This is a genomic window from Snodgrassella sp. B3800 (assembly GCF_026535865.1).
Taxonomy (GTDB): domain Bacteria; phylum Pseudomonadota; class Gammaproteobacteria; order Burkholderiales; family Neisseriaceae; genus Snodgrassella; species Snodgrassella alvi_E.
Genome location: NZ_JAFNPH010000003.1, coordinates 57,672 through 113,120, shown reverse-complemented (window position 1 = coordinate 113,120; position 55,449 = coordinate 57,672). Strand labels below are relative to the sequence as shown.

Below are 55,449 nucleotides of genomic sequence, written 5' to 3'. Positions count from 1 at the left end.
GGGGTATCCGATGCCATCAAGAAAAAAGCCGGCTATGCCCCTTTTCGCGAACTTGGCCGAACAGGTGCACTTAAATAAGGTTCCGCAGTGGTAACCAGTGCCGGTAAATTGCCTTATCAAGCCATTATCCACGTAGCCGGTATCAACATGTTCTGGCGTGCCAGCGCCTATTCAATTCGTACTTCAGTTATTTCTGCCATGCACATAGTCAATACCCGCAATTATACTTCAGTCGCCTTTCCTCTGATTGGCGCCGGCTCAGGTGGCTTTAGTCCAGAGCAGGCACTGCAATTTATGCAGGAAACATGATTACCAATTGAAACTAACGCACGGGTAATTATTGTAAAATATGTGTCCCCTAAATCACATTAGTAGAAAAATTATCTAATGTTAAATCAAATTACAATCATCCGAGCAACATCAGAACAGCTTGATGATGCCATCATGCTTTTTGCCAGCTATCGACAGTTCTATGGCTTGACGGACAAACAGACAGCAAGCAGAAATTTTATTCAAGAAAGACTGGAAAAGCAGGATTCCGCCATCTTTATTGCCTATGATCAACAACAAGCTTGCGGGTTTGTACAGCTATATTTCTCCTTTTCTTCATTATCCGTATCGCCCACAATCATACTCAATGACCTATATGTCCCTGAAAACCACAGACAAAAAGGGATTGCCACACAACTGATGCAATACGTCACACAATTTGCACGTGATAATGGCTACAGTGGTATTTCATTGTGTACCGCCAACGACAACCACAAGGCAAGAGCCCTTTATGAACAGGCTGGCTATCAGATTGATGAACAATTTGTTTATTATTTTTTAAACTTAAACTAAGGCCAACAAGCGTGCCGAAACAGCCACAACGCACCAGCCGACCAGAAAAAAACAACTGAATATTTGACGGCCAGTAGAAGCTGATTTAAAGTACCGCACACATCAAATTATCCATATTGCAACGGAAAGGAATCATTATGTTTGTACTACCTATCCCTTGCAGGTCAACCCAGGGCTAATCACCTCCTGATCCTTGGCTTCGGCCTGCCAATTTCTTTACAGCACGTTATTCCTGTTCATTTCTAATAAACAAGGATGACAACGCCTGCTTATTATTTAAATAAAATAAATTGGAATGGATCAGAATGGGCAATTCTATTCAGCAGCCGTCTGCCGGCATCACCCTCATTGTCACCCCCGAACTGTGGTTAGAGGGCGAAGCCGTCCGGCAACTACACACAACAGCAGCACTGCCTGACATCAGCTATGCAGCCGCTATGCCGGATATTCATCCCGGCCGCGGCTATCCCGTTGGCGCTGCTTTTTTTACTACACAACTTATTTATCCAGCACTGATTGGCGGCGATATTGGCTGCGGCATGTCATTATGGCAAACATCACTTAAAACCCATGCCATGAATCAGGCCAAACTAATCAAACAACTGGGCAATCTAGACCAGCCACTGAGTGCATCAGAATGTATCAGCCTCTGGCCAGATATACAGCCGCTACAACAGCATAACTTTGCATCCGGCACCATAGGCGGAGGCAATCATTTTGCCGAATTACAAATGTTGGATACCATTTATGTAGCGGAAATCGCCAAACAAATCGGTTTAAATAAGCAGCACCTGCAACTAATGGTACACAGTGGTTCCCGCGGACTCGGTGGTGCGATTCTGGACAAACACATCCGTCAGTATGGTCATCAGGGCTTAATCGCAGATAGTGAAGCCGGTAAATCCTATCTTACACAGCACAATCAGGCACTGGCCTATGCACGGCAAAATCGGGAACTGATTGCCCGCCGCATACTGACAAATCTGCGTGCACGAGGGCAAAAACTAGCAGACATCAGCCACAACTTTATCGAAGCGGCCTGCATCCATGGCGAAAGCGGCTGGCTGCACCGTAAAGGTGCAGCACCTGCTACCCAAGGGCTAGTCGTGATACCGGGTTCGCGCGGCGATTACAGCTATCTGGTTCAACCATTGGATACCCCAATCGCCCTTTACTCCCTCGCACATGGTGCAGGACGCAAATGGCAGCGTTCAGCCTGCAAAGGCAGACTATCCCGACGTTATACCGCCGAACAGCTAAGCCGTACTGTCCATGGCAGCCGTGTGATTTGTGCTGACCGTGAACTTATCTATGAAGAAGCACCGCAGGCCTATAAATCAATCGACAGCGTCATTACTGCCATGGTGCAGGCTGAATTAATCCGGCCAATAGCTCGTTTCAAGCCAGTTATCACCTATAAAGTAAAAACGGAGAAAAAATAATGCTGCTTTTACAATTATCAGCGGCTTACGGACCGGCTGAATGCTGTCTGGCCGTAGCAAAAGCACTGGCACGCCTGCAACACGAAGCCATAGAGATTCAGGTTGAAATAGACATATTGGAGCAAGAACAGTCAAAGCATGGACTTCACTCAGTACTGCTTGCTCTTAATGGTGAGCTAGAAAGATCCTTAGCTAAACAGTGGGTGGGAACCATTCAATGGATTTGTCCCAGCCCCTACCGCCCAAAACACAAACGTAAAAACTGGTTTATCGGAGCCGCGTGTTACGAGACAATTACTCAGCATCAATCTGATGAAATTATCTTTGACACCATGCGTGCCTCCGGTGCGGGAGGTCAGCATATTAACAAAACAGAATCGGCTGTCCGAGCCACCCACCTAGCCAGCGGTATCAGCGTAAAAATCCAGACTGCACGTAGCCAACATACCAATAAAAAACTGGCTGTTCTACTGCTACAACACAAACTGGCGCAACAGAAACAACAGTTATACGCCAAACACAAAGCAGAGCGTCATCACCACCATCATCAAATAGCGCGCGGAAATCCCACACGAATATTTATCGGACAGGATTTCAAACCTTTATAATGTTTTAGACCAGTGCATCCATCGTCTATAAAGCTGATTACTTTATTTTCATAGTACACAACTGAGCTTACAGCACATAAGCTCAGTTGAATTAATTAAACCAAAGAAAGAGATAATCAAAAAAGTGTTTTTCTGTGGGGTAGGAGAGTCAGACAACAAAAAATAGTTGTGTAACATTTCTCCATATACCTGAAAAAAGTAATTAAAGCAAAACGAATAGCATGATTCATTTCACATTCTGATTTATTCACTCTATCGAATAAAATGTTTAGCACAATCAAAGATTCTTGCCTCAATTCATTCGATTTAATCCACAATGTTACGGTGATAAATACGCATCAGTACAAAAACCAGTCAGCTTAGCAGTGATAATAATATTGAGCACAGAAATCACCGACTACAGATTCAGATAAACCCTCTCACACAAAAATCTAGTCAATAAAGAAATGTTTAGCGTCAATCTGATAATATTGTGCCAGTGTCAATGCGCCAAAAGATAGCAATTTACAGGAAAAGTACTGGAGAAATATATGCTGACAGGAAGCTGTTTATGTACTGCAATCCAATACCAGATTGCCATGAGTGACCAAATTGAAAAAATGGTCTTCTGCCACTGTCAACGCTGCCGCAAATGGAGTGGTTCCGCATTTAATTCAGCGGTTCAAATAAACAGCGATGCTTTCACAATCCTATCAGGTCGGGATAAGCTAAAAAAATTTTCAGTTAATGGCGTAAACCGTTTTTTCTGTTCTGAATGTGGATCAAACCTCTATACTTCACGAGACAGTATGCCAAATATTTATCGTTTGCGTGCTGGCACACTAAATACAGCAATTTACCCCCAGCAAAAAATACATATTTACACTCAATCCAAAGCAAACTGGGATTCTATCTGTGATGGTGGCTTACAATTTGACGAAAATATAATATAACGAAGAAATAAAAATATATTCAAATCACAGAGACAGCTCAGCACAAAAAAGACATAAAAATACTTGTGTTTAAACCAACACAGAAAAATTCTGTATTCAAAAAAAGAACATTTAAGGAAATTAATGTAAATAAGCCATAAAAAACAGGTGTTAACCATAGTCTGCCGCAAATATAACAGCTACAGTAAACACATCATGGTATCGATAAAACCATGATTGCAAAAACCAAAAATGCAAATCATGTTGGACTAAAGCCACCGCACAGACAAAGGAAGCCACCTTGAATCCCATCTACATCAACATCATCTTCAAAATGCTGGTCGCTTTCTGCATCCTGCTGGTGTACATCAATTTATCCGGCAAAGGTGCACTTGCCCCGATTTCAGCTATTGATCAAGTAGGTAACGTCGTATTGGGTGCAATAATCGGCGGCCCCCTATACAATCCCTCCATCAGCATCACCTTACTCATGAGCGCCTCCATTTTCTGGGCTGGCCTGTTATTACTGGTTCGTTATGCCACATTTAAACGCAGTATCGCCAAGGATTTTGTCGACGGCACATCAATCCGACTGATGAAAAACGGCATCTTACTATCACAGAATTTCCGTCAGGCCAAACTATCCATCCGAGATTTCATTATGCTGCTTCATCAGCGTGGTTATACCAGTCTGGAAATGCTCAGTGATGTCTGGTTTGAATACAATGGCCAAATGACCGTAGTAAAAAAAGGTGACCCAGCAATGGCAGTTGTTGTGATTGAAAACGGCGTTATCAATTATCCCAGTCTTGAATCTTTGGGTCATAATGAAGAATGGCTAGAAAAAGAACTAGACCGTCTAGGACAGAAACTAGATGAAGTTTTCCTAGCCGAAGTACATGAGCATAAACTGTGGGTTTATCCAGATATCAAATAAACAAATTAAAATCTTATTTAAAATTCATACACACACATTCCTAGAAGATTAGTTCTTCATCAGAGCTACTTCAGCATTTCACATGTTTTCATCCAGTGTATATAGTCTCTGGCACTATTATCAATTTCTTCCTGAGTTATGCCATAACCAGCTTCAGGTTCATTATTAGCGCCATATACAGCAAATACAGATTGATAATTAGCCTGCACATAATTCATAGTTAATTCGAATGGCTTTAAAATATCTTCCAATGAAACATGAAAGCGACCTTCAGGAGCATAATCACTTTTTCTGATACCGGCAGAAACCGCCAAGCCAACTTTTTTATTCTTCAACTTAAGCCCGTTGCGCCCAAAAGCCCAACCATATGTTAAAACCTCATCTAACCATAATTTTAACAACGGTGGGCAATTAAACCAGTAAAGAGGAAACTGTAAAATCAGATTTCGGTGATTTTCAATCAAAATTTGTTCTGAAACAGCATTTATCACATTACTCAAGTAAGATGCATATAAATCATGTATCGTTACCTGATCAGCATAAACAGATAGTTCATTAATGCAGCATTGATTTACTTTAGAAGAAGCTAAATCAGGATGAGCGACAACCACCAGCGTTTCTTTCATAACAGACAATCCAAAGCTTAATAATTAACGAAATATAATAATTCACCCAAAAACTGATTCAAAGTACGGTAAATAAAGATAGATACTAACCAAAAGGGAAGTGAAAAGATGTCAGAACACCATTGCAGTGAAGAAGAGCTCGAAAATAGTGGTTTTAACTACACTCTTTCTATTATCAGGGGAAAATACAAAATACTCATTCTTTACTGGCTTAATGAAAACCAGCCAGTGATGCGTTTTAACGAACTTAAACGCCGCATCAACAGCATATCTTATAAAACCTTAAGCAACACATTAAAAGAAATGGAGCAAGACAAACTGATATTCCGAAAAGAATATCCACAAATACCGCCTAAAGTAGAATATGGATTATTAGAACGGGGAAAATCTCTGGTTCCCGTTTTAGATTTAATGTGTCAGTGGGGTAACCAGCATAAAAATGATATTTTAATATAATTATTTTTATAAATAATCTGCTTAGCAATTAAATATATGTATAAATTAATAAATTACAAGATTTACAGCCAGAGGTAATAACCATTAAGAATATATATTTTAAGAAATTTAGAATTAAATAAATTGCAGATACTTCTTGATAAACAAATACAAATAACTAGAAATCAAGAAAGTTAATCCAGAATGGAGCAAACATAAACTCAAACTTACTAGTTTAGCGCTTAGATAATGTTCACCAACAGAAAAAACCTGAATAAGAGCAAAGAGCTGTCTAGGTGAGAATGAAAAGTGCTGGCATAACCGAATAAAAGATCTTACGCATAGCTCGTATCGATTAAACACCAAAATAAAATGCCCTGTTAAAAACAGGGCATTTAAAATCTGGTTGCGGGGGCAGGATTCGAACCTACGACCTTCGGGTTATGAGCCCGACGAGCTACCATGCTGCTCCACCCCGCGTCTGGTAAGAAAGTCATTATACGCATTAACAAAACAAAGTCAACAACTAAACCTATTTTTCATACATATTTTATGATGTCGTCTGATTTGATAGATGATTTTTCCAGCAATGTACAAGGTCATAAATAGCGGTAAGAGCCGCTTTTGGGGTCAACTCATCCGGATTAAGCGCATTAAGCAGCACTGATAAATCGGCTGGCATCACAACAGCCGTATTATCCTTACCGGTGTATCTCTGGGTTACTTCATCTGACTCTTGTTCAGTTGTCTGCGTCTGAAACATATCTAATTGCGCCTGGTCACGAGACGCATGCTGTTCCAGTGTCTGCAAGTGCCGGTAAGCCGCATTCAGCGCACGTGCCGGTAGTCCCGCCAATTTGGCTACCGCAATACCATAGCTTTTACTGGCCGGCCCTGGTTCAATATGGTGTAAAAACACAATATCTTGTCCCTGTTCCAGTGCTGACAGATGCATGTTAAAAGCATGCGCATACTGTTCCGGTAGACGGGTCAATTCAAAATAATGCGTGGCAAAAAGTGTATAGCTACGATTTTTTTGCAGTAGATGTTCAGCAATTGCCTGTGCCAGCGCCAAACCATCAAAAGTAGATGTACCACGTCCTACTTCATCCATCAGCACCAAAGAACGCTCAGTTGCATGATGCAAAATATAAGCCGTTTCCGACATTTCTACCATAAAAGTAGAACGATTACCGGCCAGATCATCCGAAGCACCAATACGGGTAAAAATCTGGTCAAATTCACCCAGAGTGCAGCTATCTGCCGGTACTGGGGCTCCAATATGCGCCAGCAGGACAATCAAAGCCACTTGCCGCATATACGTAGATTTACCACCCATATTTGGTCCAGTAAGCAACATCAGACGCCGCTTATCATCCAGCTGGGTATCATTAGCGGTAAACTGACTGACCTGAGCAGCCACTACCGGATGACGTCCCTGACTAATCTGTAAACAAGGATAATTTACGAATTCAGGGAAGCAGTAATGTTCTTCATCCGCATATTTTGCCAACGTAGCCAGCACATCCAGACTGGCTGCAGCACGGGCACAGCGTTGCAATACGGGTAGTTCTGCCTGCAATTGCAGCAACAAAGCATCATATAGCTGTTTTTCCCGTGCCAGTGCATTCTGTTGCGCACTCAATACCTTTTCTTCAAAAGCCTTCAACTCCGGCGTCACATAACGTTCTGCATTTTTTAAAGTCTGGCGACGCTGATAATCCGCAGGTGCCTGTTCTGACTGTAGCTTGCTCAGCTCAATATAAAAACCATGCACACGGTTAAATTCCACTTTCAAACTGGATAATCCCGTACGTTCACGTTCACGGCTTTCCAATTGCTGCAAAAATTCATCGCCATGATTCTGTAAACGGCGCAACTCATCTAGCTCAGCATCAAAACCATCATTTATCACACCGCCATCACGTAACCATACAGCTGGTTCGGCCATAATGGCTTTGCTTAGCTGGCGCGCAATCGGTGCAGCAGGCGGAAACTGTTCCAGCAGCGTCTGTACCAGCGAGCTCTGGTCAGACTCCTGCAAACTAAATGCCGACAATATTGCCAGACTATCACGCAAAGCTGATAAATCACGTGGCCGTGCACTGCCAATAGCAATACGAGCTGCAATTCGCTCAATGTCCGCCACCTGATTCAGCATGGTCACTATTTGCTCACGCTGAGAAGAGAGTGCTGCCACGGCCTGTTGACGAGCCACAATCTGTCCGCGTCTGCGCAATGGCTGATGCAACCATTGTGCGAGCAGTCTGCTGCCCATATGTGTCGCGCATGTATCCAATACCGAAAACAAAGTAGGCGCTTTATGTCCATTCAACGTCTGAGTTATTTCCAGATTGCGCCGCGTAGCCGCATCCATACCAATATAAGTGGTTTCCTGCTCCAGCGTCAGACTGTCCAGATGCTTTGGCAGCTGCATCTGGGTCTGCTGAACATAATTTAATAATGCTCCTGCCGCACCAATAGCGGCATCATGGTCACCGATCTGTAGACCAAAAGCGCGTAAATCCTGACTGCCGAAATAACGTTGAATCAGGCGTGCTCCAGTATCAGCAGCAAATTGCCACGCGTGTAAACGAGTCAGTTTTCGGTTTTGTTCATCCAGATTGAGCTTTTCCAGTGTCTGGTCAGATATCAAGATTTCCGCTGCCTGCAGACGTGCCAGCTCATTTGGCAAAGCTTCTGGTGCAATTATTTTGCAGCGGAATTCCCCGCTTTGCAGGGACAGCCAGGCCACACCAAGCTGTTTTTTTAATAAAGAAACCGCCACCATACGATTGGTTTCCTTATCCTCCAGCAAAGCTGAATCAGTCAGCGTCCCTGGCGTTACAATGCGCACAACTTTCCGTTCCACCGGTCCTTTACCCGAGCCCACCTCACCCGTCTGCTCACAAATCGCCACACTTTTACCCAGCTTTACCAGTCTGGCCAAATATTGTTCCACCGCATGATAAGGCACCCCAGCCATCTTCACCGGTTCGCCGTTGATCTGCCCGCGGGTAGTTAGCGTAATATCCAGTAAACGAGCTGCTTGCACTGCATCATCAAGAAACAGCTCATAGAAATCGCCCATCCGGTAAAACAACAGCTTGTCCTGATGGTCGGCCTTAATGGCCAAATATTGCGTCATCATCGGTGTCAGGGAAGGTTTACTCATGGCGTAGGCAAGATATTTGATTTGGCTAAAAAAGCTATTGTAACAGAGTGTTCAGCCTGAATTGATGCTCTAGCACATATTCACAACAGCTACCACCTTTTGCCTACCCTTGTTCAAAAGGGCTAAGGACTGTCATAATAATAAAAATACGGTAAGAATCTGTACCATTCATTACACAAGAACATGTCCAAATGAAACCATCAATAAAATTTAGCTCAATACGTCATTGGCTATTGTGGTTTAGCGTTTTATGTCTTGCTGCCTGTGGCATCACACACAAACCGACAGATAAAATTTTGTCCGGTATCAGTGGTTCAGCTATTGCACCCGGCAAGCCATTGCCACCCAGTTACGTCTTCACACCGGGGAAAGCTGGTGTCAGCTATCGCGTCGTTAATTATCACGATTTGCCCCAATGGTCAGACCAATCATTTGTAGACAGCCTAGAAGCATTCAAAACCAGCTGCGGCAAACTGCAAATGCAGCCTGCATGGCAGCCGGTATGTCAGCAAGCTGCCCGAACAGGCAGACACAATCATCAAGCTAAAGCTTTTTTTGAAAGCTACTTCACGCCATGGCAGGTCAGTCAGAATGGACAACTCGCCGGCACAGTTACTGGTTATTACGAACCCATGCTACAGGGCGATACTAAACAAACAGCTCAGGCACGGTTTCCAATTTACGGCATCCCCAACGACTTTATTGTCGTACCGCTTACAAGCGGCCAGCGTCAGGGGATAGTGCGCATTCGCCTCACCGGACCCAACAGCGGAGTCATCACACCGACCGGTAATTACACTGCCAATCTGGCTGCTTTTCCCCTCAATGAGAAAACACGGGCATTAAAAGGTCGAATCAGCGGCAGCCAGCTGGTACCTTATTACACTCGGGCACAGATTAATGCCGGAGCCCTCAATGGCAAAGCCCCCATTCTGGGTTACGCTAATGATCCAGTAGAATTATTCTTTCTACATGTACAGGGTTCCGGACAATTAAAAACACCAGATGGACAAATGCTGCGTCTCAGCTATGCCGACAAAAATGACTACCCATATGTTTCCATTGGTAAATATATGGCTGGGAAGGGATATTTGCCACTTGCGCAAACTTCAATGCAAGGTATCAAAGCATGGTTACAGCGGCATCCACAGCAACTAGCCGAAGTGCTGGGTCAGAATCCGAGCTACGTTTTTTTCCGGGCCACAGCAGAGCCGGCTAGCGGACCTACCGGTGCATTAGGTGTTCCACTGACGAAGGGCTATTCCGCTGCCGTAGACAGTCATTTTGTCAACCTAGGCGCTCCATTGTTTGTCGCTACCACTCATCCAGCCAATGGTTTCGGCTTAAACCGGCTCTTGATGGCACAGGATACCGGTAGTGCCATCAACGGTGCTGTGAGAGTGGATTATTTCTGGGGTTATGGCGATGAAGCCGGCGCATTAGCTGGTAAAATGAAATACCCTGGTTATGTATGGCAACTGTTACCTAACGGAATGCTGCCCCAGGTCAAATAAAAATCTGGCGAACAAATGCAAGCTAAGGTAAAATAGTTACAGTATTGACAATTGTATGTGAAGCGTTACCGTAAATGAAAAACATGCATTTAACCATGCGCTCATGCTTCTGGCAGATAATCGTAAAAGGGATGTAAATTATGGAATTATATTTACCAATTACCCTTTTAGTCATATTGCTGGTTGCATTGCTTATTCTGAAAAAGCGTCAGAAAGCGGGCGACCATGCTAAAAGTAAAGATACTGCTCGTAAAAAGCAGTCTGCTTCCAAAAGTAAGAAAAAAACTGGAAGTAAAACTGTAGATGCTCAGACGGCACCCGCAGCACAAGAAACAGCAGAAGCACTTGATGGCGACGATTGGGACTGGCAGCCAACTAGGCCTGATAAAGCCACAGTATCTGTTGCCACTGTGGATCACCTGACTGAATATAAAGTTTACAAACAGTTTGGCTATTTCCAGAAAGCAGCAGACTCACTCTCTGCCTATCTGGAACAAAATGCCGACCAGTTAAGCCCGGCAATGGCCAATACATTGGTCAACGAGCTGGCTGGACTGTGTCTGGAAGCCAAAAATACCGACAAACTTGCCGAAGTCATTGATCTGTATCGCAAGTGTTTAAATCGGACTGAGCTAGAAAATCTGATTCGTCAGGGGCTTGCCCTGGATGAAAACCATCTGGGTTTGCGTGTTCTGGCCGAAGACTTGCTGCAGTGGGATGTCAAGGAAACTGAAAAAGAAGTCGGAATCAATCAGGATAAAAAACCTGAAGATATACAGCCGGCGGTTGAATCAGCCAATAATGGGTCAAACACCGACGAACAGCCGCATGAATTGTTAGTCGAAGGCAATGTTGGTAATTTTAAAATTAGAGGGGATGAGCGTGACGTACTGCTAAGCTTCTCTAAACCGGAAAACAGCTACGGACTGTTGAAAGAGCAGTTGCCCTACGATGCTGCTATCCGCTGTCTGAATAAAGCCATCAAAACATCCAAAAAACCGGCGGGTTTGATTATTGATGCTCTGGTGCTGGATTACCGACACAATAATATTAATGTATTCGCTCAGCATTTATGGCGTTTATATTATACGCTTGGTCAATATGGTAATGTCGTAAAAGAGCGTATGCTTGGATGGGGCTATAGCCTTGGACAACATCCGATGTTTGAGCAGTTAGAAACCAGACCTAGTGAAACCGTACTGCGTGATATTGGGGTAACGCAGGGTTATCTACCCATGAATAGCAGTGCACTGAAGGCCAAGCGTTTATCACTGGTTGATAAGGCTTCTTCAGATAATGATGTGGCTGAAACACCGGCCGAACGCGTATTGCGTGATGTGGAATCATTGCTTACATTCGGTCAATTTGATGAAGCCATGGATTTACTGGAAAAATCAGTTCTGCTTTATCCACAGGAGTCCCAGCTCTACATTACTTTATTTGACTTATACGAACGTGCAGAAGAATGGACACGTCTGGAAAAAATGTTACAGGTTATCCGTGCTGAAATTCAGACCCCGCCTGAGGAAGTTGTACTGGCTATGAGTCAATTATTGAAACGTATTAACCACGGTGGTGTGCAAAATCAATGATGAACAATTCAATACCTAAAGTAAAAACTGCCTATGTTTTGCTCGTCAATGTGGATGATCGCCAGACAGCCATGTTGCGCATGGCATTCAAAATGTACAATAGCGTTAACTATCAGCTGATACAGCCTGAAGATAACCTCAAACCTGAGTTGGTTCTGGTAGATGGTGACACAGCCGATGGTGAAGAAGTATGGCAACAGACCAAAAAGAAATATCCTGAAGCTGTAGTCGTATTTTTCGGACGTAATGCGCCGTCATTTACTGCTCCTTATCTGATGAAACCCATCAGATTCGATACCCTGTTTCAACATCTGCGTAATTTACAGCAGGGCAATGGTGTTTGGCTGGCTGATAAAGCTGCTGCACACAAGGAAACGGCCAGCGAGGAAACCGTAACTGCCGAGAGACTAGAGCAGCAAAACGCGTCTGAACATACTCAGCAAGCCGTATCAGTAGTACGTTTTCACACAAAAGGAACATTGCTGGGCATGGTGCAAAAGCTGGCACAGCAATCAGAAGATACTGCAATTCTGTTTGAAAACAAACCTGTGTTGATTGTATTTCCAAGTGTTGAAAAAGTATTACTGGCTGTTGATAATGATGCTTTACAACAATTGTGTATGCAGACTGATGCAGAATGGCAGACTAAAACTGTCCCAGCTTCCGCACCTACCGCACAGTTGCATGACAAAGCAAAACTTACCTTACAGTCCTGTATATGGCAGCTATCAATTTGGACAGCTCGCGGCCGCCTAATCGATCCGATTACACCAGATACAATCATCAAGCTGAAAGCTTGGCCGAATATGACTCGTCTGGCGTTTTTACCTGAAGCTATGCGTCTATCCGCTTTTCTGGTACGTACGCCCGTAGCACTCAACACTTTATACAAGTTGTTGCCCGTATCTCTGGAAGATGTCCTGAACTACATAGCTGCTACTTATTCAATTGGTTCCCTGATTATTGAGCAGCCGCTGACTCATTCTGCTGCGCAACAGGAAAAAGAAATGGTTCTGACCCGGAAAGCACCACAGAAGGTTTCCAAACCAGATGGTGGTGCACCAACGTCAGAGTATAATGAAAGCGATGACGACAAGCCGAAAGGTTTACTGGCACGTTTGATGGGTCGCTTGCGTGGCAATTAATACCTAAGCAGGGAGTAATCATGGTTGAAAATAAAATTATCTTTACCGGCCCGGTTGGGGTGGGAAAAACAACTGCTATCGCTGCATTATCGGATGATCCTCCGGTACAGACAGATGCCAGTGCGTCGGACATGACTCAGGACAGAAAAGGCTATACTACTGTCGCCATGGACTATGGTGTTATTCGATTGGACGATAATACCAAAGTTCATCTATATGGTACCCCAGGTCAGGAACGCTTCGATTTTATGTGGAGTATTCTGAGTAAGGGCAGTATGGGTTTAATTCTGTTACTGGATAATACTCGCCAGAATCCATTGAAAGATTTGAAATTCTTCCTGACTTCTTTTCACGATTTGCTGGAAGATGCACCAGTTGTTGTGGGTGTGACCAAAATGGATTTAAATCCACAGCCAGGTGTGGATGTTTATCAGCAGTATCTGGCACAACACAATCTAAATGTACCTGTGTTTGAAGTTGATGCACGCAATGAAGATGACGTGAAACAACTGGTTACTGCTATGCTGTATTCCATTGATCCGGGATTGGAAGGATAGTCAGTATGGATTCTACATTACAGTTACATCATGATTTATATCCAAAAGTGATGCCGGCTGGTGCATTTTATGCAGTGTCTAGCCCTAGTCACAGTGCAAGCCGTATGTTACTGGCTAACATTCTGCAGGCAGACATAAACGCCAAATTAACTGAAGAGCGTTTAAAGCAATGGGCTGAGACAGATGATGTTCATACTGCATTGAATTTATTATATCGCTTGCAACGTCTGGAATTTTTATATGGTGAAGCCAAACCAAGCTCACAGCTGGTGAAGGTAACATCAGATGGATTCGAAGATATTCTGGGTCAATTGTCAGACAGCCATAAGGCATTGCTGGTTGATCAGGATGGTTTTTATTTTGCTAATGTCGGTTTTAATCATGAGACTGCCGAAGAAGTGGCCAATCTGGCCAGCGAGGCAACACGGCTGACTGAAAAACACAGCCTGCTGATTAAAAATAACCTCAATATATACAACAACGCTATCGGGATATGTGATCCTGCCGGTCAGAGTGAATTAACATTCTTCCCTTTATATATAGGGAATACCAAAAATATTTTGGTCACTGCCGGATTGCCATTACTCAACAGTGAGGCTTTCGTCACTATGGTACGTGGCCTGTATGTATTGGCTGGTGAAGACATTCATGTGGTAAATGAATAACATCAATAGAAAGACATCAAGATGCAAGAACAATTACTGGTTTCGGTATTAAGCGATTTAAACAGCTCCTCGGCTGACATTACCGCATCTGCTGTAATTTCCTCCGATGGTCTGCCGGTAGCAACCTTGTTACCAAATGGTGTTGATCCGGATCGCGTTGGTGCAATGGCGGCAGCTTTGCTTGCTCTGGGTAACCGCACATCACGTGAATTACAGTGTGATGAACTGGAGCAAGTTATGGTAAAGGGTAAACATGGTTATATTCTGCTGATTCAAGCAGGTGATACCAATGTACTGGCTGTGACAGCTAATGAAGGTGCCAAATTAGGTTTGATTTTGTTGGATGCCCGTCGTGCTGCCCGCAGCATTGTGGATATTTTACGATAACAGAAAATTCAGCATACAGCCCTGTTTATAAAGCTTAAACAGGGCGGTAGCCTATTATAGCCATACTTTAAATAAGTTCATGTCTGAAGTAACCCATTTATAACTTCATATTCTCTTCTGGCATAATCAATTTGCTAGATATCTTTAACCATAAGTAGATTCATGTTTCACATCTCAAAGCAGAATCTACTTATGGATTTATTATTTCACTTTAGCGTTTATCACTGAATCCAGATGGATATATTGTTTATGAATTCATAATAGTGATTCAAAGTTGTCTCAGATTGCATTTAGACTAAAAAAATGATTTCTTTTCAGCAATATTGAAAACATACCACGTAATATTACTTCTGTAATTGTTTATAGACTAAGCCTGAGTTGACAACAATTTATTTGATATCACTGGCAACTTGTTTTGAAATCTTCTTATCCTAAAAACATGCAAGCCTATCTTGAATTCATTGATAAAGATTCAGTTCACAGTCTAATCAAAATTGCAGAGTAATGCATTTCCCAGCCGAAATTGCTAAAATATCCGTATTAGGATACAAAAATGATTAAATGAAAGTTGCCAAAAAAAGCCTTTTTTTACAGCATTTAAATGCTGTATTCAGTTTACATTTTGATAATCACAGTGATGCACAAAATATTCCTACACTCAGCCAATGGCGTCAGTGGATATGGCAAACCTGCAAAAATAGTTTTAAACGTGCCAATATCGCTATTCTTTTATGCAATGAAACAGAAGCACGCCAGTTTAATCATGATTATCGGCACAAAGATTATGCGACTAATATATTAAGCTTTGCACTAAATGAGGGCGAAAATATATTTATGCCGGACAAAGGAGAACTGAATGGGGATCTTATTTTTTGCCCGCAGGTGATTGAGAAAGAAGCTGCTGAACAACAAAAGCCACTGATAGCGCATTATGCTCATCTGACAGTCCACGGAGTCTTGCATCTGATGGGTTATGATCATATTGAAGATGAAGAAGCAGAAATTATGGAAGCGCTTGAAATCCGTATCCTGCATCAGTTAGGATATGCAAATCCATATGCACAGGATGAATATTGATTATGGACGAAAGTTCGTCGAAACCCGGTTTTTTTGAGCGACTGGTAAATCGTATCTCTGGAGAGGCTCCAGAGACTGAAGCTGAAGTTTTACAAACGTTACGGGAAGCACATGAACGGCAGGTTTTTGATGCTGATACATTGCAATGTCTGGAAAATGTGCTGGATTTTGCTGATCTGGAAGTGCGTGATGCAATGATAACGCGTAGCCAGATGGATGTAATCAAAATTGAAGATCCGCTGGATAAAATAATTACCTATATTATTGACACCACTCATTCACGTTTCCCCGTAATCGGAGAAGATAAAGATCAGATTTTGGGTATCCTACATGCTAAGGACTTGCTTAAGTACTGGGGCAGAAGCGAACATTTTCAGTTAGAACAGGTAATACGACCGGCTGTCTTTGTGCCAGAGGGAAAATCCCTGAATACATTACTCAAGGAATTTCGTGAACAACGGAATCATATGGCCATTGTCGTCGATGAATATGGTGGCACTTCTGGATTGGTGACGTTTGAAGATGTGATTGAACCAATCATAGGTGATATTGAGGATGAATTTGATGAAGATGATAGTGCCGACAATATCTTCGCAGTTTCAGCTGAACGTTTTCGCGTCAATGCAGTAACCGAAATAGAAGACATCAACGAATTTTTTGGTACCGATTATTCAGATGATGAAGTTGATACCATAGGAGGTTTGGTGATTCAAGAGTTGGGCCATATGCCGGTACGTGGCGAAAAAATTACTATTGGAAATTTAAATTTTACTGTCGCCCGTGCCGATGCAAGGCGTCTACAGACTTTAATGGTTACGGTAAAAAATAGTGCTCATTCATAAACCAGATAAGGTTAAAGCTTAAACTATATTAAACTTTATCTGTATTGCATATATTTCAAGATTGGAAGGAATAATAAATCCAGTCTGATTGCGTTGATACGCACCATAACAGATTATAGTAAGCGGATATTTATTCTTTATTGCTTATAGCTACAATACGAGCTTAAAGTCAGTAATGATTATAAAAATCTGTATCTACTAAGCCGGTTAAAACGCTGGAGAAGATAGAAGTGACCAAACAAAAGGATAAGTCGGCACAGCCTATTTATGAATTCAAATATGGTGCTGTTTTAGCCAAACCTTGGCTGTACTGGCCACTTCTATTCTTATCTGCTGCTCTTGTGCCTTTTGCTTATGCTCCCTATTATCATTTCTGGCTCTTACCTGTTTTATTGGCCATATTGCTGATTTTACAATCAGTACGACCACAATGGCGTGTTCGTTCAGCATATCTTTGGGCATTCACAGCCTATACTGTTTTACTCTACTGGATAGATATTGCATTGCATGATGTAGCTGGTTTACCGCAGATAATGGCCTGGCCATTAACTTTGCTGCTGCCCGCCTATCTGGCTGTTTATCCTGCTCTAGTATTCTGGCTACTCGGAAAATTCAGAAATTCTCGTAGCGTTCGTCATGTACTAGTTTTACCGTTGCTATGGGCGTTGGCAGAATTCGTACGGGAAAGGGCACTGACCGGTTTCGGCTGGGGCATATGGGGTTATAGCCAGATAGCTGATTCACCTTTAGCTGGTTTTGCACCTCTAGGCGGAATTTTTCTGGTTACCGTATTTACTGTTGCCACTGGTTCATGGTTAGCAGAGCTGTTACTGGCTAAATCAATTAAGGCTAAAACAGGGTGTAGTATCAGCGTATTGAGTGTGTGGCTGCTCGGTGCGGTTTTATTGCATTGTCAGTTTACTCAGCCTGACGGTACGCATGCATCAGTGGCTTTAGCACAGGGTAATATTCCCCAATCTTTTAAATGGGATGAACGATCTTTACAGCCAACACTTAGGCGTTATCTTGACCTGATAAACAGTACGCACGCCAATATTGTTATTCTGCCCGAAACAGCCATTCCAGTAATGCGGCAGGATATGTCACCAAAGCAGCTAGCTGTATTTACCCAGCTAGCGCGAAACAATGGCTCTGCTTTAGCAGTTGGTATTCCGCAGTATACCGCCGATGGATCAGGTTATCTGAATTCGGTAGTAAATTTTACAGCCCCACTATCCGTCAGTGGATTACCTTACTATGCGAAAAATCACCTAGTGCCATTTGGAGAATATATTCCATTGCCTTTTCTACTGGGCTGGTTGTATCGCTGGATGGATATGCCGCTAGCCGGATTTTCTCGCGGCGGTGCTGTTCAAGCACCTTTAAAGCTGGCTAATCAGCGTGTAGCCTTCAATATATGTTATGAAGATGGTTTTGGTGATGAAATCATTAATTCGGCCAGTCAGGCCAGTATGCTGGCCAATGTAAGTAATATGGCTTGGTATGGACACTCCCATGCTATGGAACAGCATATGCAGCAATCTCAGGCTCGGGCATTGGAAACAGGGCGTTATATGGTTCGAGCCACTAATACCGGTATGACAGCCATTATCAATCCCAAAGGTCAGATTGTCGCACATCTGAGACCGGATACAGCAGGTGTGCTGGAAGGTAAAATTTACGGCTACAGGGGCATTACACCCTATATGTGGCTGGGTAGCAGCTGGCCCTTAGCTATTATTAGCTTGATTTTATTATTAATAATCTATGTTTTTAGACGTTATCGTTGTTGAATAAATTATTCTGATGTGTATAATCATTAATATATACAATCGAAATTGATAAAATACATTATTTTACCAATGATGAACAATTCATAAATAGTGATTGAAGTACATTCTTATTTTAATTACAATGATAAATTATTAGTTGGGTTATTGTTTGATTTTTAGGTAACAAACAATGTGTTGCAGTTACATTAATAGCAATAGCCTAACACGAACAGAAAGGATAGGCATGAATACAGCTTTTGCATTACCCGTGCCGACTGGGCATGGTAGTTTGGAGCAATACATTCATACCGTAAATAATATTCCTATGCTTTCTCCCGAGGAAGAACAGGATTTAGCGGTACGCCAGACCGAAGGAGATTTAGAGGCTGCAAAAAAATTGATTTTGTCACACTTGCGTGTAGTGGTTTCTATTGCGCGTGGATATGATGGTTATGGCCTGAATCAGGCTGATTTGATTCAGGAAGGCAATATTGGTTTGATGAAAGCTGTAAAACGTTTTCAGCCTAGCAGGGGCGTACGATTATTTTCGTTTGCGGTACATTGGATCAAAGCAGAAATTCACGAATTTATTTTACGTAACTGGCGCTTAGTACGTGTAGCTACCACCAAACCGCAGCGTAAACTGTTTTTTAATTTACGTAGCATGCGTAAATCAATGGCCGCTTTAAGTAATAAAGAAGCCCAGTCCATTGCAGATGATCTTGGAGTAAAATTGTCAGAAGTGCTGGAAATGGAACAGCGCATGACTGGTAAGGATATGTCTTTACTGGCTGAAAATGATGATGAAGACAATTTTGCGCCGATAGACTGGTTAACAGATAGCTCTAACGAACCAACACAGGTACTGGCTCAGCAAGCTCATTACGCGTTACAGACTGATGGTCTGCAAACAGCTCTGGCCAAATTAGATGAACGCAGCCGTCATATTGTGGAAAGTCGCTGGCTTGCGGATGATGGCGGATTAACCTTACATGATCTGGCTGGTGAATATGGTGTTTCTGCCGAACGTATTCGTCAGATTGAAGCTAAAGCAATGCAGAAATTACGTGGTTATTTGGCCGAAGCAGAATGATGAAGGTGAATAAAAAAACCGGATTGAAGAATTTATTCAATCCGGTTTTTTTAATGAAACAATGGTTGATTGAGCTATTTTACTAATTATTATTATTCAATCGTAAAACTGAATTTATGGCATGTTAATATAAAACCATGTTTCAAGTATAGGTGATGCATATTAGTGTTATCAGATGAAACACTGGAATCTGCATGAATACACTTACATTGTTCTTTGAGTCCGATGGCTTTCAATGCATCTAAAATTTGGCTGATCTGATGATCCTGAACCGGTAAGTGATAGCTGGCCAAATCATCTATATGTAAATGTCGTCCGGCTGTGAAGTTGGTGACGATACGAAATCCGCAAACAGTTACTGCATTTTGTTTACCTTCTTCAAATATTCCCAGCAATCTATAACCTTCTGCTTGCTGAATAGTTACCAATTCCTGAAACTGTGTGATATCCCGAATATCAGGATGTAACATATGTAATGCAGCAAAGGCAGAGCTTATTTCGGCTGGTTTCAGTTCTCGTAATTGACTGACTGGAATCTGAGAAATTGTTTCGGCAGAGGTTGAAGAGTCGATTTGTTTGGTTTGTTTCGCTACGATATTTTCCTGTGCAACAGCATCTGTCAGGCTGATTTGTCTGTGTTCCTGTTCTTCTAATAAAGCTTTGCAATCCAGAATGCGCAGATCGTTATCGTGCGCAAAATCCATCATGAAATTAAAGGCTGTGGCGCTAATCTGTTCTAGCTTGCGATCGACTGCTACGCAGCGGATATTATCAACCAGAATAGGACGAACCCATTGGTGATAAGACAGCCTGTGCCCTTGATCGAAAGAAGACAATACCCCGCATAAACGCTCAGCCCAGTCACTTGGGCGAAAGCGTTTACCATTATTTGTCATGCCTTGAATAACGATTTCGTATGGATTGCAAATTAGCATGCTGGCCTCTTAACAGAAACAAATGTTTCAATGACGTATATGTATTTATTTTGCTATTAGGCTGCAATTATACCTGATTGTATCTGTCAGATGCATGTCACTTGAGTGGGGCTGTTCTAAGAATAGTTATAAATTTCAAAGGGTATATGTAATTTTATAACATTGAGGTTTGGCTTTAGGAAAAAAGACTGATTGAGGTAAAGAAATTTTCCAAAAGGGAGCCACCAATCATTTGTTGTTTTGAATTAATATTTTTAATGATTGTGCTTAAATAATTATATTTTTGATTGTAATTGTTTAGTTTCATGCCTTATATGGGGATTGCTTCATCAAAAGATAGAGATCAAATCAAAAGAACACGGCATTTGATACCTCAGTAATTTTGATACATCTTTGCAAATTTAAAAGAAAGATGTATGGTGTGATTAGTCACTGTAGATAACTGTAAACTACGCTACTTAGTTAAATATACTGGTTCGAATAAATTATGGTTCTGCCTGATTGATGATAGATAGTGAAATTCGATGATGGGGTGTTATATGAAAAAAATCACTGCAATGATTAAACCATTCAAATTGGATGATGTTCGTGAAGCATTGGCTGAGATAGGTGTACAAGGAATGACGGTAAGTGAGGTAAAAGGTTTTGGCCGGCAAAAAGGGCATACTGAAATTTATCGTGGAGCGGAATATGAAGTGGATTTTTTACCCAAAATCAAAATGGAAATTGTTCTGACGGAAGAACTGGTTGAGCGTGCTATTGAAGTGATTGTTACTTGTGCCAGAACAGGTAAGGTGGGTGACGGTAAAGTATTTGTTTCGCATGTCGATGAGGTAGTGCGTATCCGTACAGGAGAATCAGGTGATGCGGCGGTGTAAATACAGACGTATTATTTAATAAGGAAATAAAATGAATCAAATAAATAAATGTTTGTTAGCTGCTGTCTTGCTGATGCCATTGCCGCTCCTAGCAGGCAATTTGTCCGGCTGGTGGCGGCCACTGTCGGAAATAAATGCTGGTAATACTGCATGGGTGATGACATCCGCCGTACTTGTTTTGCTGATGACCGTACCAGGACTTGCATTGTTTTATGGCGGTATGGTGCGCAAAAAAAATGTGTTAGGTACCATGATGCACAGTTTTGTTGTGGCAGCATTGGTCAGTGTTTTGTGGATGATAGTAGGATACTCACTGGCTTTTACTCCAGGAAATGCTTTCATTGGCGGGCTAGACAGATTTATGCTGGTTGGCATGGGATTGGATAAAACTAGAGAAATGACTACCATCGTAAATGGTAGTGGTACTGTTCCCGAGTCCGTATTTATGTTTTTCCAAATGACGTTTGCGATTATTTCTACTGCGATTGTTACCGGTGCTTTTGCTGAACGTCTTAAATTCTCTGCATTATTGGTTTTTTCTGGATTGTGGGTAACTTTAGTTTACGCTCCGGTTTGTCACTGGGTATGGGGTGGTGGCTTTATGGCTGACTCACATACGCCAGTTCTTGATTTTGCGGGAGGTACTGTCGTTCATATTAATGCCGGTATTGCTGGTCTGGTAGCGGCATTGGTAATTGGTAAACGTCTCGGTTATGGCAAAGATGTTATGGCTCCTCATAATATGGTGTTAACATTAACTGGTGCTGCGATGTTATGGGTGGGCTGGTTTGGTTTTAATGCTGGTTCTGCAGGTGCGGCGGATGCTTCAGCGGGCATGGCTATGGCGGTCACTCAGGTAGCGGCGGCTTCAGCTGCATTGACATGGATGCTTTGTGAAAAATTGGCCGGACATAAACCCTCTGCTTTAGGGATGGCTTCCGGAGCCGTATCCGGACTGGTTGGGATTACACCGGCTGCTGGCTTTGTTGGTCCTCAGGCTGCACTGGTAATTGGTATTCTAACGGCGGTAGCAGCATATTTTGCTGCTGTATTTTTAAAACGCAGATTTGGCTATGATGATTCGCTTGATGCTTTCGGTATTCATGGTTTTGGCGGAATAGTGGGTTCGATCTTAACCGGTATGCTATTCAGTAATGCTATTTTCGGAGGTGAATCCACTGTTGGCAGTCAACTGCTGGCACAAGTTAAAGACGTTGCAATTACCGTTGTTTATAGTGTAATAATGACATATCTGATTCTTAAAATAGCAGCACTAGTATGCCGTGGTTTGCGTATCGATCATGATGCTGAGCGTGAAGGTATGGATGTCAGCATTCATGGTGAACGTATTGAATAATTAATTTGTTTGTGCAGAAAAATAAAACAAGCTGGCCGGTATTATTTACGGCCAGCTTCTTATTTTTTAAACAGATTTATTTACTTAACGATATAAATAATGACGCAAAAACCGCAGTGCATATTCCACAGCCTGTGCTCGAATGACGTCACGATCTCCCTTGAAAAGGTGTTGTTTGGCCCAAATGCGTTGTTTGGTAGCTAATCCGAACCAGACCGTGCCAACAGGTTTTTCAGCACTGCCGCCAGTTGGTCCGGCAATACCGGAAATAGAAAGGGCATAATCAGCTTTGGCGTCAATCAGTGCTCCTAGAGCCATTTCACGTACACATTCTTCACTTACAGCACCATAATGTCGTAAAGTAACTTCATTAACATTGAGCAAGTGTTGCTTTGCTTGATTGCTGTAAGTTACATAGCCCATATTAAACCAGCCCGAACTTCCTGGAAGTTGAGTTAACTCAGCTGCCAGTAGGCCACCGGTACAAGATTCTGCACAGGTTACAGTGTGTCCGAGTTCTTCTAGTTTCGTGGTGATATCATGCAGGGTTTGTCTCATGGTGATGTTTTCTAAAGTAGTCTATGAGGCCATTGGTAGATGCATCATGGCTAAGCGTATCTGTGTTGCTCAATTCGGGTTCTATGTGTTTCGCCAGAACTTTGCCGTACTCTACGCCCCATTGGTCGAAAGAGTTTATCCCCCATACCACGCCCTGAACGAAGACTTTATGTTCATACATTGCTAGTAACATCCCCAGATTAAAAGGATTGATTTCATCTAGCAGCAAGGTATTAGATGGTTGATTACCAGGAAATACTTTCTGTGGTGCCATGATATCACGACGTTTATTGTCTAAAGTCATGAGTTCTGCATAGGCTTCAGCCAGTGTTTTGCCATGCATTAAGGCCTCAGTCTGAGCAAACGCATTGGCTACAAGTACCTTGTGTTGCGTACTCACACGGTAGAAACTGTTAATCGGAATGATAAAGTCAGAGGATATCAGACGTGGCCCTTGATGAAGGAGCTGAAAAAAAGCATGCTGGCAGTTTACGCCCTCTTCACCCCAGATAATTGGCCCCGTATCAAAATCCAGTCGCTCTCCATAACGGCTTACCTGTTTGCCATTACTTTCCATATCCAGTTGTTGTAAATGTGCTGCGAGACGGCGCAATCCGTGGTCATACGGGATAATTGCATGGCTGGTGGTGGTATAAAATGTGTGATACCACAGGCCAATCAAACCAAGTAAAACGGGAATATTGTGTCTTAATGGCGCATGAAAGAAATGTTCATCCATTGCCCGACCGCCAGCGAGGAAATTTTGAAAGTTATCTTTACCAATGGCAAAGATAACCGACAGACCAATTGTTGACCAGACAGAGTAGCGACCACCCACCCACTCAAACATAGCGTATATGTGCTCAGGTTGTATGCCAAAAGCCTGTGCTTTATCAATTGCACTGGTAATAGCAATGAAATGGCGGCCGATATCAGTTTCACGCAAGCCATGCTGTATAAACCAGCTTCGTGCAGTCTGTGCGTTCAGTAAGGTTTCTGGTGTAGTAAAGGATTTGCTGGCAATAATAAAAATTGTTGTAGCAGGGTTTACTTTTTCTAATACCTGCATCAGATTGGCGCCATCAACATTGGCTACATAATGAATATTCAATCCAGATTGCTGAAACGGTCGTAATGCCAATGTAACCATTTCCGGCCCTAAATGCGAACCACCAATACCGATATTGATAATATCCGTAATACGGTTTCCCTGAGCTCCTGTGTATTCTCCACAACGAACCGCTTCGGCAAAGCTATAGGCACGTTCAAGTTCATGATGAATATCGGGAACGATATTGTGATCATCGACATAGACTTCAGCCTGAGGGGGAAGCCGGAGCGCTGTGTGCAACACTGCGCGGTTTTCACTGACATTGATTTTTTCGCCGCGCCGCATTTTATCTGTCCAGCCTCGTACATCGGCAATATTGGCCAGCTCTATTAATAATGTCAGAGTATCTTCAGTAATGCGGTTTTTGCTGTAATCCAGTAATAGGCCATTTAATTGCTCATGCATTTGTTCAAAACGATCCGGCTGTTGCCGAAATAGATCACGCATGTGCAAAAAACGGGTACTGCGCTGATGTTGATGTAGCTGTGCCCAGATGGCTGTCTGATTAATAGGACAAGATGGATTCATCATAACCGGAAAATTTTTCAGCAAAGAATAAAGGCGGAGTATACAAAATCAGGCAGATACTGTTAAGAAATGTTTGCGATAATAAGCCATTTCTTCAATACTTTCCTTAATATCATCCAGAGCCTGATGAGCGCCTTTTTTGCTTATACCTTTTGCAACAGGCGGGTTCCAGCGTTTAGCCAATTCTTTTAATGTAGATACATCCAAATTGCGATAGTGAAAGTAAGCTTCCAGTTTCGGCATATATCGCACCATAAAGCGACGGTCCTGATGAATCGAATTGCCACACATTGGTGAAGCTTTTTCGGGTACCCACTCACTGATAAAGGCTAACAATTTTTCTTCCGCTTCCGCTTCAGTCAAGGTAGAAGCCCTTACTTTATCTATCAAGCCTGTACGTGTGTGGGTAGACGTATTCCATTTGTCCATATGATTAATAATACTATCTGGCTGATGAATAACTAGTACTTCAGACTGAGCTAAAATATTAAGATCACTATCGGTTATGATCATGGCGACTTCAATAATCCGGTCAGTATCCGGATTTAAGCCAGTCATTTCCATATCCAGCCAGACAAGATTTTTATCGTTTTGCATATCTTAATCTTGATTGATAACAAAACATCATTTTAGCTGCTTTCTCTAATGGCTGATAGCTTATTTTTTTACGGTAAATTAAAAGATAATTTGAAAATTTATTCTGGTTTAGAAACTAATAAATACAGGCATGAAAATTTATTAAACAGGCTAAAAGCGTGGTAAATTTCTATTTAAAAAAAGGGATTTTCGGATTGCCGCTTTTATCCACCCATAACGTACAAACTCCGCTACAATCATTATTTTTAAGCTATAGTGTGTTTTTATGGCGTTTTATCTTTCTGCCCAAACAGTCTATCTACTATTTCTTTTATTTTTCGTATCTACAACCTGTGGTCAGTTGTATCTGTCTGTACGTCAGAGTAAAGCTGTATTAGCGCATCGAAGCCGCGTACCTGCTGCATTCTTAGCCAACGTATCACTGGATGAGCATCAGAAAGCAGCAGATTACACTTTAGCCAAACAACGTCTGGCTCGTTACGAAATACTGTTTCAGGCATTGTTGCTATTGGTGTTTACACTTGGCGGCGGGTTAGATTTGTTGGCACGTCTAAGTCAAAAGTGGACACACCACGATATAGTACAAGGAATTTTGTTAATTGGTTTGTTTGCACTGGTGAATATGGTATTGGGCTGGCCATTAGCATGGTATCGCAGCTTTTGCCTTGAAGCTAAATTCGGTTTTAACAAAATGACACCAGCTACGTTTATTGCTGATCAATTCAAAGGATGTTTGCTGGCTATTATTGTTGGCTTACCTTTGCTATACATCATACTATTAATCATGCAGATTCTGATTGCAGCAAACTGGTTCGGAGGTGCATGGTGGCTTGTGGTTTGGCTGGTTTGGGTAAGTTTTTCTTTGTTATTGATGTGGGCATTTCCTAAATGGATTGCTCCATTATTTAATAAATTTGAACCATTACAAGATGATGTCATGCGTGCTCGTATCGAAAATCTGCTACAACGTACAGGCTTTCACAGTGATGGAATTTTTGTCATGGATGGATCCAAACGTAGCGGACATGGTAATGCATACTTTACAGGTCTTGGGAAGCACAAGCGCATTGTATTTTTTGATACCCTTCTAAAAGATATGCAAGTAAACGAAGTTGAAGCCGTGCTGGCGCACGAATTAGGACATTTTGCTCACAAGCATGTATTCAAGCAAATGATTGTTACTTTTATACTTGCCTTAATTGTATTTGCGGTTTTAGGTTGGCTATTGCCCCAGGCGGGTTTTTATCTGGGGCTGGGTGTGCATGAACCCAGTCATGCCATGGCCTTATTATTGTTTATGCTGGTGCTACCACTGTTTACTTTCCCATTTTCACCACTGGCCAGTGTTTTGTCTCGTAAAAATGAATTTGAAGCCGACCGGTTTGCAGCTAAATATGCCCATGCTGAGGATTTAATTCAGGCGCTAACCAAACTCTACCGTAGCAATGCTGCCAGTCTCGTCTCAGATATCTGGTATTCTCGCTTTTATGATTCTCATCCTGGTGCACGAGAACGTATTGCGGCACTTCAGACAGCAATAAAGGCACATTAGGACATTAGGAATGGTGCAGCAGACGGATAAGTTATTAACGGCGCAAATTGTTACCAGTTTCGGTCGGCGTTTTCAGGTGCGTACTGCCGCCGGAAAAATGTACGAGGCTACTACCCGAAAAAAAAGAATAGATTTTGCTTGCGGTGATATTGTGTATATCGGGCATATCAACCAACAACAAGCCGTGATTGAAGATTATTTACCCCGTCGCAGCCTGCTATACCGTCAGGATGCAACACGCACTAAGCTTATAGCAGCCAATGTTACTCTGATGCTAATAGTGCTGGCGGCAGTACCTACACCAAGTGAATTGTTGTTGCAGCGGGCATTACTGGCAGCTGAAGCGGCAGACATAACGCCACTGATTATTTTAAATAAGGCTGACTTACCTCAGAATGCTGAATGGTTGGTAAAACTAACTTATTATCAGAGCCTCGGCTATAAGGTAATCAACATCAGCGCTCTGAATGATATAACTCTATTGCGTCAACATTTACAGGGTGAATGTGCTATCCTGCTAGGACAGTCCGGTATGGGTAAATCTACTTTAACCAATGCACTTCTGGGTAAAGAGCAGGCTCGGGTGGGTACGATTTCATCTGCGCTGGATTCCGGACGTCATACCACAACTCATGCTCAGTTATATGATCTCAATACTGAGAGTCAGTTAATCGATTCTCCCGGCTTGCAGGCATTTGGGCTGCATTATTTACATACAGGCGATTTGCTGCATTACTTTCCTGATATGCGTACTTATATCGGCCAATGCCGATTTCATAACTGCACCCACCGTCAGGAACCGGGCTGCGCTCTCAAGCAAGCATTAGCTGAAGGTAAACTAAAACCAGAGCGGTTGCGTTTTCTGCAAAATATCACAGATGAATTAAGCAAATGACATCTACTAACTAACAAAAAATGCAGCCAAAAAATGCAGCTAAACGATTGATATTTCATGACGATAAAACGTCAAAACCCAATCTAGACTTTATCAGTAAGGCGTAATCGTTGTTTTTACCTAAAAATCCGTGCTTTAGTTACATAAAAAATTGATTCAAGCAGAATAAACATGATATTATCACAATCTTGCCGATTTTACGTCGGCAAGATTCTTTATTTGTGCGAGGCCAATCAATCGTAATTGGTCCCTTTATAAAAGGAAATAACTATGACTTTAGGTCTGGTTGGGCGCAAAGTAGGCATGACGCGCGTGTTCGATGAGAACGGCGCATCCGTTCCAGTAACCGTACTGGATATGTCTGCTAACCGCGTCACTCAACTCAAATCCGAAGCTACCGACGGCTACACTGCCGTACAGGTGACTTTTGGTCAGAAAAAAGCCAATCGCGTAAGCAAGGCACAGGCAGGTCACTTTGCCAAAGCTGGTGTTGAAGCCGGACGCGGTTTGGTTGAATTTGCTGTTTCTGCTGAAAAACTGGCTGAATTGTCTGCAGGTGCTGAAATTAATGTCGGCATGTTTGCAGCAGGTCAGTTGATTGATGTCACTGGTACCAGCAAAGGTAAAGGCTTTTCTGGCACCATCAAACGTCACAATTTTGGTTCTCAGCGTGCTTCTCACGGTAACTCCCGTTCTCATCGCGTACCTGGTTCAACTGGTATGGCGCAGGATCCGGGTCGCGTATTCCCAGGTAAACGTATGGCTGGTCAGTACGGTAACGTTAAATCCACCATTCAGAATCTCGAAATCGTACGCGTAGATACCGAACGTCAGCTGCTGCTGGTGAAAGGTGCGGTGCCCGGTGCGGTTAACAGCAACGTTGTCGTGCGTCCGAGCGTGAAGGTAGGTGCGTAATGGAACTGAAATTAATTGATGCTCAAGGTCAGGTTGCAGGTGCGGTTGCTGCTTCTGACGCATTGTTTGCACGTGAATACAATGAAGATCTGGTTCACCAGCTTGTAACGGCTTTTTTGGCTAATGCTCGCTCTGGTAACCGTTCACAGCTGACTCGTGCTGAAGTAAAACATTCCACTAAAAAACCATGGCGTCAGAAAGGAACTGGCCGTGCCCGTTCTGGTATGACTTCTTCTCCGCTGTGGCGCAGTGGTGGTCGTGCGTTCCCAAATAAACCAGATGAAAACTTTACCCAGAAAGTAAATCGCAAGATGTACCGTGCGGGTATGGCAGCTATTCTGTCTCAGCTGGTACGTGATGAACGCCTGTTTGTAATTGACGAATTATCTGCTGCTACACCTAAAACCAAAGCCTTTGCCGAACAGGTGAAAAATCTGGGTATGGAACAAGTACTGTTCATCACCAAACAGTTGGATGAAAACGTTTATCTGTCCAGCCGTAACCTGCCAAATGTACTGGTTCTGGAAGCACAGCAAACTGATCCGTACAATCTGTTACGCTTTAAGAAAGTAGTGCTTACCAAAGCAGCAGTTGCACAACTTGAGGAGCAATGGGTATGAATCAACAACGTTTAATGCAAGTGCTCTTGGCTCCTGTTGTTTCTGAAAAAAGCAACATGCTGGCTGAAAAACGCAACCAGATGACGTTTAAAGTATTGCCGAATGCCACTAAGCCTGAAATCAAGGCAGCCGTGGAACTATTATTTAATGTGAAAGTGGACTCAGTAGCCACCACAATCATTAAAGGCAAAAATAAACGTTTTGGCCGTACCATCGGTAAGCGCAGTGATGTGAAAAAAGCTTATGTCAGTCTTGCGGCTGGTCAGGAGCTGGACATTGAATCTGCTGCCGCTTCTGCAGATAAGGAATAAGCACTATGGCTATTGTTAAAATGAAGCCGACTTCTGCTGGCCGTCGCGGCATGGTACGCGTGGTAACAGAAGGCTTGCACAAAGGTGCTCCATATGCACCATTATTGGAAAAACAGTCTTCAACTGCTGGCCGTAACCACGGTGGTCGCATTACCACACGCCACAAAGGTGGTGGTCACAAGCATCACTACCGCGTTGTAGACTTCAAACGTAACGACAAAGACGGTATCGCTGCTAAAGTTGAACGCATTGAGTATGACCCAAACCGTACCGCGCATATTGCCTTGTTGTGCTTCGCCGATGGTGAGCGCCGTTATATCATTGCTCCGCGCAATGTACAGGTTGGTGCTGTGCTGGTTTCCGGTTCCGAAGCTGCAATCAAAGCAGGTAACAACCTGCCTATTCGCAATATTCCGGTTGGTACTACACTGCACTGTATCGAAATGAAACCGGGTAAAGGCGCACAGATTGCTCGCTCCGCTGGCGCATCTGCCGTACTTCTTGCAAAAGAAGGTGTATATGCTCAGTTGCGTCTGCGTTCTGGTGAAGTGCGAAAAATTCACGTTGACTGCCGTGCCACCATTGGTGAAGTAGGCAACGAAGAGCAAAGCCTGCAAAAACTGGGTAAAGCTGGTGCCAAACGCTGGCGCGGTGTTCGTCCGACCGTTCGCGGTGTAGTAATGAACCCAGTAGATCACCCGCATGGTGGTGGTGAAGGTCGTACAGGTGAAGCCCGCGAACCGGTTAGCCCATGGGGTACACCGACCAAAGGCTATCGTACTCGTCGTAATAAACGCACGAACAACATGATTGTTCGCCGCCGTTACTCAAATAAAGGTTAACTGATATGGCTCGTTCATTGAAAAAAGGCCCATATGTCGACCTGCATTTACTGAAAAAAGTCGATGCGGCTCGTGCTAATAACGACAAGCGCCCGATTAAAACCTGGTCACGTCGTTCCACTATTCTGCCTGATTTTATCGGTTTGACCATCGCTGTACACAACGGCCGTACCCACGTGCCAGTGTTTATTAGCGACAACATGGTAGGCCATAAATTGGGTGAGTTCTCATTGACCCGTACCTTCAAAGGCCATCTGGCTGATAAGAAGGCTAAAAAATAAGGGATAAAACATGAGAGTTAGTGCACAACACAAAAATGCCCGCATTTCTGCGCAAAAAGCCCGTCTGGTTGCTGACTTGGTGCGTGGCAAAGATATTGCCCAAGCGTTGAATATTCTGACATTCAGCCCTAAAAAGGGTGCTGAGCTGATCAAAAAAGTACTGGAGTCTGCTGTGGCCAATGCCGAGCATAACGAGGGTGCTGATATTGACGAATTGAAAGTGGTTACCATTTATGTCGACAAAGGTCCGAGCCTGAAACGTTTTCAGGCACGTGCCAAAGGTCGTGGTAATCGCATCGAAAAACAAACTTGTCACATCAACGTGATTGTGGGCAACTAAGGAAAAGCGATGGGACAAAAAATTAACCCTACAGGCTTTCGTCTGGCAGTGAATAAAGATTGGTCTTCCAAATGGTTTGCCAAAAGTGGCGACTTTTCCAAAGTACTGAAAGAAGATATCGACGTACGTAATTTTCTGCGCAAACGACTGGCTAATGCTTCTGTTGGTCGCGTAGTTATTGAGCGTCCGGCTAAATCTGCACGTATTACCATTTATAGTGCTCGTCCGGGGATTGTAATTGGTAAAAAAGGTGAAGACATCGAAGTATTAAAACGTGATTTGCAGAAAATCATGGGTGTGCCGGTACATGTCAACATCGAAGAAATCCGTAAACCGGAAATTGATGCGCAAATTATTGCTGACAATATTGCAGCCCAGCTGGAAAAACGTGTAATGTTTCGCCGTGCCATGAAACGCGCTATGCAAAATGCTATGCGTGTTGGTGCCAAAGGTATCAAAATCATGTCTTCCGGTCGATTAAACGGTATTGAAATTGCTCGTACCGAATGGTATCGCGAAGGTCGTGTGCCTCTGCATACCCTGCGTGCTAATGTGGACTACGCAACCAGCGAAGCCAAAACCACATACGGCATCATCGGTATAAAAGTTTGGGTTTACAAAGGTGAACTGACACCGGGTGAAATTCAGGCCAAGCCGGAACAGGAAAAGAAACACAGCAGAAAGGCAGGTGGTCGAAATGCTGCAGCCAACTAGAATGAAATACCGCAAACAGCAGAAAGGCCGCAATACCGGTATTGCTACTCGTGGCAATAAAGTTAGCTTCGGTGATTTTGGTCTGAAAGCTGTGGGTCGTGGTCGTCTGACTGCACGCCAAATTGAAGCAGCACGTCGAGCAATGACACGTCATATCAAACGTGGCGGTCGTATCTGGATTCGTGTATTCCCGGATAAACCCATTACTGAAAAACCGATTCAGGTTCGTATGGGTGGCGGTAAAGGTAATGTTGAATATTACATTGCCGAAATTCAGCCGGGCAAAATGCTCTACGAAATGGATGGTGTAGATGAAACTTTGGCTCGTCAGGCTTTCGAGCTGGCTGCTGCCAAATTGCCGATTCAGACCGTATTTGTTAAACGCCAGGTAGGTCAATAATGAAAACCAGTGAATTGAAAGACAAATCTGTTGAGCAGTTAAACGAAGAACTGGTTGGCCTGCTGAAAGCGCAATTCGGATTGCGTATGCAGCATGCCACCGGCCAGCTGGGTAAAAACAGTGAGCTGAAAAAAGTGCGTCGTAATATTGCTCGTGTAAAAACCATTTTGCATCAGAAGGATGGTGAATAATGACTGAAGCTAAAAACGTACGTACTTTGCAGGGCAAAGTCGTGAGCGACAAAATGGATAAAACCGTAACCGTACTGGTTGAACGCAAAGTAAAACATCCGTTGTATGGTAAGGTGATTCGTCGTTCGACTAAAATCCATGCCCACGATGAGCAAAACCAATACGGTATTGGTGACGTTGTTGTCATTTCCGAAGGTCGCCCAATGTCAAAAACCAAAAGCTGGGTTGTAACTGAGCTGATTGAAAAAGCACGCAATGTGTAATTAACACAACAAAGTGCTGCAATTAGGGAACGAAGTATTGCGACAATCCAATATTGTCTGTAAACTTCGTTCCTTAACTTTCAGTTTCCTGAAAGTTTCCGGCGCTCGCCGGAACTCTCCCTTCGGGACCCAAGACTGGTTTACTAGAACCGTTAAAGGTTTCAAACAGCCATAAAGAGGTAACAGGCTGATTGAAAGCGGTAAATTAAGTTGGATTTTAAAAGGTAATAACATGATTCAAATGCAGACCATCTTAGATGTGGCTGACAACTCTGGTGCACGCCGTGTAATGTGCATCAAAGTATTAGGTGGATCTAAGCGTCGCTACGCATCTGTAGGCGACATCATCAAAGTGGCCGTTAAAGACGCAGCTCCTCGTGGTCGCGTAAAAAAGGGCGATGTATATAATGCTGTAGTTGTTCGCACAGCAAAAGGTGTACGTCGTAATGACGGTGCACTGATTAAGTTTGATAACAATGCAGCCGTGCTGTTGAATACTAAATTGGAACCAATTGGTACCCGTATTTTTGGCCCGGTAACCCGTGAGCTACGTACTGAGCGATTCATGAAAATCGTTTCATTGGCTCCTGAAGTACTGTAAGTGAGGTTGCAATGAAAAAGATTAAAACTGGTGATCAGGTGATCATCATTGCCGGTAAAGATAAGGGCAAACAGGGTAAAGTCGTACGTGTTCTCGGTGAGAAGGTGATTGTTGATGGTGTAAACCGCGTAAAACGTCACCAAAAACCAAATCCCATGCGTGGAATTGAAGGTGGTGTAATTACCAAAGATGCGCCATTGGCTATCTCCAATGTAGCGATTTTCAATCCGGAAACCCAAAAAGCTGACCGCGTAGGCATTAAAGTAGAAACTGTAGACGGTAAAGTAGTACGTACACGTGTATACAAATCTACCGGTGCTGTCGTGGGGGCTTAAGGAGTAATCAATGGCTCGTTTAAAAGACTTTTATAACACCACTGTTGTTCCTGAGTTGACCAAACAGTTCGGTTACAAATCTATTATGGAAGTACCGCGTATTGAAAAAATCACTCTGAATATGGGTGTGGGCGAAGCGGTTGCCGATAAGAAAGTAATGGAACATGCAGTTGGTGACTTAGAGAAAATTGCTGGTCAGAAACCGGTAGTAACCGTAGCACGTAAATCAATTGCGGGTTTCAAAATCCGTGATAACTATCCAATCGGTTGTAAAGTAACTTTACGCCGTGACCGTATGTATGAGTTTCTGGATCGATTAATTGCCATTGCCCTACCACGCGTGCGTGACTTCCGTGGCGTAAACGGTAAATCATTCGACGGTCGAGGTAACTACAACATGGGTGTGCGTGAACAAATTATTTTCCCGGAAATTGAATACGACAAAATCGATGCTTTGCGTGGTCTGAATATTACCATCACCACGACTGCCAAAACTGATGCAGAAGCCAAAGCACTGTTGTCTCTGTTCAAATTTCCGTTTAAGGGTTAATTATGGCTAAGAAAGCACTTATTAATCGTGAGCTGAAGCGCGAAGCTTTGGCAAAAAAATATGCTGCCAAACGCGAAGCCATTTTCGCTATCATCAATGATGCCAATGCGACTGATGAAGAGCATTTTCAGGCTCGATTGAAACTGCAGGCTATTCCGCGTAATGCTGCTCCGATTCGTCAACGTCGTCGCTGCGCTTTGACAGGTCGTCCGCGTGGTAATTTCCGTAAATTCGGCTTGGCCCGTACTAAAATCCGTGAAATCGCCATGCGTGGTGAAATTCCGGGCGTAATCAAAGCCAGCTGGTAATAGGAGTATAAAATATGAGTATGCATGATCCTATTTCCGATATGTTGACCCGTATTCGTAATGCTCAGCGTGCTAATAAAGCATCTGTAAGCATGCCGTCTTCCAAACTGAAAGTGGCTATTGCCAAAGTTTTGAAAGAAGAAGGTTACGTAGAAGACTTTGCCGTATCTACCGAAACCAAGGCGACATTGGAAATTCAATTAAAATACTACGCTGGTCAGCCTGTGATTGAACGCATTCAACGCGTTTCACGTCCTGGTCTGCGTGTGTATAAAGGTTCCAACGACATTCCTTCAGTAATGAATGGTTTGGGCGTTGTGATTGTGAGCACTTCTAAAGGTGTAATGACTGACCGCAAAGCCCGTGCCAATGGTATCGGCGGTGAGTTGTTATGCGTGGTTGCCTAAGGGGAAAACATGTCTCGAATTGCTAAACATCCGGTAGTCGTTCCGGCTGGCGTTGACGTTAAGTTCTCTCCAGAAGCTATCATTGTTAAAGGTAAAAACGGCGAACTGTCCCTGCATCAGCATGCTGAAGTAAATGTAGCATTAAATGATGGACAATTAGTTATCACTGCCAACGACAGCAGTACAAAAGCGAATGCTTTATCTGGTACCGTGCGTGCGTTACTGCACAACATGGTTGTTGGTGTAAGCAATGGTTTTGAGAAAAAACTGCAATTGATTGGTGTAGGCTATCGCGCTCAAGCTCAAGGAAAGGTATTGAATCTTTCTTTGGGCTACTCTCATCCGATTAATTACGAATTGCCAGAAGGCATTACAGCTACTACACCTTCAGCTACCGAGATTATCATTGCTGGTGCTGACAAACAGGTAGTAGGGCAAGTTGCTGCTGAAATTCGTGGATTCCGTCCGCCTGAACCTTATAAGGGTAAAGGTGTACGATATGCTGATGAGCGTGTCGTTATTAAAGAAACCAAGAAAAAATAATTGAGGCTCACTGATGGATAAAAATGTAGCAAGACTGCGTCGTGCACGTAAAACCCGTGCCAAAATTGCAGCCCTGAACAAAGTGAGATTGTGCGTTTTTCGTACCAATAATCACATTTATGCCCAGGTTATTAGCGCTGAAGGTGATCGAGTATTGGCTCAGGCTTCTACTCTTGAGGCTGATGTGCGTGCAAGCATCAAATACGGCAGCAATGTAGACGCTGCTGTAGTGGTTGGCAAACGCATTGCTGAAAAAGCTAAAGCAGCCGGCATTGAAGCAGTGGCATTTGACCGTTCAGGTTTTCAATACCATGGTCGCGTTAAAGCCTTGGCTGAGGCAGCCCGTGAAAACGGCTTAAGCTTCTAATAAACTGGAGACCAGAAATATGGCAAAACACGAAACTGAAGAACGCGGTGACGGCCTGATCGAAAAGATGGTTGCCGTAAACCGTGTGACCAAAGTGGTTAAAGGTGGCCGCATTATGGCTTTTTCAGCTTTAACCGTAGTAGGTGATGGCGATGGTCGCATCGGTATGGGCAAAGGTAAATCTAAAGAGGTTCCTGTTGCTGTACAGAAAGCCATGGATCATGCGCGTCGTAACATGATTAAAGTGCCATTAAATGGCCGTACAATTCATCATGAAGTTATCGGTCGTCATGGCGCTACTCGCGTATTCATGCAGCCTGCTAAAGAAGGTAATGGTGTGAAAGCAGGTGGTCCGATGCGTTTGGTATTTGATGCAATGGGTATTCATAATATCTCTGCTAAAGTGCATGGTTCAACTAATCCTTACAATATTGTTCGTGCAACATTGGATGGTTTGTCTAAACTGTACACACCAGCTGAAATTGCTGCCAAACGTGGCCTGACCGTAGAAGAAATTTTAGGAGCAGATCATGAGTGAGCAAAAAACCGTACGCATTACACTGGTTAAAAGCTTGATTGGCACTATTGCCGCTCACCGTGCCTGCGCACGTGGCTTAGGTCTGCGTCATCGTGAGCATACTGTTGAAGTGCTTGATACCCCCGAAAATCGTGGCATGATCAACAAAATCAGCTACCTTTTGAAAGTGGAGAAGTAACATGCTTTTGAATACCATTCAGCCTGCTGAAGGTGCTAAACATGCGGCTCGCCGCGTGGGTCGTGGCATCGGCAGTGGTTTAGGCAAAACCTGCGGCCGTGGGCACAAGGGTCAGAAAAGCCGTAAAGGTGGTTATCATAAAGTTGGTTTCGAAGGCGGACAAATGCCTTTGCAGCGTCGCTTGCCGAAACGTGGCTTTAAATCTATGACAGCTCATCTAAATGCTGAAGTGCGTCTGGATGAACTGGCAAAAGTTGCAGTAAACGAAATTGATGTTCTGGTATTGAAACAGGCCGGATTGGTACCTGCAACTGCCTTGAATGTCAAAATTATTGCTTCTGGCAACATTGATAAGGCGGTAACTTTAAATGGTATTAAAGCCACCAAAGGTGCGCAACAGGCCATTGAAGCTGCCGGTGGTAAAGTAGCAGAATAAGGCAAGGAAACAAGTGGCTAATCCGCAATCCGCAACAGGACTTTCAAAGTTTGGTGATTTAAAAAATCGTCTGTTATTTTTGCTTGGTGCGTTGGTTGTATTCCGCATCGGATCGCATATTCCAGTGCCCGGTGTGGATGGTGCTGCTTTGACCAAACTGTATGAAAGTGCCGGCGGAGGCATATTGAGCATGCTCAATATGTTTTCCGGCGGTTCACTGCAACGGTTCAGTATCTTTGCAATTGGTGTTATGCCATATATTTCGGCTTCAATTATTGTACAGCTGGCTTCTGAAATTATCCCTTCCCTGAAAGCACTCAAAAAGGAAGGTGAAGCTGGACGTCGGACTTTGACGAAATATACGCGTTATGGCACTGTATTGTTGGCTACTCTACAAAGTTTCGGTGCTGCAGCATTTGTTTATCAACAAAATGTAGTGGTATCTGGCCAGTTTGAATTTTATTTGACTACCATGGTGTGTCTGGTTACCGGAACCATGTTTCTAATGTGGCTTGGTGAGCAGATTACAGAACGTGGTATTGGTAATGGTATTTCGTTGATTATTACTGCCGGTATCGCAGCCAGTCTGCCTGCCGGTATTGGTCGCTTACTAACACTGACTAGTCAGGGTTCAATCAGTTATTTGATGGCTGTTGCACTGATTGTTGGGGCATTAGCTTTGATTTATGCTGTTGTATACATCGAAAGTGCACAACGTAAAGTACCGGTGCAATATGCTAAGCGGCAAGTAGGTAATCGCATTATGCAGGCTCAGAATTCACATTTGCCATTTAAATTGAATATGGCCGGCGTGATACCGCCAATTTTTGCGTCTAGTATTATTCTGTTTCCCTCTACTTTATTAAGCTGGTTTGGTTCAGCTAATCAAGATGGATGGTTGCAGAAACTGGCCACACTTTTGCAGCATGGTCAGCCTGTTTATATTTTGCTATTTGCAGCTACTATTATCTTCTTTTGTTATTTCTATACGGCGTTGGTATTCAGTCCAAGAGAAATGGCAGAAAATCTGAAGAAAAGTGGTGCTTTCGTGCCGGGTATTCGCCCTGGTGAACAAACCAGTCGTTATCTGGAGAAAGTTGTATTGCGTTTAACCTTCTGGGGCGCAATTTATATAGCTATCGTGTGCCTGATTCCGGAAGTATTAACTTCTGCGATGAATGTACCTTTCTACCTAGGTGGCACCTCACTACTTATTCTGGTGGTGGTGACCATGGATTTTAAAACGCAAATTGCTTCTTATGTGATGAGTAGTCAGTATGAACATCTAATGAAGCGTTCTGCGATGAAATCATTATCATCACGTCGTTAAGTATTATGGCTAAAGAAGATACCATACAAATGCAGGGTGAAATCCTTGAAACCCTGCCCAACGCAACTTTTAAAGTTAAACTTGAAAACGATCATGTCGTTTTAGGTCATATTTCTGGAAAAATGCGTATGCATTACATACGTATTTCTCCTGGAGATAAGGTGACTGTGGAATTGACTCCGTACGATTTGACTCGTGCTCGCATCGTTTTCCGCGCCCGCTAAGAGTAGAAAGGAAATAATATGCGCGTTCAGCCGTCGGTAAAGAAAATTTGCCGCAATTGTAAAATCATCCGTCGCAACCGCGTTGTACGTGTGATTTGTACCGACCCTCGTCACAAACAACGTCAAGGCTAATTGGATAACCCTAAGTCTTTATGTTATAGTGACAGACTTTTTGCCCTAAGGAAAAAATATGGCTCGTATTGCAGGGGTGAATATCCCTAACAATGCCCATATCGTAATTGGCCTTCAGGCTATTTATGGTATTGGTTCGTCTCGCGCTAAACTGGTTTGCGAAGCTGCCGGCGTTGTGCCGAGCACTAAAGTTAAAGATTTGGACGAGGCTCAACTTGATGCTTTACGTGAACAAATTGCCAAATACCATGTAGAAGGTGATTTGCGTCGTGAAGTAACCATGAACATCAAACGATTGATGGATATGGGCTGCTATCGTGGTCTGCGTCATCGTCGTGGTTTGCCTTGCCGTGGTCAGCGTACCCGTACCAATGCGCGTACTCGTAAAGGTCCGCGTAAAGCGATTGCAGGCAAGAAATAATTGATAAGGAACAATAATGGCTAAAGCAAACACAGCTCGTGTGCGCAAGAAAGTACGTAAATCCGTAAGTGAAGGTATTGTGCATGTACATGCATCTTTCAATAATACCATCATTACTATCACTGACCGTCAGGGCAATGCATTATCTTGGGCTACCTCTGGCGGTGCTGGTTTTAAAGGTTCACGTAAAAGCACACCATTTGCCGCTCAGGTTGCGGCTGAAGCAGCTGGCAAAGTTGCCCAAGAGTATGGCGTAAAAAATCTGGAAGTTCGTATAAAGGGGCCGGGTCCTGGTCGCGAATCTTCTGTACGTGCGCTCAACGCTCTTGGTTTCAAGATTACCAGTATTACAGACGTTACTCCATTGCCACACAATGGTTGTCGGCCACCTAAAAAACGTCGTATCTAACAGGAGTATTCGAGTATGGCACGTTATACCGGCCCGAAATGTAAATTAGCCCGTCGTGAGGGTACTGATCTTTTTCTGAAGAGTGCTCGTCGCTCTCTGGATTCTAAATGTAAGCTGGATTCTGCTCCAGGTCAGCACGGTGCGAAAAAACCTCGCCTGTCTGGCTATGGATTGCAATTGCGTGAAAAACAAAAAATTCGTCGTATTTACGGCGTTTTGGAACGTCAGTTCCGCCGTTATTTTGCTGAAGCAGCCCGTCGTAAAGGTTCGACTGGTGAATTGCTGCTTCAGTTGTTGGAATCTCGTTTAGACAACGTGGTATACCGCATGGGTTTTGGTTCTACACGTGCTGAAGCCCGTCAGTTGGTATCTCACAAAGCCATTACCGTGAACGGCCAAGTTGTCAATATCCCTTCTTTTCAAGTAAAAGCTGGTGATGTAGTTGCTGTTCGCGAAAAAGCCAAAAAACAGGTGCGTATTCAAGAAGCTTTCAGTCTGGCCAGTCAGATCGGCTTACCAAGCTGGGTTTCTGTTGAAGAAGGCAAACTGGAAGGTGTTTTCAAAAACATGCCAGATCGCACTGAATTGAGTGGCGATATTAATGAACAGCTGGTGGTAGAGTTTTACTCTAAATAAAGCTGGTTAAGTGAGGACAGTTAAATGCAAAACACATCCGAATTCTTGAAACCGCGTCAAATTGACGTTGACACCTTGTCTGCTACTCGAGCCAAAGTGTCTATGGAGCCGTTTGAACGTGGTTTCGGCCATACGTTGGGTAATGCTTTGCGTCGTATCTTACTGTCATCAATGAATGGTTATGCGTCGACAGAAGTAACGATTGAAGGCGTATTGCATGAATACTCTACGCTTGACAGTGTTCAGGAAGATGTTGTTGATATTCTTCTGAATCTGAAGGGCGTAGTATTTAAAGTGCATGGCCGCACAGAGGTAACTCTAAGTCTGAAAAAATCCGGAGCAGGGGTTGTTACTGCTGCTGATATCGAGTTACCACATGACGTCGAAATTGTTAATCCTGATCATGTTATCTGCCATCTGTCAGAAGGTGGAAGTATTAATATGGAAATCAAGGTTGAGCAAGGACGTGGTTATGAAGCTGTGTCTGGTCGTCGAAATAAAGACGATCACAAACGCATCGGCGCTATTCAACTGGATGCAAGCTTTTCGCCTATCAGTCGTGTCAGCTTTGAAGTGGAACCGGCTCGTGTGGAGCAACGTACTGATTTAGACCGCTTAGTTTTGGATATTGAAACCAATGGTGCAATTGATCCGGAAGAAGCGGTACGCAGTGCAGCCTGTATTTTGATTGATCAGATGTCAATCTTTGCTGATTTACAGGGTACGCCGGTAGCAGTAGTGGAAGAAAAAGAACCACCTATTGATCCTATTCTACTTCGTCCTGTGGATGATCTGGAGTTGACCGTTCGTTCAGCAAACTGTTTGAAAGCTGAAGATATTTACTATATTGGCGATTTGATTCAACGTACAGAGACTGAACTGTTGAAAACTCCGAATCTGGGTAGAAAATCTCTGAATGAAATCAAGGAAGTCCTGGCTTCCAAAGGTTTGACGTTGGGTTCAAAACTGGAAGCCTGGCCGCCGGCCAGTCTGGAAAAGCCACAAGTTTGATGATTAAAGGATAATGACATGCGTCATCGTAATGGTAACCGCAAATTAAACCGCACCAGCAGTCATCGTGCTGCTATGTTGCGTAATATGGCTAATTCATTGTTGACTCACGAAGCGATTGTAACTACTTTGCCGAAAGCTAAAGAGTTACGCCGTGTTGCTGAACCGTTGATTACTTTAGGTAAAAAGCCTTCACTGGCCAATCATCGTTTAGCTTTTAATCGTACACGTGATCGTGAAGTTGTTGTAAAGTTATTTAATGAATTGGGCCCGCGCTTCGCTAATCGAAATGGTGGCTATCTGCGCATTTTGAAATATGGTTTCCGTAAAGGTGATAATGCTCCATTGGCTCTGGTTGAGTTAGTAGAGAAAGCACCTGAAACTGAAGCTGTTGCTGAGTAATCAGACTTCAAATACAAGCCAGCCGTTAGGCTGGCTTGTTTCATTTTGTTTATTTGCTCGTTAATACAATTATGATTGTGTAGAAATTTTACTTGTGAAATTATTTTAAATGCTTGATAGGTATCGACAAGTTTTATTAAAAGAAGATTTGGTCGCTTTGTCATTAAATAAAAAATGAGGATTCACGCAATAATTAATGGGTATAACTAGCAATAATTATAAGTATAAGATGTATGGTATGAATTGAATTGTTTGCTCGGTGAATTTGTTAACACTGATTATTTAGTAGCGCTATTAAATTCTTAATTCTTAGCTAAATCTTTGTACATGATGATATTCCATCCATATATATATCTTTAGTTGAAGCTCGATATGATGTAATTAAATGTTTAAACGCAGATTAATAATTTCATTATTTTATTTATCAGTTCTCATTTGACTGCTTTGCTAGAATGGCTGCTGATAAATCGTCTTCTGCGTATAATTGTTTCCCGTAAATTAACCATTGTTATTCAAGGAGAAACTATGAAGTACTTGCGTTTGGCGTTATGTGGTTTGATTTTGTTGACTGCTTCATTTGCATGGGCAGGCCGTATTTTACCTCGCGATGTTCAGATTGTAGTGCTGAAAAATGCTGAGGGGCAACAGGTTGTATTGGGAACTGCGAAAAAGGCCTGGTTACGTACCCTGAGTCTGGGCTTAATCAATAGTAATAAAACATTTCAATTGAGTCGTGCCGTAAGAGTGCATGATGCTAATAACCGTTTTATTACTTATAATAATTTGCCTAGATTCAAGAACTCTCCGATAGCGGTACGCTTTGACAGGATGAATCAGATTCAAGAAATCTGGGTGTTGACGGATGAGGAACAGAATGAGTTGATCCGCCCGAATAATCCTCAGGTTGAATAATATTGTTAGGTGTTATGAAAAAAGTATTTATACGAACCTTTGGTTGTCAAATGAATGAGTATGATAGCGAAAAAATGCTGTCTGTACTTGCGGAAGGACAATCTTTAGAGCGTACTGACAGAGCTGAAGATGCGGATATTATTCTGTTTAATACTTGCTCAGTACGGGAAAAAGCTCAGGAAAAAGTATTTTCAGATTTGGGACGTATTCGGCCGTTAAAGGCTAAAAATCCGAATTTAATCATCGGAGTGGGCGGCTGTGTGGCCTCTCAGGAAGGTGAGGCAATCATTCAGCGGGCGCCTTATGTAGATGTTGTTTTTGGACCGCAGACTTTGCACCGTTTGCCGCAAATGATTTTGGATAAGGAGACGAGTGGTCTTTCTCAGGTAGATATTTCTTTTCCTGAAATAGAAAAATTTGACCATTTGCCACCGGCACGTGTAGAGGGAGGAGCGGCTTTTGTTTCCATTATGGAAGGCTGTTCCAAATATTGTAGTTTCTGTGTTGTCCCTTACACGCGTGGTGAAGAGTTTTCTCGTCCATTGGAGGATGTGTTAACTGAAATTGCCGGATTGGCTCAACAAGGTGTTAAGGAAATTAACCTGCTAGGGCAGAATGTAAATGCTTATCGGGGCGATATGGGCAATGGTGAAATATGTGATTTTGCTACTTTGCTGCGTATTGTCCATGAGATACCTGGTATTGAGCGCATGCGTTTCACAACGAGCCATCCTCGTGAATTTTCTGACGCTATTATTGAGTGCTATCGGGACTTGCCAAAATTGGTATCGCATCTGCATTTGCCAGTACAGTCTGGTTCTGATCGTGTGCTAGCAGCAATGAAACGTGGCTATACTGCATTGGAATATAAACATATTATTCGTAAATTACGTGCTATACGTCCGGATTTATGTTTGAGCTCAGATTTTATTGTAGGATTTCCGGGTGAAACGGAACGAGAATTTGAGCAGACGTTGAAGCTGGTACAGGATCTGGCTTTTGATTTAAGTTTCGTCTTTATTTATAGTCCGCGGCCAGGTACGCCTGCGGCTAATTTGCCAGATGATACGCCACATACTGAAAAGGTACGTCGGCTGGAGGCTTTAAATGAAGTGATAGAGGCTGAAACGGCTCGTATTAATCAATCAATGCTTGGAAGTGTACAGCGCTGTCTGGTGGAAGGTGTCTCCAAAAAGGATCCAGATCAGTTGCAGGCTCGAACAGCTAATAACAGAGTGGTAAATTTTACCGGCCATCCACGTCTGATAAATCAAATGGTTGAGTTGGAAATTACTGAGGCACATACATTCTCGTTACGCGGAAAAATTGTTTTGGCCGAATGAATAATTCATTAGGAAAGCAAAGCGCTAATGAGGTTTGGAAATGCAGATCAATATGCATATAAATACAAACAAGAAGGCTGTATTGGTTATTCGATTAGCTGCAATATGGTAGTGTTTTTGTCCGGTTACCTATCTGTTTAATTGTGTTAGCCGGTTTTGTGTGGCCTTTTTTCGGTATTAAAAGGAATTGGCATGAGCCCAGTGGGTATTTCTTTTTTGGATCGTTTTTTTAAAATTAAAGAAAGTGGCAGTAGTGTGCGCACTGAGGTGCTGGCAGGCCTGACTACTTTTTTGGCAATGAGTTATATTCTGGTAGTCAACCCATCCATTCTGAAGGATGCAGGAATGGATTTCGGTGCCGTTTTTGTGGCTACCTGTATTTCCTCGGCATTTGCTTGCATGATGATGGGACTAATAGCAAATTATCCGATTGCTCTGGCACCGGGTATGGGACTGAATGCCTATTTTACCTATGCAGTAGTGAAAGGTATGGGTATTTCATGGCAAGTGGCGTTGGGCGCGGTTTTTGTTTCGGGTATCATTTTTATTATCCTGAGCTTATTTAAGGTGCGCGAGGCAATAGTGAATTCTTTACCGAATTCGCTTAAGTTTTCCATTGGTGGGGGTATTGGGCTGTTTCTTGCTCTGGTAGCCTTAAAAAGTGCCGGTGTTGTGGTTTCTAATCCGGCAACTTTGGTTAGTTTGGGCGATATTCATTCACCTCAGGTATTGATGACAATTGTTGGGTTCTGCTTTATCGTCACATTGGAGCATTTTCGGGTACGCGGCGGGATTATTATTGGTATTTTAACCATTACGGCTGTGGCTTCGTTGATGGGTATCAATCAGTTTCAGGGTGTGTTTGCACCAGTACCTTCATTAGCTCCTACTTTCTTACAGCTGGATTTTCATGATTTATTTACCATGAGTCTGGTAAGTGTTATTTTTGTTTTTTTCTTTGTCGATTTATTTGACAGTACAGGGGTTCTGATTGGCGTAGCTGGTCGCGCAGGGTTGTTAGTAGACGGCAAGTTGCCACGGGTGAAAAAAGCATTGTTGGCTGATTCTACGGCCATTGTGGTGGGAGCTGGACTAGGTACTTCTTCTACTACGGCTTATGTGGAATCAGCAGCGGGCGCGGCTGCTGGCGGGCGCACAGGTTTAACGGCGGTTGTAGTAGGTATTTTGATGCTGGCAAGTTTATGGTTTTCTAAACTGGCTGCGAGTGTTCCTCCCTATGCGACTGCTCCTGCATTGATGTATGTTGGCGTGCTGATGATGCGCAGTATGACTGAGATTGACTGGAAAGATGTTTCTGAAGCAGCGCCAGCATTTTTTACTCTGATTTTTATGCCTTTCGCTTATTCTATTGCGGATGGTATTGCCATGGGCTTTATCAGTTATGCCCTGATTAAATTGTTCTGTGGTAGGGTTAAAGATGTATCTTATATGGTATGGATAATTGCGGTTTTATGGGCATTTAAACTTTTATGGCTTGGAGCATAATGTAGTTTGGTTGATAACAGGCAGCCGTTATGGCTGCCTGAATATTTTTAGCCGCGGTCTTGAATGCTGATTGTACCCGATATGATTCGTAATCACTGATTTATATAAATGATAATGGAGAAATGATGTCTTTAATTGATGAGATTATGGACTTTAATCAGAAGTTTGTGGATGCTGAAGAATACGAGCAGTTTTTTACTGACAAATATCCTGAAAAAAATCTGGCCATTGTGTCTTGTATGGACGCAAGAATTCTGGATTTGCTGCCTCGGGCGCTAGGATTGAAAAATGGGGATGCCAAAGTGATTCGCAATGCCGGTGCTTTGGTTACTCATCCGTGGGGTTCAGTGATGCGCTCGTTGCTGGTGGCAGTCTTTGAAATGAACGTACACGAAATCATGGTAATTGGGCATTATGACTGTGGTATGCAGGAGTTACATGTACCAGATATGTTGGATCGTATGCGCGCACGTGGTATCAGTGATGAACGTTTGGAGATACTGGAGAATGCTGGTGTGGATTTTCATAAGTGGTTGACAGATTTTGATAGTGTGGAAGACGCGATTATGCATTCTGTTAATATGATACGTAAGCATCCGTTGATGCCAAGTGAAATAAAGGTACACGGTCTGGTGATCCATCCCATTACGGGAAAACTGAATATTGTGGTGAATGGAAATAAAGTATGAAGCGAGTTGGTTTGTTTGGTGGTACGTTCGATCCGCCACACAATGGCCATATTCATATTGCGCAGGCTTTTGCAGATGAATTAAAGCTGGATAATGTGATATTTATTCCGGCTGGTGATCCATATCATAAACTGAGACAGTCTAATTCAACCGCAGAACAACGGTTGTACATGGTAGAGCAGGTAATTGCTATGGATAAACGTTTCAGTGTTTCTGATTGTGATGTGCGGCGTAAAGGACCTACCTATACGATTGATACGGTTTCTTTATTTCGACAGGTGTTTACACAGACACAGTTATGGTGGTTGCTGGGTATGGATTCATTATTACAATTGCCTAAATGGTATCGTTATCAGGCTTTATTGCAAAGTGTGAATCTAGCTATTGCTCAGCGTGGCGAACAAGGTTTAACTGAGTTGCCGAATGATTTACAGGGTTGGCTACCAGAAGCTTTGGCTAAGAATTTGACTACACCAGACGGTGCGGATGGCGGTCGGGCTAAATTATTACAGGCATCATTTTTACCGGTAAGTTCCCATGAAATTCGTGCAGAATGGTCAAAAGGGAAGCATGATGATGTACCGGCTGCGGTAGCCCAATATATCGACCAAGAAAACCTTTATCGGGCATAATTTGCCTGTTTTAATGCATTTTCGAGCAGGAAATGCTTTTTTATACATTAGGAAATAAACAGTATGGATGAAAATCTTATCGCTCAATGGGACAATATGGTTGCCATTTGCGTGGATGCACTTGAAGATATTAAAGGTAAAGATATTACTGTGTTGGATACTTCAGCACAAACTTCGCTGTTTTCGCGAATGATTATTGCCAGTGGTGACAGTACGCGTCAGGTAAAAGCGCTGGCTAATAATGTGGCTGTAGAATTAAAAGAAGCTGGTTATGAAATAATCAGTACTGAGGGGCTGGATAGTGGTGAATGGGCTCTGGTTGATGCAGGTGATCTTGTCGTACATGTAATGCAGCCAGCGGTGCGTGATTATTATGATATAGAAGCATTATGGGGTGGTGAGAAGCCTTCTTTTCATGCTGGCGCAGCTAAACCATGGCAGGCTGCTGATTGACGGATTCTGATGTTTTTTGTGATTGAATGAATATTACTGTATTGGCTGTAGGAACGAAGATGCCGCAATGGGTGGATCATGCGGTGCGTGATTACAGCAAAAGATTTGGCCGAGAAATTCAGTTTCAGCTTAAAGAAATCAAACCTGAAAAACGAGGTGCCGGTGTTAATGCCGCGCAGGCTATGGCAGCTGAAGAACAGCGCATTGTTGCAGCCATACCCGCACATAGTTATCTGATTGTATTGGATGAGCGTGGTAAGGCACCCACTTCAATGGAATTGGCCGATAGTTTAAAGAAATGGCAACAGCAGGGCGACAATCTGTGTTTTATTATTGGTGGAGCTGATGGCATGACGACCAATTTGAAACAGCGGGCAAATATGTTGATGCGATTGTCGAGCCTGACTTTACCGCACGGAATGGTACGGGTGTTGCTGACTGAGCAGCTATATCGTGCTCAGTCTATTCTGCATAATCATCCCTACCATCGTGAATAATTTCTTAAGGTAGTTACTGCCTCTGGTAGCAGAGCTTATGTGGCTGGAGGTGCTAATTATTTATAATTAATCTAGATAGAAATAATGTCCTGACATAGAATGAATACCCCCGAACAGGGGGTAGGCTAGTATATAATTGCGCTGCAATCAGATTGGTAGTGCTAATAGCCTATATTGTCTGAATTTATTCATAATAAGTAAAGTCTGATCATGAATCCTACCCCTCTCCTTGATACAATTGATCTACCACAGGATTTGCGTCGTTTGCAAAAAAGCCAGTTACCCCAACTGGCAGATGAATTGCGGGCGTATTTGCTGGAATCAGTAAGCAAGACAGGGGGGCACTTTGCGAGTAATTTGGGTGCAGTTGAGTTAACTGTAGCCCTACACTATGTGTACCAGACGCCACAGGACCATTTGGTATGGGATGTGGGTCATCAGAGTTATCCGCATAAAATTCTGACCGGCCGTAAAGGAAAAATGGCTACGATGCGCCAGTTTGGCGGTCTGGCTGGATTTCCGAAACGCAGTGAATCTGAATACGATGTATTTGGTGTAGGCCATTCTTCTACCTCTATCGGTGCGGCATTGGGTATGGCGGTGGCCGATAAATTGCAGCATAAAAACAATCGAAGTGTGGCGATTATTGGTGATGGTGCTATGACAGCAGGGCAGGCATTTGAAGCATTGAATAATGCTGGTGATATGGACGTGGATTTACTTGTTATTTTAAATGACAATGAGATGTCTATTTCTCCTAATGTTGGTGCTCTTCCGAAATATCTGGCCAGAAATCCTTTGCATGATGTTAAAGGACTGGTGAAATCAATCAAGCAAAAATCAGAAAAGGTCTTGGGTATGGTACCCGGGGCTCTGGATGTAGCGCAGCGGGTAGAAAACAAAATCAAAGGCCTAATTGAAGAAAGTACCACTTCGGAAACGTTGTCCTTATTCGATAATTTTGGCTTTACTTATTCTGGACCAGTTGATGGACATGATGTTATTCAGCTTGTAGATGTGCTTCAGGATATGCGCAACCGGAAAGGGCCGCAATTATTGCATATTATTACCAAAAAAGGCCAAGGTTACAAACTGGCAGAAAATGATCCTGTAACTTTTCACGCAGTCAGTGCTTTTGATCCGGCTCAGGGCCTGTATTCATCTGGTGCAAATGTTTCTAATCCAACTTATACCCAGATTTTCAGCCAATGGATAATTGATCAGGCAGCTGCAGATAAAAAACTGCTGGCTATTACCCCTGCTATGCGAGAAGGCAGTGGACTGGTGGAGTTTGCTCGTCGTTATCCGGAACGTTATTTTGATGTCGGAATTGCGGAGCAGCATGCAGTCACGTTTGCGGCAGGTCTGGCTTGTGAGCAAATGAAGCCGGTAGTAGCTATTTATTCCACTTTTCTGCAACGTGCGTATGATCAGCTCATTCACGATGTTGCTTTGCAGAATTTACCAGTTTTGTTTGCCATTGACCGTGGCGGAATTGTAGGTGCTGATGGTCCGACACATGCAGGTGTTTATGATTTAAGCTACCTTCGTTGTGTGCCTAATTTGGTTATTGCCGTACCAAGCGATGAACATGAATGTCGTTTACTGCTATCTAGCTGTTACCAGCTCAATCAGCCAGCTGCTGTACGCTATCCTAGAGGGGCAGGTACAGGTGTACCAGCTGGTACGAATTTGGCAACTGTAGCAATTGGTAAGGGAGTAGTACGTCGTCAGGGGCAAAGGATTGCTTTAATTGCATTTGGAAGTATGGTATCAGCTGCTATGTGTGTAGCGGATGCTATCGATGCTACAGTGTCTGATATGCGGTTTGTTAAACCACTGGATACCGAACTTTTACTTCATCTGGCTGCTGAACATGATTATTTGGTGACCATTGAAGAAAATAGTAGGATTGGTGGAGCTGGCAGTGCAGTGCTTGAAGTGCTGGCACAGCATAATTTAGTGAAACCGGTTCTCACACTGGGCATACCTGATATTGTAACTGAGCATGGTGATTCAGCACAGCTATTAGACCAGATGGGACTGAGTGCTGCCAAAATTCAGCAACACATTCTTGATTGGGTCGTTTAGTTTTTAGCTAAAATTCTGGTTTAGGCTTGGTTTCAATGTTCTAAATCTTCTAAGCATATTTGACATAAATTCTTATGGTTGCAGTTGCAAATTAAATAGCAGCTAATCTAACAGTCAGAAAAAATTAGGTGCTATGCTTTTTTTCAACATTATATTGATTCAATTGTTAATACATGATGATTTAGTTTAAAACCTATTTTCGTTGGACGTTTTCTTATATTGATTTTAGTCAGTTTTCAGTAGCTAATTTTAGTTATATGCGAATCAATTCAATAATTAAATCTGTTGTTCGTCAGTTTTAATATTTCTTCATTAGCTGCTTTTTGGTTATTACTGATGTCTTTAGTTGGTTGAAAATTTAATTTAATATCCTACACAAAAACTTTGCTGTAATGGCTTCTGCTTAAAACGAATTTCCATTTTACAAGTAGTAGAAAGGATGCAGCATCACCTCTCTTTGGTTAAATATTGGTATTTATATTTGGAGTGATTGCCTAAAAAATGTACAATAATTCACCTCTGAATATTGTTTTCCCATAATTAGTTTACTGAATATGCAAATAGGTTGTTATCAGCTGACAGCCCCTGTTGCGTTGGCTCCCATGGCTGGTATAACTGATAAACCCTTTCGCCAGCTGTGTCGTGAGTTCGGAGCCGGCTGGGCAGTCAGTGAAATGATTACCAGTGATCCAAGCTTGCAATATACTCGTAAAACTTTGCAGCGTGCAGATTATAAGGGCGAAAGCGGTATCAAGGTAGTTCAGATAGCTGGAAGTGAACCGCAGCAACTGGCAGAAGCTGCACGCTATAATGTTGCCCGTGGTGCAGACGTCATTGATATCAATATGGGTTGTCCAGCCAAAAAGGTTTGTAATGTACTGTCAGGCAGTGCTTTATTACAGAATGAATCATTGGTTGAAGCAATTTTAAAGGCTGTAGTTAATGCAGTAGATGTGCCAGTAACTTTGAAAACAAGGCTTGGGTGGGATGATGAGCATCGCAATATACTAACCATTGCCCATCTGGCGCAGGAGGCAGGAATTGCCGCTCTGGCGGTACATGGCCGTACACGTACACAAATGTATCGTGGCGAAGCGAGTTATGATCTGATTGCTCAGGTACGTCAGCAAATAAACCTGCCATTGTGGGTTAATGGAGATATAACCAGTCCACAAAAAGCCTTAAAAGTATGGCAGCAGACTGAGGCTGATGGCGTGATGGTGGGGCGCGCAGCTCAGGGGCAACCGTGGCTGTTTCGAGATCTTGTGCATCATCATCAGCATGGATGTTTGCCCCCCTCTTTGACGGTGGCGGAGCATGCACAGATTATAGTAGGACATATTGTGGCTATGCATCAATTCTATGGTGATATAACGGGTGTCCGTATTGCCCGTAAGCATATTGGCTGGTACGTCGCTGCCTTACCGCAGGGTGAGCATTTTCGCAAGCAGGTCAATAGCGTGAACGATGCGAAGATTCAGTTACAGCTGATTAATGATTTTTTAGACAGGCAGGTAGCACAACTATCGGTATGGCCTTGCTCCTATCGGCAGCAGTAACTGTTTGCCTTGTCATACGAGGATAATATAAATGAGTGAAGCACCCAAAGTAAGTATCGCTCAATGTATAGAGGTCAATGTAAGGCAATATTTTGCAGATCTTGATGGAGAAACACCTTGTGCTGTTTATGATATGGTGTTGCAGCAGATGGAATTACCATTGTTGCGTTGTGTGATGGATGTTTGTGAACACAATCAGACTCGCGCTGCACAAATTCTGGGTCTCAATCGCAATACTTTGCGAAAAAAATTAATGCAGTATCATTTGCTGGACTGAGGCAGTTTCAACTGAATACTAAGGGAGATGTCATGGTGGGAATCAAACGGGCACTGATCAGCGTGTCTGATAAAACTGGCGTGGTTGATTTTGCGCGTCAGTTAGCACAACTGGGCGTTGAATTACTGTCAACCGGAGGAACTGCCAGTCTATTGGCCAAAGAAAATATAGCTGTGACTGAAGTAGCAGACCATACTGGATTTCCGGAAATGCTGGATGGGCGAGTAAAGACACTACACCCTAAAATCCATGGTGGTATTCTGGCACGACGTGATAATGCTAAACACATGAATCAGCTTGCAGCACAAGCTATCGGAACCATAGATCTTGTATGTGTAAACCTGTACCCTTTTGCTGCAACTGTTGCGAAACAGGATTGTACATTGGAAGACGCTATCGAAAATATCGATATCGGCGGTCCTGCAATGGTTCGCTCTGCCGCCAAAAACTGGCGTGATGTGGCTATTGTAACTGATAGTAATGATTATGCTGCTATAATCGATGAAATCAGAAACCAAAGTGACCTGTCTGAGCAAACCCGATTTAATCTAGCACGCAAAGCTTTTGCTCATACAGCTCAATATGATGGCATGATTGCCAATTATCTGACACGCATTGACGATAAGAATTTATCTGGAATACCAGATTTACAAACCTTTTCCCAGCAATATAACCAAAGCTGGCTGAAAATCCAGGATTTACGCTATGGCGAAAATCCACATCAGCAGGCTGCCTTTTACCGGGATTTGCAGCCTGCTGAAGGCAGTCTCGCTAAATATCAGCAACTGCAGGGAAAAGAATTATCTTACAACAATATTGCGGACGCCGATGCAGCATGGGAAACAGTCAAGTCTTTTACTCAGCCGGCCTGTGTTATTGTCAAACATGCTAATCCTTGTGGCGTTGCCATAGCCAGTGACACTCTAACTGCTTACCAATTAGCGCTGGCGACCGATACAACCAGTGCATTTGGAGGAATTATTGCCTTCAATCGTGAAGTAGATGCGGCCACTGTAGAAGCCGTAACCGGTCAGTTCCTCGAAGTTTTATTGGCTCCTGCTTTCACAGACGAAGCCAAGGTCATCATAGCGGCCAAAAAGAATGTCCGAGTACTGGAAATTCCTTTGTCTGCCGGAGCAAATCAGTTTGAATTAAAACGTGTGGGTGGTGGTCTGCTGGTGCAGACACCAGACAGACACTATATCGATGCAGGTGATTTAAAGGTCGTAACAGCAAGAGTACCCAGCGAACAGGAAATTAAAGACTTACTATTTGTATGGAATGTAGCTAAATATGTGAAATCTAATGCTATTGTATTTGGTAAAAACGGGCAGACGTATGGTATCGGAGCAGGACAAATGAGCCGTGTCGATTCCACGCGAATTGCTGCGCGAAAAGCACAGGATGCTGGCTTCGAATTAAACGGTGCCTGTGCCGCTTCAGATGCTTTTTTTCCATTTAGAGACGGTGTGGATGTGATTGCTGCACAAGGTATCAAAGCCATTATCCAGCCCGGCGGTTCTGTTCGGGATGAAGAAGTAATAGCTGCTGCCAATGAACATGGAATTGCTATGGTGGTCACAGGTGTGCGCCACTTCCGCCATTAATTTTTTCCATGGCTTTGATACAAAAGTTACTATTTTTGTTTATCTTCTGACCAAAAATTGTAATTAAGCTAATTTATGGAACTGCTTACTTATTTATTAATAGGTGCTGTAGCAGGCTTCGCTGCTGGACTGTTTGGCGTTGGTGGTGGTTTAATTGTTGTACCTATTCTGTATATCGTCTTTATGCATGCAGGTTATGGTGAAGCGGTCACGATGCATCTGGCGCTTGGTACTTCTCTAGCAACCATCATGGTTACTTCTATTAGTTCCATGCTGGCGCATAACAAAAATCATGCAGTAATCTGGCCAGTTGTTGGGCGTTTAACACCTGGTCTTGTATTGGGTTCGTTTGGCGGTGCAGCCATCGCAGATGCATTATCAGGAGAAAAACTTCAACTGGTTATTGGTATTTTTACCCTTATGGTTGGTATCAATATGTTTCGCACCGCCTGCAGTCAACAAAATTTACAGCAAACTCAGTTGGTTAATTCTCGCTGGCACTGGTTGGCAGGTGTAATCATCGGTATTGCGTCAGCTTTGTTTGGTATCGGCGGGGGCAGTCTAACTGTACCTTATCTAAATCGAAGCGGACTAGCTATGCAGCAAGCTGTAGGTACTTCTGCCGCATGTGGTCTGCCAATTGCGCTTGCTGGTGCCATAGGCTTTATGTTTTTTGGTGCCCATGAACAAATTCATATTGAACATACCATAGGATATGTTCATATTTATGCGTTTATTGGCATCAGTTTCATGAGTTTTATCACAGCCAGACAGGGTGCTAAAGTGGCGCATTATCTTTCACCTAGAAAGCTGAAAAAATGTTTTGCTTGTCTGCTGCTCTTCATGAGCATGTATTTTTTAAGCAAAGCTGTATTGTTATAACTGATAAACGAGGTAAAAAATGGCTTTAAACGTGCAGATCTTACCCGTAACACCATTTCAACAGAATGCTGCATTATTATGGGATGATGTCAGCAAAGAAGCCGTATTAACAGATGTAGGTGGTGAAGCTGAACGCTTACTGGAGGCAGTAGAAACACATCAGCTGAACTTAAAAGCTATTTGGTTAACACATGGGCACCTTGACCATGCAAGCGGCGTAGAAGAATTAACTACCTTGCAGCCGGTACCAGTTTTGGGCCCGCATCAAGCTGACAATTACTGGTTGCAGGCGTTGCCAGAAGTGACTGCCAGTTATGGTTTTCCCATTAGTCAGCCATTTATACCAACACGCTGGTTAAATGAAGGAGAAGCATTAAAAGTAGGTGAGCATACTTTTATCGTTTTTCATATACCAGGCCACACTCCGGGCCATGTTGTATTTTACAGTCAGGCTAATAAATTGCTGATAGCAGGTGATGTGTTATTCCGAGAATCTATCGGCCGTACAGATTTCCCTGGTGGTAATCATTCTGATCTAATCCGCGGTATTCAGGAAAAGCTATTATCTTTGCCTGATGATACCCGCGTATTATCAGGCCATGGCCCTATGACAACCATAGGTCACGAAAAGCAGCATAATCCATTTTTGCATTAATCTAACCAGCAGCCGTATTTTCTAATGAACTTATAATATAGACAAAGTTTTTTCGCGAATAATATATAGAAGTTCAGGTGAAAAAACACTATCTATATGATATTAAATTGCTGCCGAATGAACTTTTTATCAGAATGAATCTTAGTTATGCTCAAACGCCTGTTACTTTTTTATTCCATGGTGCGACCTTCAACAACAGCAACATTCCAGGAATGGCCAGAAAAAAGCATAACCAGAAAAAGCTCACATAACCTAGCCAGTTAATCAAATATCCAGTAGTAGCATTAATCAATGTTCTAGGCACAGCAGCCAGACTAGTAAACAGTGCTAGTTGAGTAGCAGTATAAGCAGGATTAGTTTCTTTGGCCATGTAGGCCACAAATGCTGCCGTACCCAAACCAACACCAATAGCTTCAAATCCTATAACCAAAGCCAAAGTAAAAAGCTCTTTAGAACCAATATGGATAAAAGGCCCCTGACTGGCCAGCCAGGCAAATCCTAGGATAGAAAAAACCTGAACTAGACCGAATAACCATAGCGCCCGATTTATACCCAGCTTAATCATCCATATACCGCCAAGAATTCCGGCGATAATTGTTGGCCATAAGC

General features: G+C 43.0%; 70 protein-coding genes and 1 tRNA gene (2 of these 71 running past the window's edge). 63 read left to right on the top strand and 8 right to left on the bottom strand.

The annotated features are described in order from the left end of the window. From J3U64_RS06180 to J3U64_RS06150, 7 genes are all read left to right on the top strand, one after another. Nucleotides 1–78 carry the 3' portion of a hypothetical protein gene (locus J3U64_RS06180; protein WP_267408629.1) on the top strand. Its footprint begins 75 nt before the window's first position, so 78 of the gene's 153 nt are visible here — the last part of the coding sequence; the start codon falls outside the window, past its left edge; its stop codon occupies nt 76–78. 9 nt (nt 79–87) lie between these two features. Continuing rightward, nucleotides 88–309 (top strand): macro domain-containing protein, encoded by a 222-nt coding sequence (locus J3U64_RS06175; RefSeq protein ID WP_267408628.1) that lies wholly within the window; start codon nt 88–90, stop codon nt 307–309. 78 nt (nt 310–387) lie between these two features. Next, a complete protein-coding gene (locus tag J3U64_RS06170; protein ID WP_267408627.1) occupies nt 388–843 on the top strand; it encodes a GNAT family N-acetyltransferase in 456 nt (151 codons plus the stop codon). A gap of 305 nt (nt 844–1,148) precedes the next feature. Next, nucleotides 1,149–2,285, top strand: coding sequence for an RNA ligase RtcB family protein (locus J3U64_RS06165; protein WP_267390896.1), 1,137 nt, complete (start codon nt 1,149–1,151; stop codon nt 2,283–2,285). Further along, nucleotides 2,285–2,893: a peptide chain release factor H gene (gene prfH, locus J3U64_RS06160; RefSeq protein WP_267390895.1), complete on the top strand. Its 609-nt coding sequence runs from the start codon at nt 2,285–2,287 to the stop codon at nt 2,891–2,893. The genes J3U64_RS06165 and prfH overlap by 1 nt, the downstream gene beginning before the upstream one ends. A 530-nt stretch (nt 2,894–3,423) precedes the next feature. After that, nucleotides 3,424–3,825, top strand: a complete 402-nt coding sequence (locus J3U64_RS06155; RefSeq protein ID WP_267390894.1) for a GFA family protein — start codon at nt 3,424–3,426, stop codon at nt 3,823–3,825. 280 nt (nt 3,826–4,105) lie between these two features. Further along, nucleotides 4,106–4,741, top strand: a complete 636-nt coding sequence (locus J3U64_RS06150; RefSeq protein WP_100141102.1) for a DUF421 domain-containing protein — start codon at nt 4,106–4,108, stop codon at nt 4,739–4,741. Between the two features lie 65 nt (nt 4,742–4,806). On the opposite strand, the gene J3U64_RS06145 is transcribed toward J3U64_RS06150, so the two are convergent. Beyond that, nucleotides 4,807–5,367, bottom strand: coding sequence for an NAD(P)H-dependent oxidoreductase (locus tag J3U64_RS06145; RefSeq protein ID WP_267408626.1), 561 nt, complete (start codon nt 5,365–5,367; stop codon nt 4,807–4,809). A gap of 108 nt (nt 5,368–5,475) precedes the next feature. Between J3U64_RS06145 and J3U64_RS06140 the strand changes: the two genes are divergently transcribed. Beyond that, nucleotides 5,476–5,823 carry a winged helix-turn-helix transcriptional regulator gene (locus J3U64_RS06140; RefSeq protein ID WP_267390891.1) on the top strand — a complete coding sequence of 116 codons (348 nt, stop codon included), beginning with the start codon at nt 5,476–5,478 and terminating at the stop codon, nt 5,821–5,823. A gap of 382 nt (nt 5,824–6,205) precedes the next feature. Here J3U64_RS06140 and J3U64_RS06135 read toward each other — a convergent pair. Together J3U64_RS06135 and mutS are read right to left on the bottom strand one after the other, a co-directional pair. Continuing rightward, nucleotides 6,206–6,282: transfer RNA gene (locus J3U64_RS06135), tRNA-Met, on the bottom strand. A gap of 70 nt (nt 6,283–6,352) precedes the next feature. Continuing rightward, complete coding sequence (mutS, locus tag J3U64_RS06130) at nt 6,353–8,977, bottom strand: DNA mismatch repair protein MutS (protein WP_267390890.1); 2,625 nt, start codon at nt 8,975–8,977, stop codon at nt 6,353–6,355. Between the two features lie 191 nt (nt 8,978–9,168). Here mutS and J3U64_RS06125 point away from each other — a divergent pair, with 191 nt between their 5' ends. The 10 genes from J3U64_RS06125 to rpoH all read left to right on the top strand — a co-directional run bounded on the left by J3U64_RS06125 (nt 9,169) and on the right by rpoH (nt 19,621). After that, nucleotides 9,169–10,491 (top strand): murein transglycosylase A, encoded by a 1,323-nt coding sequence (locus J3U64_RS06125; protein WP_267408625.1) that lies wholly within the window; start codon nt 9,169–9,171, stop codon nt 10,489–10,491. A 140-nt stretch (nt 10,492–10,631) separates the two neighbouring features. Continuing rightward, the gene (locus tag J3U64_RS06120; protein WP_100141107.1) at nt 10,632–12,083 is read left to right on the top strand and encodes a hypothetical protein; all 1,452 of its coding nucleotides are present in this window, start codon (nt 10,632–10,634) and stop codon (nt 12,081–12,083) included. Continuing rightward, nucleotides 12,080–13,228 carry a hypothetical protein gene (locus J3U64_RS06115; RefSeq protein ID WP_267408624.1) on the top strand — a complete coding sequence of 383 codons (1,149 nt, stop codon included), beginning with the start codon at nt 12,080–12,082 and terminating at the stop codon, nt 13,226–13,228. The genes J3U64_RS06120 and J3U64_RS06115 overlap by 4 nt, the downstream gene beginning before the upstream one ends. Nucleotides 13,229–13,248: 20 nt before the next feature. Continuing rightward, complete coding sequence (locus J3U64_RS06110) at nt 13,249–13,785, top strand: GTP-binding protein (RefSeq protein ID WP_100141109.1); 537 nt, start codon at nt 13,249–13,251, stop codon at nt 13,783–13,785. A gap of 5 nt (nt 13,786–13,790) precedes the next feature. Beyond that, the gene (locus J3U64_RS06105) at nt 13,791–14,450 is read left to right on the top strand and encodes a peptidase M23 (RefSeq protein WP_100141110.1); all 660 of its coding nucleotides are present in this window, start codon (nt 13,791–13,793) and stop codon (nt 14,448–14,450) included. A 21-nt stretch (nt 14,451–14,471) separates the two neighbouring features. Further along, a complete protein-coding gene (locus J3U64_RS06100; RefSeq protein WP_100091176.1) occupies nt 14,472–14,837 on the top strand; it encodes a roadblock/LC7 domain-containing protein in 366 nt (121 codons plus the stop codon). Between the two features lie 561 nt (nt 14,838–15,398). Further along, a complete protein-coding gene (ybeY, locus tag J3U64_RS06095) occupies nt 15,399–15,914 on the top strand; it encodes an rRNA maturation RNase YbeY (protein WP_100141111.1) in 516 nt (171 codons plus the stop codon). A 2-nt stretch (nt 15,915–15,916) separates the two neighbouring features. After that, entirely contained in the window at nt 15,917–16,756 is an 840-nt protein-coding gene (locus J3U64_RS06090) for an HlyC/CorC family transporter (RefSeq protein ID WP_267408623.1), read from the top strand. 263 nt (nt 16,757–17,019) lie between these two features. Next, nucleotides 17,020–18,549 carry an apolipoprotein N-acyltransferase gene (gene lnt, locus J3U64_RS06085; RefSeq protein ID WP_267408719.1) on the top strand — a complete coding sequence of 510 codons (1,530 nt, stop codon included), beginning with the start codon at nt 17,020–17,022 and terminating at the stop codon, nt 18,547–18,549. A 223-nt stretch (nt 18,550–18,772) separates the two neighbouring features. Then, nucleotides 18,773–19,621 (top strand): RNA polymerase sigma factor RpoH, encoded by an 849-nt coding sequence (gene rpoH / locus J3U64_RS06080; RefSeq protein ID WP_100141113.1) that lies wholly within the window; start codon nt 18,773–18,775, stop codon nt 19,619–19,621. A gap of 92 nt (nt 19,622–19,713) precedes the next feature. On the opposite strand, the gene J3U64_RS06075 is transcribed toward rpoH, so the two are convergent. Further along, a complete protein-coding gene (locus tag J3U64_RS06075; protein WP_267408622.1) occupies nt 19,714–20,556 on the bottom strand; it encodes a GNAT family N-acetyltransferase in 843 nt (280 codons plus the stop codon). 539 nt (nt 20,557–21,095) lie between these two features. On the opposite strand from J3U64_RS06075, the gene J3U64_RS06070 reads away from it, so the two are divergent. Then, nucleotides 21,096–21,434, top strand: coding sequence for a P-II family nitrogen regulator (locus J3U64_RS06070; protein WP_267390881.1), 339 nt, complete (start codon nt 21,096–21,098; stop codon nt 21,432–21,434). Between the two features lie 40 nt (nt 21,435–21,474). After that, nucleotides 21,475–22,791, top strand: a complete 1,317-nt coding sequence (locus tag J3U64_RS06065; protein ID WP_267408718.1) for an ammonium transporter — start codon at nt 21,475–21,477, stop codon at nt 22,789–22,791. 84 nt (nt 22,792–22,875) lie between these two features. Here J3U64_RS06065 and J3U64_RS06060 read toward each other — a convergent pair whose 3' ends face one another. Genes J3U64_RS06060 through orn form a run of 3 tightly spaced genes read right to left on the bottom strand, consistent with a single transcriptional unit; the run spans nt 22,876 to nt 25,585 of the window. Further along, entirely contained in the window at nt 22,876–23,349 is a 474-nt protein-coding gene (locus tag J3U64_RS06060) for a CinA family protein (RefSeq protein WP_267408621.1), read from the bottom strand. Continuing rightward, nucleotides 23,330–24,988 carry a glucose-6-phosphate isomerase gene (gene pgi / locus J3U64_RS06055; protein ID WP_100151604.1) on the bottom strand — a complete coding sequence of 553 codons (1,659 nt, stop codon included), beginning with the start codon at nt 24,986–24,988 and terminating at the stop codon, nt 23,330–23,332. The genes J3U64_RS06060 and pgi overlap by 20 nt, the downstream gene beginning before the upstream one ends. A 48-nt stretch (nt 24,989–25,036) precedes the next feature. Then, nucleotides 25,037–25,585: an oligoribonuclease gene (orn, locus tag J3U64_RS06050; RefSeq protein ID WP_100141117.1), complete on the bottom strand. Its 549-nt coding sequence runs from the start codon at nt 25,583–25,585 to the stop codon at nt 25,037–25,039. 265 nt (nt 25,586–25,850) lie between these two features. On the opposite strand from orn, the gene J3U64_RS06045 reads away from it, so the two are divergent. From J3U64_RS06045 to J3U64_RS05835, 43 genes are all read left to right on the top strand, one after another. Then, a complete protein-coding gene (locus J3U64_RS06045) occupies nt 25,851–27,137 on the top strand; it encodes a M48 family metallopeptidase (protein ID WP_267390876.1) in 1,287 nt (428 codons plus the stop codon). Nucleotides 27,138–27,147: 10 nt separating this feature from the next. After that, entirely contained in the window at nt 27,148–28,032 is an 885-nt protein-coding gene (gene rsgA / locus J3U64_RS06040; RefSeq protein ID WP_267408620.1) for a ribosome small subunit-dependent GTPase A, read from the top strand. A gap of 270 nt (nt 28,033–28,302) precedes the next feature. Beyond that, a complete protein-coding gene (gene rplC / locus J3U64_RS06035; RefSeq protein ID WP_100141120.1) occupies nt 28,303–28,947 on the top strand; it encodes a 50S ribosomal protein L3 in 645 nt (214 codons plus the stop codon). Then, complete coding sequence (gene rplD / locus J3U64_RS06030) at nt 28,947–29,567, top strand: 50S ribosomal protein L4 (RefSeq protein WP_025331819.1); 621 nt, start codon at nt 28,947–28,949, stop codon at nt 29,565–29,567. The genes rplC and rplD overlap by 1 nt, the downstream gene beginning before the upstream one ends. Next, complete coding sequence (rplW, locus tag J3U64_RS06025) at nt 29,564–29,878, top strand: 50S ribosomal protein L23 (protein ID WP_180295814.1); 315 nt, start codon at nt 29,564–29,566, stop codon at nt 29,876–29,878. Before rplD ends, rplW begins: the two co-directional genes overlap by 4 nt. Nucleotides 29,879–29,883: 5 nt before the next feature. Next, the gene (gene rplB / locus J3U64_RS06020; RefSeq protein WP_100141122.1) at nt 29,884–30,720 is read left to right on the top strand and encodes a 50S ribosomal protein L2; all 837 of its coding nucleotides are present in this window, start codon (nt 29,884–29,886) and stop codon (nt 30,718–30,720) included. A 5-nt stretch (nt 30,721–30,725) separates the two neighbouring features. Beyond that, nucleotides 30,726–31,001: a 30S ribosomal protein S19 gene (gene rpsS / locus J3U64_RS06015; protein WP_025331704.1), complete on the top strand. Its 276-nt coding sequence runs from the start codon at nt 30,726–30,728 to the stop codon at nt 30,999–31,001. Between the two features lie 10 nt (nt 31,002–31,011). After that, complete coding sequence (gene rplV / locus J3U64_RS06010) at nt 31,012–31,341, top strand: 50S ribosomal protein L22 (RefSeq protein ID WP_037406961.1); 330 nt, start codon at nt 31,012–31,014, stop codon at nt 31,339–31,341. A 9-nt stretch (nt 31,342–31,350) separates the two neighbouring features. Next, nucleotides 31,351–32,055: a 30S ribosomal protein S3 gene (gene rpsC, locus J3U64_RS06005; RefSeq protein WP_100141123.1), complete on the top strand. Its 705-nt coding sequence runs from the start codon at nt 31,351–31,353 to the stop codon at nt 32,053–32,055. Beyond that, nucleotides 32,039–32,455 (top strand): 50S ribosomal protein L16, encoded by a 417-nt coding sequence (gene rplP, locus J3U64_RS06000; protein WP_037394618.1) that lies wholly within the window; start codon nt 32,039–32,041, stop codon nt 32,453–32,455. Before rpsC ends, rplP begins: the two co-directional genes overlap by 17 nt. Further along, nucleotides 32,455–32,646: a 50S ribosomal protein L29 gene (gene rpmC / locus J3U64_RS05995; protein ID WP_025331702.1), complete on the top strand. Its 192-nt coding sequence runs from the start codon at nt 32,455–32,457 to the stop codon at nt 32,644–32,646. Before rplP ends, rpmC begins: the two co-directional genes overlap by 1 nt. Next, nucleotides 32,646–32,909 carry a 30S ribosomal protein S17 gene (rpsQ, locus tag J3U64_RS05990; protein ID WP_100141124.1) on the top strand — a complete coding sequence of 88 codons (264 nt, stop codon included), beginning with the start codon at nt 32,646–32,648 and terminating at the stop codon, nt 32,907–32,909. Before rpmC ends, rpsQ begins: the two co-directional genes overlap by 1 nt. A gap of 232 nt (nt 32,910–33,141) precedes the next feature. After that, the gene (gene rplN / locus J3U64_RS05985; protein ID WP_025331700.1) at nt 33,142–33,510 is read left to right on the top strand and encodes a 50S ribosomal protein L14; all 369 of its coding nucleotides are present in this window, start codon (nt 33,142–33,144) and stop codon (nt 33,508–33,510) included. An 11-nt stretch (nt 33,511–33,521) separates the two neighbouring features. Continuing rightward, nucleotides 33,522–33,845, top strand: a complete 324-nt coding sequence (gene rplX / locus J3U64_RS05980; protein ID WP_100141125.1) for a 50S ribosomal protein L24 — start codon at nt 33,522–33,524, stop codon at nt 33,843–33,845. A gap of 10 nt (nt 33,846–33,855) precedes the next feature. Then, entirely contained in the window at nt 33,856–34,395 is a 540-nt protein-coding gene (rplE, locus tag J3U64_RS05975; protein WP_025331698.1) for a 50S ribosomal protein L5, read from the top strand. A 2-nt stretch (nt 34,396–34,397) separates the two neighbouring features. After that, a complete protein-coding gene (rpsN, locus tag J3U64_RS05970; protein ID WP_025331697.1) occupies nt 34,398–34,703 on the top strand; it encodes a 30S ribosomal protein S14 in 306 nt (101 codons plus the stop codon). Nucleotides 34,704–34,717: 14 nt separating this feature from the next. Beyond that, nucleotides 34,718–35,110 (top strand): 30S ribosomal protein S8, encoded by a 393-nt coding sequence (gene rpsH, locus J3U64_RS05965; RefSeq protein ID WP_100141126.1) that lies wholly within the window; start codon nt 34,718–34,720, stop codon nt 35,108–35,110. Between the two features lie 9 nt (nt 35,111–35,119). Further along, on the top strand, nt 35,120–35,653 hold the full coding sequence (gene rplF / locus J3U64_RS05960; RefSeq protein ID WP_100151546.1) for a 50S ribosomal protein L6: 534 nt from the start codon (nt 35,120–35,122) through the stop codon (nt 35,651–35,653). 13 nt (nt 35,654–35,666) lie between these two features. Next, complete coding sequence (gene rplR, locus J3U64_RS05955) at nt 35,667–36,020, top strand: 50S ribosomal protein L18 (protein ID WP_100141128.1); 354 nt, start codon at nt 35,667–35,669, stop codon at nt 36,018–36,020. Nucleotides 36,021–36,039: 19 nt separating this feature from the next. Then, a complete protein-coding gene (gene rpsE / locus J3U64_RS05950) occupies nt 36,040–36,558 on the top strand; it encodes a 30S ribosomal protein S5 (protein ID WP_100100558.1) in 519 nt (172 codons plus the stop codon). Continuing rightward, the gene (gene rpmD / locus J3U64_RS05945; protein ID WP_100100557.1) at nt 36,551–36,736 is read left to right on the top strand and encodes a 50S ribosomal protein L30; all 186 of its coding nucleotides are present in this window, start codon (nt 36,551–36,553) and stop codon (nt 36,734–36,736) included. Before rpsE ends, rpmD begins: the two co-directional genes overlap by 8 nt. 1 nt (nt 36,737) lies before the next feature. Further along, nucleotides 36,738–37,172: a 50S ribosomal protein L15 gene (gene rplO / locus J3U64_RS05940; protein ID WP_100141129.1), complete on the top strand. Its 435-nt coding sequence runs from the start codon at nt 36,738–36,740 to the stop codon at nt 37,170–37,172. 13 nt (nt 37,173–37,185) lie between these two features. Next, a complete protein-coding gene (secY, locus tag J3U64_RS05935; RefSeq protein ID WP_100151547.1) occupies nt 37,186–38,502 on the top strand; it encodes a preprotein translocase subunit SecY in 1,317 nt (438 codons plus the stop codon). Nucleotides 38,503–38,507: 5 nt separating this feature from the next. Next, nucleotides 38,508–38,726 carry a translation initiation factor IF-1 gene (infA, locus tag J3U64_RS05930; protein WP_003684714.1) on the top strand — a complete coding sequence of 73 codons (219 nt, stop codon included), beginning with the start codon at nt 38,508–38,510 and terminating at the stop codon, nt 38,724–38,726. 18 nt (nt 38,727–38,744) lie between these two features. Next, nucleotides 38,745–38,858, top strand: coding sequence for a 50S ribosomal protein L36 (gene rpmJ, locus J3U64_RS05925; RefSeq protein ID WP_003697674.1), 114 nt, complete (start codon nt 38,745–38,747; stop codon nt 38,856–38,858). A 58-nt stretch (nt 38,859–38,916) separates the two neighbouring features. Further along, nucleotides 38,917–39,279: a 30S ribosomal protein S13 gene (gene rpsM, locus J3U64_RS05920; protein ID WP_037406984.1), complete on the top strand. Its 363-nt coding sequence runs from the start codon at nt 38,917–38,919 to the stop codon at nt 39,277–39,279. Between the two features lie 16 nt (nt 39,280–39,295). After that, complete coding sequence (gene rpsK / locus J3U64_RS05915; RefSeq protein ID WP_025331688.1) at nt 39,296–39,688, top strand: 30S ribosomal protein S11; 393 nt, start codon at nt 39,296–39,298, stop codon at nt 39,686–39,688. Nucleotides 39,689–39,703: 15 nt separating this feature from the next. Then, complete coding sequence (rpsD, locus tag J3U64_RS05910) at nt 39,704–40,324, top strand: 30S ribosomal protein S4 (protein WP_025331687.1); 621 nt, start codon at nt 39,704–39,706, stop codon at nt 40,322–40,324. Nucleotides 40,325–40,348: 24 nt separating this feature from the next. Further along, the gene (locus J3U64_RS05905) at nt 40,349–41,335 is read left to right on the top strand and encodes a DNA-directed RNA polymerase subunit alpha (protein ID WP_100141131.1); all 987 of its coding nucleotides are present in this window, start codon (nt 40,349–40,351) and stop codon (nt 41,333–41,335) included. An 18-nt stretch (nt 41,336–41,353) separates the two neighbouring features. Beyond that, complete coding sequence (gene rplQ / locus J3U64_RS05900; RefSeq protein ID WP_100141132.1) at nt 41,354–41,737, top strand: 50S ribosomal protein L17; 384 nt, start codon at nt 41,354–41,356, stop codon at nt 41,735–41,737. Nucleotides 41,738–42,262: 525 nt separating this feature from the next. Then, nucleotides 42,263–42,649 carry a hypothetical protein gene (locus J3U64_RS05895; RefSeq protein WP_267408618.1) on the top strand — a complete coding sequence of 129 codons (387 nt, stop codon included), beginning with the start codon at nt 42,263–42,265 and terminating at the stop codon, nt 42,647–42,649. Between the two features lie 14 nt (nt 42,650–42,663). Next, complete coding sequence (miaB, locus tag J3U64_RS05890; RefSeq protein ID WP_267408617.1) at nt 42,664–43,992, top strand: tRNA (N6-isopentenyl adenosine(37)-C2)-methylthiotransferase MiaB; 1,329 nt, start codon at nt 42,664–42,666, stop codon at nt 43,990–43,992. Between the two features lie 192 nt (nt 43,993–44,184). Further along, a complete protein-coding gene (locus J3U64_RS05885; protein ID WP_100141135.1) occupies nt 44,185–45,498 on the top strand; it encodes an NCS2 family permease in 1,314 nt (437 codons plus the stop codon). 125 nt (nt 45,499–45,623) lie between these two features. Next, nucleotides 45,624–46,187 (top strand): beta-class carbonic anhydrase, encoded by a 564-nt coding sequence (locus tag J3U64_RS05880; protein WP_100141136.1) that lies wholly within the window; start codon nt 45,624–45,626, stop codon nt 46,185–46,187. Then, nucleotides 46,184–46,819 carry a nicotinate-nucleotide adenylyltransferase gene (gene nadD / locus J3U64_RS05875; protein ID WP_267408616.1) on the top strand — a complete coding sequence of 212 codons (636 nt, stop codon included), beginning with the start codon at nt 46,184–46,186 and terminating at the stop codon, nt 46,817–46,819. Before J3U64_RS05880 ends, nadD begins: the two co-directional genes overlap by 4 nt. A gap of 63 nt (nt 46,820–46,882) precedes the next feature. Further along, nucleotides 46,883–47,272 (top strand): ribosome silencing factor, encoded by a 390-nt coding sequence (gene rsfS, locus J3U64_RS05870; protein WP_100141138.1) that lies wholly within the window; start codon nt 46,883–46,885, stop codon nt 47,270–47,272. Between the two features lie 26 nt (nt 47,273–47,298). Next, nucleotides 47,299–47,769 (top strand): 23S rRNA (pseudouridine(1915)-N(3))-methyltransferase RlmH, encoded by a 471-nt coding sequence (gene rlmH / locus J3U64_RS05865; RefSeq protein ID WP_100141139.1) that lies wholly within the window; start codon nt 47,299–47,301, stop codon nt 47,767–47,769. Nucleotides 47,770–47,979: 210 nt separating this feature from the next. Then, on the top strand, nt 47,980–49,860 hold the full coding sequence (dxs, locus tag J3U64_RS05860; RefSeq protein ID WP_267408615.1) for a 1-deoxy-D-xylulose-5-phosphate synthase: 1,881 nt from the start codon (nt 47,980–47,982) through the stop codon (nt 49,858–49,860). A 554-nt stretch (nt 49,861–50,414) separates the two neighbouring features. Beyond that, nucleotides 50,415–51,419: a tRNA dihydrouridine synthase DusB gene (gene dusB, locus J3U64_RS05855; protein ID WP_267408614.1), complete on the top strand. Its 1,005-nt coding sequence runs from the start codon at nt 50,415–50,417 to the stop codon at nt 51,417–51,419. A 31-nt stretch (nt 51,420–51,450) separates the two neighbouring features. Beyond that, on the top strand, nt 51,451–51,696 hold the full coding sequence (locus J3U64_RS05850) for a helix-turn-helix domain-containing protein (protein WP_100141142.1): 246 nt from the start codon (nt 51,451–51,453) through the stop codon (nt 51,694–51,696). A 32-nt stretch (nt 51,697–51,728) separates the two neighbouring features. Further along, entirely contained in the window at nt 51,729–53,303 is a 1,575-nt protein-coding gene (purH, locus tag J3U64_RS05845; protein WP_267408613.1) for a bifunctional phosphoribosylaminoimidazolecarboxamide formyltransferase/IMP cyclohydrolase, read from the top strand. 75 nt (nt 53,304–53,378) lie between these two features. Then, a complete protein-coding gene (locus tag J3U64_RS05840; RefSeq protein WP_267390845.1) occupies nt 53,379–54,185 on the top strand; it encodes a sulfite exporter TauE/SafE family protein in 807 nt (268 codons plus the stop codon). 19 nt (nt 54,186–54,204) lie between these two features. Beyond that, nucleotides 54,205–54,840: an MBL fold metallo-hydrolase gene (locus J3U64_RS05835; protein ID WP_267408611.1), complete on the top strand. Its 636-nt coding sequence runs from the start codon at nt 54,205–54,207 to the stop codon at nt 54,838–54,840. A gap of 151 nt (nt 54,841–54,991) precedes the next feature. Here the strand turns inward: J3U64_RS05835 and J3U64_RS05830 are convergent, their stop codons facing one another. Beyond that, nucleotides 54,992–55,449, bottom strand: partial view of an AmpG family muropeptide MFS transporter gene (locus tag J3U64_RS05830; RefSeq protein ID WP_100141146.1) — the 3' end only. It continues 829 nt past the right edge of the window; only the last 458 of its 1,287 coding nucleotides appear in the window; the start codon falls outside the window, past its right edge; its stop codon occupies nt 54,992–54,994.

Bases quoted from the DNA above. Each gene is read 5' to 3' on its own strand.
- J3U64_RS05905 (WP_100141131.1), top strand. From the start codon at position 40,349: ATGCAAAACACATCCGAATTCTTGAAACCGCGTCAAATTGACGTTGAC.
- nadD (WP_267408616.1), top strand. From the start codon at position 46,184: ATGAAGCGAGTTGGTTTGTTTGGTGGTACGTTCGATCCGCCACACAAT.
- rpsK (WP_025331688.1), top strand. From the start codon at position 39,296: ATGGCTAAAGCAAACACAGCTCGTGTGCGCAAGAAAGTACGTAAATCC.
- J3U64_RS06090 (WP_267408623.1), top strand. From the start codon at position 15,917: ATGGACGAAAGTTCGTCGAAACCCGGTTTTTTTGAGCGACTGGTAAAT.
- J3U64_RS06115 (WP_267408624.1), top strand. From the start codon at position 12,080: ATGATGAACAATTCAATACCTAAAGTAAAAACTGCCTATGTTTTGCTC.
- prfH (WP_267390895.1), top strand. From the start codon at position 2,285: ATGCTGCTTTTACAATTATCAGCGGCTTACGGACCGGCTGAATGCTGT.
- J3U64_RS06060 (WP_267408621.1), bottom strand. From the start codon at position 23,349: ATGAGACAAACCCTGCATGATATCACCACGAAACTAGAAGAACTCGGA.
- rplO (WP_100141129.1), top strand. From the start codon at position 36,738: ATGCTTTTGAATACCATTCAGCCTGCTGAAGGTGCTAAACATGCGGCT.
- rsfS (WP_100141138.1), top strand. From the start codon at position 46,883: ATGGATGAAAATCTTATCGCTCAATGGGACAATATGGTTGCCATTTGC.
- J3U64_RS06140 (WP_267390891.1), top strand. From the start codon at position 5,476: ATGTCAGAACACCATTGCAGTGAAGAAGAGCTCGAAAATAGTGGTTTT.
- rplF (WP_100151546.1), top strand. From the start codon at position 35,120: ATGTCTCGAATTGCTAAACATCCGGTAGTCGTTCCGGCTGGCGTTGAC.
- rplV (WP_037406961.1), top strand. From the start codon at position 31,012: ATGAGAGTTAGTGCACAACACAAAAATGCCCGCATTTCTGCGCAAAAA.
- rplX (WP_100141125.1), top strand. From the start codon at position 33,522: ATGAAAAAGATTAAAACTGGTGATCAGGTGATCATCATTGCCGGTAAA.
- rsgA (WP_267408620.1), top strand. From the start codon at position 27,148: ATGGTGCAGCAGACGGATAAGTTATTAACGGCGCAAATTGTTACCAGT.
- J3U64_RS06170 (WP_267408627.1), top strand. From the start codon at position 388: ATGTTAAATCAAATTACAATCATCCGAGCAACATCAGAACAGCTTGAT.
- ybeY (WP_100141111.1), top strand. From the start codon at position 15,399: ATGAAAGTTGCCAAAAAAAGCCTTTTTTTACAGCATTTAAATGCTGTA.
- J3U64_RS05885 (WP_100141135.1), top strand. From the start codon at position 44,185: ATGAGCCCAGTGGGTATTTCTTTTTTGGATCGTTTTTTTAAAATTAAA.
- rlmH (WP_100141139.1), top strand. From the start codon at position 47,299: ATGAATATTACTGTATTGGCTGTAGGAACGAAGATGCCGCAATGGGTG.
- rpmD (WP_100100557.1), top strand. From the start codon at position 36,551: ATGAGTGAGCAAAAAACCGTACGCATTACACTGGTTAAAAGCTTGATT.
- rplN (WP_025331700.1), top strand. From the start codon at position 33,142: ATGATTCAAATGCAGACCATCTTAGATGTGGCTGACAACTCTGGTGCA.
- rpmC (WP_025331702.1), top strand. From the start codon at position 32,455: ATGAAAACCAGTGAATTGAAAGACAAATCTGTTGAGCAGTTAAACGAA.
- J3U64_RS05880 (WP_100141136.1), top strand. From the start codon at position 45,624: ATGTCTTTAATTGATGAGATTATGGACTTTAATCAGAAGTTTGTGGAT.
- dxs (WP_267408615.1), top strand. From the start codon at position 47,980: ATGAATCCTACCCCTCTCCTTGATACAATTGATCTACCACAGGATTTG.
- rpsN (WP_025331697.1), top strand. From the start codon at position 34,398: ATGGCTAAGAAAGCACTTATTAATCGTGAGCTGAAGCGCGAAGCTTTG.
- J3U64_RS06105 (WP_100141110.1), top strand. From the start codon at position 13,791: ATGGATTCTACATTACAGTTACATCATGATTTATATCCAAAAGTGATG.
- rplE (WP_025331698.1), top strand. From the start codon at position 33,856: ATGGCTCGTTTAAAAGACTTTTATAACACCACTGTTGTTCCTGAGTTG.
- J3U64_RS06110 (WP_100141109.1), top strand. From the start codon at position 13,249: ATGGTTGAAAATAAAATTATCTTTACCGGCCCGGTTGGGGTGGGAAAA.
- J3U64_RS06075 (WP_267408622.1), bottom strand. From the start codon at position 20,556: ATGCTAATTTGCAATCCATACGAAATCGTTATTCAAGGCATGACAAAT.
- pgi (WP_100151604.1), bottom strand. From the start codon at position 24,988: ATGAATCCATCTTGTCCTATTAATCAGACAGCCATCTGGGCACAGCTA.
- mutS (WP_267390890.1), bottom strand. From the start codon at position 8,977: ATGAGTAAACCTTCCCTGACACCGATGATGACGCAATATTTGGCCATT.
- rpsE (WP_100100558.1), top strand. From the start codon at position 36,040: ATGGCAAAACACGAAACTGAAGAACGCGGTGACGGCCTGATCGAAAAG.
- rplW (WP_180295814.1), top strand. From the start codon at position 29,564: ATGAATCAACAACGTTTAATGCAAGTGCTCTTGGCTCCTGTTGTTTCT.
- J3U64_RS06125 (WP_267408625.1), top strand. From the start codon at position 9,169: ATGAAACCATCAATAAAATTTAGCTCAATACGTCATTGGCTATTGTGG.
- rpoH (WP_100141113.1), top strand. From the start codon at position 18,773: ATGAATACAGCTTTTGCATTACCCGTGCCGACTGGGCATGGTAGTTTG.
- rplB (WP_100141122.1), top strand. From the start codon at position 29,884: ATGGCTATTGTTAAAATGAAGCCGACTTCTGCTGGCCGTCGCGGCATG.
- dusB (WP_267408614.1), top strand. From the start codon at position 50,415: ATGCAAATAGGTTGTTATCAGCTGACAGCCCCTGTTGCGTTGGCTCCC.
- rplQ (WP_100141132.1), top strand. From the start codon at position 41,354: ATGCGTCATCGTAATGGTAACCGCAAATTAAACCGCACCAGCAGTCAT.
- rpsS (WP_025331704.1), top strand. From the start codon at position 30,726: ATGGCTCGTTCATTGAAAAAAGGCCCATATGTCGACCTGCATTTACTG.
- orn (WP_100141117.1), bottom strand. From the start codon at position 25,585: ATGCAAAACGATAAAAATCTTGTCTGGCTGGATATGGAAATGACTGGC.
- infA (WP_003684714.1), top strand. From the start codon at position 38,508: ATGGCTAAAGAAGATACCATACAAATGCAGGGTGAAATCCTTGAAACC.
- J3U64_RS06165 (WP_267390896.1), top strand. From the start codon at position 1,149: ATGGGCAATTCTATTCAGCAGCCGTCTGCCGGCATCACCCTCATTGTC.
- J3U64_RS06155 (WP_267390894.1), top strand. From the start codon at position 3,424: ATGCTGACAGGAAGCTGTTTATGTACTGCAATCCAATACCAGATTGCC.
- J3U64_RS06145 (WP_267408626.1), bottom strand. From the start codon at position 5,367: ATGAAAGAAACGCTGGTGGTTGTCGCTCATCCTGATTTAGCTTCTTCT.
- rpsD (WP_025331687.1), top strand. From the start codon at position 39,704: ATGGCACGTTATACCGGCCCGAAATGTAAATTAGCCCGTCGTGAGGGT.
- rplP (WP_037394618.1), top strand. From the start codon at position 32,039: ATGCTGCAGCCAACTAGAATGAAATACCGCAAACAGCAGAAAGGCCGC.
- J3U64_RS06070 (WP_267390881.1), top strand. From the start codon at position 21,096: ATGAAAAAAATCACTGCAATGATTAAACCATTCAAATTGGATGATGTT.
- J3U64_RS05840 (WP_267390845.1), top strand. From the start codon at position 53,379: ATGGAACTGCTTACTTATTTATTAATAGGTGCTGTAGCAGGCTTCGCT.
- rpsQ (WP_100141124.1), top strand. From the start codon at position 32,646: ATGACTGAAGCTAAAAACGTACGTACTTTGCAGGGCAAAGTCGTGAGC.
- rplR (WP_100141128.1), top strand. From the start codon at position 35,667: ATGGATAAAAATGTAGCAAGACTGCGTCGTGCACGTAAAACCCGTGCC.
- rplC (WP_100141120.1), top strand. From the start codon at position 28,303: ATGACTTTAGGTCTGGTTGGGCGCAAAGTAGGCATGACGCGCGTGTTC.
- J3U64_RS05895 (WP_267408618.1), top strand. From the start codon at position 42,263: ATGAAGTACTTGCGTTTGGCGTTATGTGGTTTGATTTTGTTGACTGCT.
- miaB (WP_267408617.1), top strand. From the start codon at position 42,664: ATGAAAAAAGTATTTATACGAACCTTTGGTTGTCAAATGAATGAGTAT.
- rpsC (WP_100141123.1), top strand. From the start codon at position 31,351: ATGGGACAAAAAATTAACCCTACAGGCTTTCGTCTGGCAGTGAATAAA.
- rpmJ (WP_003697674.1), top strand. From the start codon at position 38,745: ATGCGCGTTCAGCCGTCGGTAAAGAAAATTTGCCGCAATTGTAAAATC.
- rpsM (WP_037406984.1), top strand. From the start codon at position 38,917: ATGGCTCGTATTGCAGGGGTGAATATCCCTAACAATGCCCATATCGTA.
- J3U64_RS05850 (WP_100141142.1), top strand. From the start codon at position 51,451: ATGAGTGAAGCACCCAAAGTAAGTATCGCTCAATGTATAGAGGTCAAT.
- J3U64_RS06120 (WP_100141107.1), top strand. From the start codon at position 10,632: ATGGAATTATATTTACCAATTACCCTTTTAGTCATATTGCTGGTTGCA.
- rplD (WP_025331819.1), top strand. From the start codon at position 28,947: ATGGAACTGAAATTAATTGATGCTCAAGGTCAGGTTGCAGGTGCGGTT.
- purH (WP_267408613.1), top strand. From the start codon at position 51,729: ATGGTGGGAATCAAACGGGCACTGATCAGCGTGTCTGATAAAACTGGC.
- J3U64_RS06100 (WP_100091176.1), top strand. From the start codon at position 14,472: ATGCAAGAACAATTACTGGTTTCGGTATTAAGCGATTTAAACAGCTCC.
- J3U64_RS06045 (WP_267390876.1), top strand. From the start codon at position 25,851: ATGGCGTTTTATCTTTCTGCCCAAACAGTCTATCTACTATTTCTTTTA.
- J3U64_RS05835 (WP_267408611.1), top strand. From the start codon at position 54,205: ATGGCTTTAAACGTGCAGATCTTACCCGTAACACCATTTCAACAGAAT.
- rpsH (WP_100141126.1), top strand. From the start codon at position 34,718: ATGAGTATGCATGATCCTATTTCCGATATGTTGACCCGTATTCGTAAT.